This is a genomic window from Psychroflexus longus, from assembly GCF_020164595.1.
GTDB lineage: Bacteria > Bacteroidota > Bacteroidia > Flavobacteriales > Flavobacteriaceae > Psychroflexus > Psychroflexus longus.
The window spans coordinates 115,343-161,455 of record NZ_JAIQZE010000006.1 but is presented as its reverse complement, the minus strand read 5'-3'; the positions used below and the strand labels follow the sequence as shown (position 1 = coordinate 161,455).

Sequence of the window (46,113 nt, the reverse complement as noted above, 5' to 3'; positions counted from 1 at the left end):
TGCACAAGCAAAACAAACTCAAAAGAAAATCGTATAAATCAAAAAACCTTAACGATGCTAGCATCGTTAAGGTTTAAATTATAAATTTAATGTCTAATAATCTGTATCGGTTATTTAGGACGAGACAAAAAAATAAGTTATTCTTCCAAAGTTACAGTTCTAGTTACCGAGTTAAAAGGTCCTGGTATTGGTTTTAAATTTTTATCAACCAGTGTAAGTTGGATCTCATTTTCGCCCATAGGCATGTCTTCAATGACATGAGGAATCCATTCTGTTATTAAATAGTCATCACCGCCATTTACACTCACTTTTACTTTGTTTCCTTCTTCACTTATTTCAGTTCCAACTAAAAAGAAATCTAAAAGAACCTTTTCTGTATCTTTTCCTTTATAGGTTCCTTTTGGTCGACTGTAGAATAAATGTTCTGCTGAAAAATCAACATCCATTTTTTGATCTTCAGACGGATTGCCTGCTACAATCTTTTTAACTACAAATGAGTTTGGATTTTTTACAGCTTCATGGTAAGATCTTGAAAGAAATGCAAGTAACACGTGCTCTCCTTCAGAGATTTCTTTACTGAATTCACTTTCATAATGCGCCGAATATGGATCATTGTCTAATATGTAATGTATATGTTGACCTTTAGCAGAATTTGCTAAACCATTCTTTCCAGCATTCGAAGTTTGTATCCCAAGTTCATAATTTTCAACTGTAAAATTAAAATCTACCGAGCCCGCAGGTACTTCTATAACTTGTCCGCCCGGATGTGTTAAAGTTGCATCAGAATATTTTGGTGACTCTTCCATCAATGGAGTGATGGTAATGATGGTATCAGTTACACCAACGGCTTCGTTATTATCTTTTTCACTATCTTTTTTCTTTGCATCATTACATCCTATCGCTAGAAATAAACTAAGTGCAAAGGTTAATAATCCTATTTTTTTCATAAGTATTTATTTAATATTTATTTGTAAATGTAGTGTAAATACTGGCTTTATTCAACTATGGAAATTGCCTTAACATTACTTTTGGTTTAAAAGTTCTGAAGTGATTTCAATATCAGAATGAAGGGTTCTGTGTACTGGACACCTGTCACCAATTTCTACTAAGCGTTCAATTTGAGACTGATCTAGGTTGCCAATTATTTCTATTTTTTTAATAAAAAAATCCTTTTTTATGGTTTTACCTTCATCATTCTTAACTTTTCTTTTTTCATGATTCACGTGTACACGAACTTCTTCAAGATCCCATTCCTTGTGTCTTGCATAAACATGAAGTGTCATGGCAGTACATTCTGCTAAGCCTGCAGTAAGAAAATCATAAGGTGCAGGACCTAAATCATCACCTCCTTTGTCTTCAGGCTCATCGCCTAAAAATGCAAAATCTCCAACTTTTAGGTGTGTTGTAAATTTATCTTCATTTTTCAGAATTGCAGCAGATTGGCTATCTGAGGCCATGGCAAGGTTCTTATTTATTGAAATATCAAGGTAGTTTGTAGCCCAATGGCCTATCAGATTTCCTATGTAAGAGGCATCGATATTTTCATTTAAAAGATGATCGGCTTCATTTAAACTTATAAAGCTCTTAGGATGATTAGCCCAATTGTAAAGTTCCTCGGCATTATCTGCAACGACAATTTTGTCTTCTGGAGAATGCATTATTAAGAAGGGAATATTCAAGTTTTTCAGAAGTGACTTTGTGTCTTTAGAATTGATATCCTCCAAAAAGTGCTTCTTTATAGTAAAGTCTTTTCCTCCAAGACTGACCTTAACATCTCCATTTTCCCCATTAGAATTTGAGTTCTTTTGAATTAAATTTTGAACATGAGACGGTTGTGATGGACTTGCAATTGTAACAATTGCTTTAATATTATCAAGTTTCTCTGCTGCAAAAAGAGAGGCTGTTCCGCCTAATGAATGTCCTATGATCAAACTTGGTGCTTCATATTTCTTCTCCAGAAATTTTGAGGCTTGTATTAAATCTTCAACGTCATGAGAAAAATTTGTGTCTTCAAATTCTCCATCACTTTGTCCTAGCCCAGTAAAATCAAATCTTAAAACTGCAATTCCTAGTTCTGCAATAGCAGATGAAATTTCTCTTACGACTTTCAGGTTTTTTCCGCAAGTAAAGCAATGAGCGAAAATTGCATAAGCTTTAGGATGTTGAGACTTTGGAAGCTGCAATCTACCTACAAGTTGATCTCCATTTTTATTTTTAAAAGTAACTTTCTCAATTTTCATATTCATTATCTTAAAATTAGTTTTGAAATAAGCTCTTTACCCAAACTTTCATTGAGCGTTTTTATAATTCTCTCCCTACCATAACTCAATTCTTCTCTCAGGGTTGAAGATGACAAGTGAACGGTGAGCACAGTATTTCTGAATTTGATTTCGTCAGTATAATTTTTAATAGCAGGCCCCAACTGTGTCATCCATGCATTTTCAACATCAACCTTGTCTAATCCAGGATTGAGTCGGTGTTTATTCTTAAACATCTCTACAAGGTCCTTCATGGACTGCTCTTCATTCGCTCTTTTATTTTTCATCTATATCTATATTATCAGGGTTATGTCTCTTGTAGGTGTAAATAAAATTTTGCTTGTTTTTTACCACAAATTGATCTTCATCTATACTCATTAATGTTTCCGTCCACGTATCGTATTCATTGGTGTAAATGAGCACTAGACTGTCTTCATAATTTTTGATTTTGAAGTACTCTCTGTTTTTTGAAGACTGATAATTTCCTAACAAGCTAGGTTGCATTTTTTTTCTAAACCCTGTGGAATCTTCAACTTGAAAATAATCAACCATTTGATTCATAGTGTATGATTTATCACCATAAGGTGTTTCAGCTTTTTCTATTTCCCAAAACCCATTGAGTTTTTCCACATCTTTGTAGTTTGGTTTGGAGTTACAGGATGCTAAAAATAAAAAGCCAACTAGTAAAAAATTAAATTTCATCTTCTAAATTTATCATTTTGTAATGTGTCGCATTTTTCTTTACAACTTCTTCCGTTCGGTCTGGATGAGTGTCACTTATACACATCTGTCCGAGCTCATCGTCGGTCACCATTTTTACGATTTGCGATACACGATCTTCATCAAGTTTATCAAATATATCATCCAATAGCAAAATGGGTTTAACGCCGTAATGAGATTTCAAAAAATCGTACTGAGCAAATTTTAAAGCAATCAGATAGGATTTTTGCTGACCTTGAGAACCGTATTTTTTAACTGAATGTGATTTTATTTTGAAAATCAGATCATCTTTATGTGTGCCGAAATTTGAAAACTGGCGCTGTAAATCTGTTTTTAAGCCAGATTTCAAGATGTCTTCAAAGGACTCCTCGTCATTAAACTGGCTTTTATAAGTTAAGCTTATATTTTCTCTGGAGTTGCTTATTTCCTGATATCTTTTCTGGAGAATAGGTTTAAATTCCTCAATGAACTCTTCACGTTTTTCATTAATCACTTTTCCAAGCTCAATGATCTGGTCATCATAAACTTCAAGACTGGTTTCATCATAAGTTCGATTTGCAGCAAAATACTTTAGAAGTGCATTGCGTTGAGAAAGTACTTTATTGTATTTCAAAAGTGTATTCAGATACAATTTATCTCCCTGGGAAATAACGCCATCCATAAATTTTCTTCGGGTATCACTCCCTTCAAGAATTAAGTCACGGTCTGTAGGGGAGATGATGACCAAAGGAATGGTTCCAATATGATCACTAATTTTTTCGTACTCCTTACCATTTCTCTTCATCAATTTACGTTGACCTTTTTTGAAGGAGGCAATTATTTTTTCAGATTTCTCACCATTTATAAAGTCCCCTTCCAGCATAAAGAACTCTTCACCGTGTGTTATGTTTTGACTAGTAATAGGATTGAAATAACTCTTCCCGAAAGCTAGGTGATAGATCGCATCTATGATATTGGTTTTGCCAATTCCATTTTTACCGACAAAACAATTTATTTTTGAATCGAATTCCAAAGACAGTTGCTCAAAATTCTTATAATTTATAAGTGACAGTTTTTTTAATATCATTTGGGTACTTCAATTTACTTCTCCTGTAAAACCTTGATTTTACTACTGAATTTAATAAAAGTTGAAATGTAAAAATATCAAATAAATAGTGTATTGTATATGGAATAAAATTATATTTTTGCCCACTAGAACAAAACACTATTATGGCATCATACAAGAAGAGAGGTAATAAACCAAACAATAAAGCTGAACGCGAAGAAAAGATTGAAAGCGAGTCAACAACGGCTGAAGTATTTAGTACGTTAGATGAAGGCGCTACTTCGACAGAGCAATTTCTTTCTAAATATCAAAAACCAATTTTTGGTGTTATAATAGCTATAGCCGTAGTGATTTTGGCCTTCTTAGGTTATCAGAAATTTATTCAGGAGCCTAATGAAGTGGAAGCTGCAAATGAGATGAATCAAGCTCAGCAGTTTTTTGATTCCGCAATAGAAGCCTCAGGTGCTCAACAAGATTCATTGTTTACAAGATCTTTGCAAGGTGGAAATGGTAAATTCGGTTTTGAAGACATCGCTTCTAACTATAATGGTACTAAAGCTGGACAATTAGCCAACTATTATGCAGGTATTTCACATTTAAATTTAGGAAACTATCAGGAAGCAATTGACTATCTAGATAAATTTAATGTTGATGACGAGATCTTAACGCCATTAGCCAAAGGCTCTATAGGGGATGCATTTTTGCAGCTCGATCAGCCAAAAGAGGCTTTAGATTATTTTGAAAATGCTGCTAAGCTTAAGAAAAATGAATTCACTACTCCTAAGTTTTTGCTTAAAGCTGCTATTACAGCGATTAGTCTAGGTGATGGCGAAACAGCTCAGAAACATTTGAATAGAATTAAAGATGAATTTCCAAATTCTGCAGAAGCTAAAGATGCGGATGTTTATCTTGGCCAGGCTGAAGTTCTTTAAGCATGGCTACATCAGAAAAAAATCTTTCAGTCTACGATAAGGAAAATCTTCCGAATGCCAAAGATATGAAAATTGGCTTTGTGGTATCGGAGTGGAATCCTGACATTACAGGAAATCTTTTTCAGGGAGCATTCGATGCATTAATTGACGTTGGAGCCATCAAAGAAAACATTGTAAGATGGAATGTTCCAGGTAGCTTCGAACTTCCTTATGGATGTAAAAAAATGCAGGAAAGCTTTGATATGTTAGATGCAATCGTAGCCATTGGAAATGTGATTCAAGGCGAAACCAAACATTTTGATTTTGTTTGCCAAGGATTAACACAAGGTATTATGGAATTGAATCTTAAAAGTGATATACCAGTTATATTTTGTGTGTTGACAGACAATACAAAAGAACAATCCATTGCTCGTTCAGGAGGAATTCACGGAAATAAAGGAGCTGAGGCTGCTATTGCTGCTGTTAAGATGGCACAACTTCGTAAAGATGCCAAATTCTATAAATCGAATTAATTTTTATCCAGGAAATTCACTTGCTTTAAAAAAGGTTTAAGTCACAAGAATTGATGGAAATTCTTTAATTTTGAATTCTCATCAAAAATTATGTTTAAACTTAAGTCGCTTAAATTAAGAAAGAATTCCAGGTATAATTATACGCCTCGCTATTATAAAGGGAAAGATACTGGAAATCCTTATAGTTTTGATTCCAAATTTGCCAAGTATAAAGATGCAAAAAACAGTATAGATTTTGGTTCCCATTGGGCAGAGGCACGAGAAAATTCAAGAAACAGAAATAACCGAGGGGTCAATAAAACTATAATTGTAATCATATCAATTTTAAGCCTTATCTTTTTATGGATCATTGATTTTGATCTATCTATATTTTCTTCAAAATAGTCAATGCACAGTATCATTCACTTACTACCCGATCATGTTGCCAACCAAATCGCTGCTGGTGAAGTAGTCCAGAGACCTGCTTCAGTTGTGAAAGAGCTTTTAGAGAATGCAGTTGATGCTAAAGCTTCGTCTGTCACCTTAATTGTAAAGGAAGGAGGTAAAACCTTGATACAAGTGATTGATAACGGTACTGGTATGGGCGATACAGATGCTAGATTATCTTTTGAGCGTCATGCAACTTCCAAAATTAATTCTGCTGAAGACCTTTTTAGATTACACACCAAAGGATTTAGAGGAGAGGCTTTGGCTTCTATAGCTGCTGTCTCTCATGTGGAGATGAAGACCAAAACTGAAAATGAAGATTTAGGTTCCCATCTTATTATTGAAGGTAGCACTGTTGTGAAACAAGAACCTTGTGTTACTCCTGTAGGAACCTCATTATCTGTCAAAAATTTATTTTTCAATATACCTGCCAGACGCAACTTTCTTAAGTCAACAACGGTAGAGCAAAAGCATGTAATTGATGAATTCCAGAGAGTGGCACTAGTTCATCCGTCTATTGCTTTTAAACTTATTCATAATGGGAGTGAGCTTTTTAATCTTCCTGTAGCAAATCATAGACAGCGTATTGTTGGCGTCATGGGAGCAAAAACCAATGAGAAATTAGTTCCTGTTAAGGAAGAAACCGATTTGATAAAATTGACAGGCTTTGTAGGAAAACCAGAATTTGCTAAAAAATCCCGTGGAGAACAGTTTTTCTTTGTCAATGATAGATTTATAAAACACCCATACCTGCACCATGCAGTTTCAAGTGCATTTGAAGGTTTATTAAAAGACAAAGCTTACCCTTCTTATTTTTTATATCTACAAGTGGATCCTAAGTCAATAGACATCAACATTCATCCCACCAAAACAGAGGTAAAGTTTGACAATGAACATGCTATATATTCCATTTTACGAAGTAGTGTTAAACATAGTTTAGGTCAGTTTAATGTATCTCCAGTTCTAGATTTCAATAAGGATTCCAGTATGGATACAGATTATGTTCAGCATAAGACTGGTGCCAAAATACCTTCAATAGACGTTGATAGAAATTTCAACCCCTTCGAATCTGAAAAAAAAATCAGTAATTCAAAAATGGGTTCAAGTTCATATAAATCAAAATCTACCCAAAATTGGGAATCATTATATACAGAAACGAACGATAGTAGCGAGGATTTAATGAATATTGAAGTTGAAAGTGAACAGGTTAAGCCATCACTCTTTCAAGGACAAACACAAGTTTATCAGTCCTCCGGGACTTTTCAACTTCAAAAAAAATACATTATTACTTCTACAAAATCTGAAATGCTCATCATAGACCAGCATCGGGCACATTTCAGAATACTATATGAAGAATTACTGAAAAATATAACTGCCCAACCCGCTTTAAGTCAACAACTTTTGTTTCCACTGAAACTGCAGCTGGATGTCAATGAAATGCGAGTTTTTAAAATCTTAAAGGAATCTTTGATCAATGCTGGATTTTCAATTTCAGAATTTGGAAAAGATTTTGTCAGAATTAATGGGATCCCCAACAGGTTGCCAGAAAGTGAAACTTCAATTTTGCTGGACCAACTTTTATCCGATTTTGAAAATAATATCCCTGATTCTGGCTTTGACCAAACGGATAGACTTGCAAAATCTTTAGCTCAAAGCATGGCTATAAAGAATGGAACTGTTTTGCAAAAGGAAGAGCAAACAGAACTTGTAAATCTGTTATTTTCTTGCAAAGAGCCAATGTTAACTCCGCTAAATCGCTTAGTTTTCGTGAAACAATCTGCATCAGACTTCGACAAAAAATTTATGTAAATGGGAAGAATCACCGAAACGGTAAAAGTCTTATTAATTGCTAACATTATCTTCTTCTTTGGCGCAGGATATCTTGGAGATTATGCCTATAAAATCTTTGCGCTTTGGTTTCCTGAAAATCCAAATTTTGGGATTTGGCAAATCATAACTCATATGTTCATGCATGGGAGTTTTTCTCATATCTTGTTCAATATGTTTGCTTTGTATATGTTTGGAAGTTTATTGGAACAATATCTTGGGCAGAATAAATTTTTATTTATCTACTTGTCTGCTGGTTTAGGTGCTGCTGGATTACAAATTTTATTCAGTTACATAGGTTATAATAATGCCTATCAGACTTACATTGATGCTGGAGTGAGTCCTCAGGAAATTTCAGACATGTTTGAGAGTGTTCGCAAAACAGGAGAATATAGAGTTTATTCTTCAATTCCCAAAGATGTGAGTAATCAGCTTTTTAGCAACTACCTTACACCTATGGTAGGCGCTTCTGGGGCTATTTTCGGAATTCTGGCTGCCTTTGCAGTTGTTTATCCAAACCTTCCTCTTTTCATTATCTTTATTCCTATTCCTATAAAAGCTAAATATTTAATTGGTGGTTACTTTTTAATGAATCTTTTTTCTGCTGTAACTGGCGTAACTTTGCTTGGACCTTCCAATACAGCATACTGGGCTCATATTGGTGGAGCTGTTATAGGATTTATTACCATGTATTATTGGAAAAAAAACTCATTTGAAGAAAATAGATGGAACTGATATGGACTGGAAACAAAAATTAACTTACAAATACAATACAGCAGATACCCTTGAAAAACTGATTGGTGTAAATGTCGCTTTGTTTTTAGTCATATTTGTAATTCAAACTATAGGGTTTTTATTTCAAATTCCAACTGGCTTTTTTGTGGAATGGCTTGTTTTTCCAAAGAGTCTTATTGAATATGCATACAAGCCATGGACAATTATAACCTACGCATTTATGCATTCTGGGATCTTTCATATTTTATCCAATATGTTGATTCTATACTTTTCGGGTAAGTTTTTCCTGACTTATTTCTCTGGAAAACGAATGCTGAATTTATATTTTCTAGGTGCTATTTTTGGCGCACTCATATATACATTGAGCTATAACCTTTTACCTGCTTTTAGTAGTACAGGCAGATCCTATTTAATCGGTGCTTCAGCTTCGGTCATGGCTATATTGGTAGCTACAGCAACTCAAGCTCCAAACCTTCAGGTAAGATTATTTTTCTTAGGAAATATTAAACTTTGGTGGATTGCATCTTTCTTAGTTGTTTTGGATGTGATTCAGATCCCATTGTCGAACCCTGGAGGACACCTGGCTCACCTCGGGGGTTCCGCTATTGGATATTTCTACATTACTCAACTTAATAAAGGAAATGACATTGGTTCATGGTTACAAACATTTACAGATTGGTTTGCTGATTTTTTTCAACCAAAATCCAGGAAAAGCAATATGAAAACCGTTCATAAAAATACCAGTAAGAAACAAAGTTCACCTACTAGCAGAACGGATAAGCAGAAAAAGATAGATCAGATTTTAGATAAAATCAGTAAAAGCGGTTATGATAGTCTTTCCAAGGAAGAGAAGGATTTTCTTTTTAAAGCAGGAAAAGACATGTAATTGTCATGAAAACTAAGCTCAATTTTTTCCAAAAGATAATTTTTACATTCAATATTTTTTTTGGAGCTTGTTTACTTGTTGCCTATATTCTGCCTTACGTTCCCCCAAAATTTTCTGCTTTTCTTTCTATTCTGAATTTGGGACTGCCTGTTTTCATGCTCATCAACCTAGTATTTGCTGTTTACTGGATTTTAAGACTTAAACTTCATTTTTTGTTGTCAACATTACTTGTGCTTTCTGGTTTTTCTTATGTAAGTAAAATCTTTGTATTTAATAATAATTCAGATTCAGATATTGAAAATACATTCAATGTGATGAGTTATAATGTACGTTTATTCAATGAATATAATTGGATAGATGAAGAACGAGTAGCTGAGAAGATTTCAAAATTTGTTTCTACTGAATCTCCAGATATTGTATCCTTTCAAGATTATTTAAAGGTAGACGAATTCGAACTAAAGGAATATCCGTATTCATTTGAAAAATTCAAAACTAAATCCTCAAAGATTGGGATTGCAATCTTTAGTAAACATAGAATCATAAATAAAGGAACTATTGATTTTCCAAATACGCATAATAATGCCATATATGCAGATGTAATAGTACAAAAAGATACCTTTAGAGTTTATGCAGTTCATCTGGAATCACTAAAAATCATTCCTGATGTAAATGTCCTTCAAAAGGAAAATCATCAACAACTCATCAGCAGAGTTGGAAAATCTTTTGTTAAACAGCAAGAACAGGCTAAAATGCTCACCGACAACTTTGAGTCCACAAGTTTTCCTAAAATAGTTTGCATGGATATGAATAACACTCCATTTTCTTTTGTCGCCAACAAGCTTTTGGATCATAACCTTAAAGATGCATTTGTTGAATCCGGACAGGGCTTAGGAAAGACTTTTGATTTCGATTTCCTACCACTTAGGATAGATGCTATTTTTTACGAGAAAAATCTTGAAAATGTCAACTTTAAGAATTACGATTTAAAACTTTCAGACCATTATCCTATAATGGCAGGTTTCAAGCTTTAAAACAAAAGCTTTTGTGACTCCAGATAATTGGAAGTAGCAGGACCTTTATTGAATAAAAGATCAAGAATACTAAGATTTGGAATAAAGCCGTATTTAGATTGAAACACCTGAATGTATTCTTCAAATTCCGCTTTTTGTTTCCTTTTAGATTGAGTTAAATTTCTCTGGTCATTATAAACCTCGGTTGATAATTCAAACTTTTCAGTGAATTTAAAATCGATGTCCATTCCTAGACATTCGAAAACAACTTCCATACACTTCAGGTTGAAATCCATCAGAAAGGTGGCCTTATTTTCAAAAAGATGAACAAATTCATCTTCGTAAAATTCAAAATAAGGTGATGTTCTATAAGCGGCTTCTAAAGATTTCCAATGCAAACGCTGCCATTTGAAGGCATTTTCTATACGTATCTCTTTATACTTTTGGTGTTTATCGGTTTTCTTTTCTCTATGCTTAATGGGAACATTGAGTAAAAGTTTACCATTAGCACCATAGATGTACTGTCGTGTGCGGTAAGTTTGCTTTTGGTAATTGTCTTGCTTCTCGAATACAAAGTCATCTGCCTGTGCAATAAAAGCATACAGATCAACAGGTCCAAAATAGCTGGGATTTACAAGAAGGGGTTTCACTGTCTATTTTTTCTTTTTGATGAAATAATTATAACCAATGATAAGAACTACTCCTATCAAAAAATAGACAAGATAGGAGGTAGGTTTACCTTCACCACCAACGGTGGTAAATAACCTTTCCCATCTTACTTTCTCTATAAGACCACTAGCATTTCCGTCCAAACTCATCCAGATAAACACTGGTTTTCCAACAACATGATTCTGTGGTACATAACCCCAGTAGCGGCTATCTTCACTATTATGACGGTTATCTCCCATCATCCAATAGTAATCTTGTTTAAAGGTATATTCATTGACAGCTTCTCCATTAAGATAGACTTGAGAGCCTTTTACTTCGAGCTTGTTATTAAATCCCATTTCAGAGCCTTCATAGACTTCGATAATTCTGCGGTATAGAGAAAACGATTTTAGGTCAAGCTGAACAGTTTGCCCAGCTTTGGGGATATAAATGGGACCAAAGTTGTCTCTATTCCAGTTGACTTTTCCATTATTAGGAAAGATGCCAGGATCAGCTTCACCTTCTGGTGAAATAATTCGCTGAACTGATTTTACATTGGGATGATTTTCAAATTTAGCAAGGTTTTCTTCAGTAATAGCATTGACTTGATATAAGTTTCGCTCTCTGTTTACCCATTGTAATCCATCTGTAATCCCGTATATTTCAACTAAACTTCGCATGTTGAAACCTTGTCCTTTCCCCTGAACTAAATAAGAATATTGAGGTTTAGCTCTATCTGGAAGCTGAAGAGGAGAGTTGTTGACATAAATCTTACCATCAATAATTTCTAATGAATCTCCTGCAACCCCAACGGCTCGTTTGACGTAGTTTGACTTCTTATCGACAGGCTTGTCGTAATGTTTGCCAGAACGGTCTCTGAACATCCTAACAGTATCTACAGGCCAGTTGAAAACAACAATATCGTTACGCTGAACCTTTTGAAATCCAGGGAATCTTAAATATGGTAGTTGAGGGGTGTTGGTGTAGGATTTTACTCCTGCCAATGGAATAGTATCATGAACCATTGGAAACGAAATTGCTGTTTGTGGTAATCTCGCACCATAATGAAATTTACTGACGAAAAGAAAATCACCAACCAGCAATGTCTTTTCCAGAGATGAAGTTGGTATCGTGAAGGGCTGCATAATATAGGTGTGCACAATAGTAGCCGCAACAACCGCAAATAAAATTGAACTCACAAAATCTCCAGATTTCGATTTAGCTTTTAAGCTTCTTTCTTCAATGTATTCATGTGTAGTGAAATAGTTGATGTAATATGTGTAAAGCCCAAGTGTAATAAGCTGTAAAATGGTGTCCTTTGTATCGTTTTTGCCAAAACTTCTGGCAGTTTCCACCCAAATCACCGGGAACATGATCAAATTGACGATAGGAATAAAAACCAGAAAAACCCACCACCAGGGTCTGTTGATAATTTTAAATAGAATAATGGCGTTGTAAACCGGAATGGCTGCTTCCCACCACTTTCTTCCTGCACTTTGATATAATTTCCAGGTTCCAAAAAAATGAATAACCTGAATCAGTAATATAAAAAGTAGTATATCTGTAAATGACATGAAAAGTGTTTTAAGAAGGTGAATTGAGTTGAAGGACATCTTTCATAGAATAAACACCTTCTTTTTGTTTTAGAATCCATTCTGCGGCAACAACAGCACCATGAGCGAATCCTTTTCTGGATTTAGCGTTATGTGAAATAGAAATAGTATCGATATCAGAATCATAAGTAACATCATGAAAGCCGAAAATACCAGCTTCTCGTTCAGCTTCAATGTTAATAGAAGCTTTATCATCTTTTGGAGGATGATTCCAGGATTTATAATTGGTTTCTTCGATGATTTGGTCTGCTAAGCTTATTGCAGTTCCACTTGGTGCATCCTTCTTTTCCAAATGATGAACCTCTTTTAATTTTACACCATATTCTTCGAGTCCAGACATCATTTTTGCCAGGTAGGAATTCAATTTAAAAAAAATGTTAACGCCAACACTGAAATTGGAAGCATAAAGAAATCTTCCGGACTCAGAATTACACTTATCTACAGCATCCTCGTAATTATCTAACCAGCCTGTTGTTCCCGAAACGATGGCAACACCATTTTCAAGGCAAGTACTAATATTTTTGAAAGCTGCCTCAGGAACGCTGAAGTCTATGGCAACATCAGCTTTTTTTAATTGATCTAGGTCTAGTTGTTCTGACGAAATGTATACGATGTCATGACCTCTGGAATGGGCAATTTCTTCAACAGTTTTACCCATTTTACCGTATCCTAGTATTGCAAGCCTCATTTAATTAAATTTAAAATTCAAAGTTAAACCATAATCGATGTTTCCACTTAAATAATTAGGCTCAAAATTTGGTTTGAGTGAAAGATCTTTTGAAACATCAAATTGACGGAGGTGAGCGTCAACATTAGCATCTACGATATTGAATAAATAAAAAGCTACTGTCGCTAAAATCGCAAATTCTTTATTTTGCCTAAATTGTTTTTGAGCATTAATAAGCCCTTCATTTTCCAAAATATTCTGGAACTCATCATCTGTAAAACCTGCCAGTCTTCGTTTATAAGCATCCCGATAGCGATTATATTCAGTGTCATTTTGTATCACTAAATACAAACTGGTTCCAATTCCAGCGTAAACCAGCGGAATTTTCCAATAACTACCATTGTAAGCCTGTCCCAATCCTGGTAAAATTGCGGAATAAAAAGCGGATCTAGCAGGAGCTAAAGGGTCGTAAAGATCAAGTTTGAAAGCGTCCTCGGTGGAAGTCATAACGCTTTTTATTTCAAGACTGTCTTGAACTTGCCCAAAAGTAAATAGACATCCGCCTAGTATAAATACAAGAGAGTAGAGGAAATTACGAGTCACCTTGTATTAATTTTTTAATTCTTTGGAAATCTTCATCAGAAGAGAAAGGAACGATGAGTTTTCCATTTCCTTTTTTGTTGATTTTTAATTCTACTTTAGCACCAAAATAAGACGAAATCTGCTTCAAAGCTTTTTGCTTTTTTTCATCAACCTTAGGTTCTTTTTTGTCTTTTGGTTTTGCAGAATCATCTTGAATTCTTCTTACTAAAGCTTCTGTTTCCCTTACTGATAATTTATCTTTTAAAATTTGTTCGTAAACCTGAAGTTGAATGTCAGTACTGTCAACATTGATGAGAGCTCGACCATGTCCCATGCTCAAAAAACCGTCTCTCATTCCAGTTTGGACAATAGGGTCTAACTTGAGAAGTCTTAGATAATTGGCGATAGTCGACCTATTTTTGCCAATTCTTTCGCTCATTTCTTCCTGAGTTAAATCAATTTCATCAATAAGTCGTTGATAGGATAGAGCAACTTCAATAGGATCAAGATCTTGGCGCTGAATATTTTCTACAAGAGCCATTTCCAAAGACTCCTGGTCATTGGCGATTCTTATATAAGAAGGAATGGTTTCCAGACCAAGCATTTTTGAAGCTCGATATCTACGCTCCCCAGAAACCAATTGGTATTTATTGAAGTCTAATTTTCTAACCGTAATGGGTTGAATAACACCAAGTTCTCTAATGGATGATGCTAATTCTTTGAGTGCATCTTCACTAAAACTCGTTCTCGGCTGAAAAGGATTGACTTCAATAGCTTCAAGACTCAACTCGACAATATTACCTACAACTTTATCTGCATTTTTATCTTCAGCAGATTTGATATCGTTTTCAGGATCATTCAGCAATGCTGAAAGACCTCTTCCTAAAGCTTTTTTCTTTGTCGTTTTGGCCATGGATTTATTTTGACTTTTTGATGATTTCTTCAGCTAAACTTAAGTAATTGTTAGCCCCTTTACTTGCAGCGTCATATTTAATAATGCTTTCGCCATAACTTGGAGCCTCGCTTAAACGAACGTTTCGCTGTATAATTGTTTCGAAGACCATGTCATTGAAGTGTTTTTTGACCTCTTCAACCACCTGGTTGGATAAACGTAATCTTGAATCGTACATCGTCAACAACAAGCCTTCAATGCTTAATTGCTGATTATGAATTTTTTGTACACTTTTAATGGTATTTAATAATTTTCCTAATCCCTCCAAAGCAAAGTATTCACATTGAATAGGGATCAAAACAGAATCTGAAGCAGTAAGCGCATTTAAAGTTAGTAGACCTAAAGAGGGAGCACAATCTATAAGAATGTAATCAAATTTGGACTTAATTGGCATCAATGCTTCTTTGAGCATATACTCTCGTCGCTCCATATCTACCAATTCCAGCTCAATAGCAACCAGATCTATGTGAGAAGGGATCAATTCTAGGTTTGGAGAATCTGTTTCCATGATGGCTTCCTCAGCATTTTTGGTATGTTCCAAAAGTTGATAGGTACCGATTTCTACTGTTTCTATATCTATTCCTAATCCAGAAGTCGCATTAGCTTGTGGATCTGCATCGATGAGTAGCACTTTTTTTTCTAATACACCCAATGCTGCTGCAAGGTTGACAGCTGTTGTTGTTTTACCAACACCTCCTTTTTGGTTAGCTATTGAAATTATTTTACCCATTAAAAGTTATGAATTATGAGTTGTAAAATTACAAATATTTATGGCATACGATTATACCTTTGTCTGTTTGTGAAAATTAAAAAAAATTATTTTAACTCTTTTTCTGAGCCCGAATCATCTGCTCCAGCTGATCCCACATTTCAGGCGTGACTTGCTCAAGAAGATTAAACTGACCAGCACCTTTGAGCCACTCTCCGCCATCAATTGTAATGACTTCTCCATTAAGGTAGTGAGCAAAATCTGAAACTAAATAAGCCGCCAGGTTGGCTAACTCCTGATGATCGCCAACTCTTTTGAGCGGAACCTTTTTGGCCAGATCAAACTTCTCTTTGAGTTCCCCAGGTAGAAGTCTATCCCATGCACCTTTAGTCGGAAAAGGACCTGGAGCAATGGCATTGAAGCGAATGCCGTATTTCGCCCATTCTACAGCTAGTGATCTGGTCATGGCTAGAACTCCAGCTTTTGCTGTGGCACTAGGTACCACAAATGCAGAACCAGTCCAGGCATATGTGGTTACAATATTGAGGACTGTTTTGTTGGTTTGTTTTTTATCAATCCAATGCTTACCCAAGGCTAAAGTGCAATTCTTTGACCCTTTTAAGACAATGTCTATGATAGTATCAAAAGCATTGGCAGATAATCTTTCGGTTGGAGAAATGAAGTTTCCAGCAGCATTATTCAAAAGAATATCAACCTCTCCAAAAGCTTCATGAGCCTCATCAATCATCTGCTCAACCTGCTCATAATGTCTTACATCGCATTGCACAGGAAGGCATTTTCCACCGGTTTCCTCTTCCAAAGCCGTTGCCGTTACTTTGAGTTTATCCAGATTTCTACTTGTGATAACTACGTTTGCTCCTAGTTCCAGGAAGTATTGAGTCATAGATTTGCCTAAGCCACTTCCTCCACCAGTAACGATTATTGTCTTGCCCTTTAAGGCATCATCACGTAACATTTTTCTTTTAAAATCCATCAGATATTTTTTTTCAATTTACAAATTAATGTTTCAAAGTCAAGTTTTCTTAATCTATTCTTCAATATATGATGAATAGAATCAAGAATAAGGAAATGGAAAGGGCAAAAGTACTTAAGGCTACTTTCTTTAGTTCTGGGTCAAGCACCTGGGGATCTTGATATTTTATAATTTTTTTCAAATGAACCACCAAAGGAATGAAAGCTAAAAGAGGAACTAAAATCCAGATAGGTTCGCTGTCGAAGGACATTACCAAAAAGATCGACAAACTAAAGAAGGAAATCGCTATGAGGCTAAAATGATAAATCTTTGCAAATCGTTTTCCATAGATTACTACAAGCGTTTTTTTACTAGCATTTCTATCACTGTTTTCATCCCTCATGTTATTCAGGTTCAAAACAGCACTGCTTAAAAAACCAATACTTATTGCTGGTAAAAGAAGCCATAAATTAATTTCCTTGGTCATCAAAAAATTAACTCCCAAAACACTGACTAAGCCGAAGAATATAAACACAAACAAATCGCCAAGTCCTCTATAACCGTAAGCTGAATCGCCAACGGTATATTTAATAGCGGCGATGATGGCAGAAGTTCCAAGACCAATAAAAAGGAGGCTCAACAAAAAATTGTCTTTCCCAAAACTCAAATAAATAAGAGCCAACGCAAATAAAGCTGTTAGGATAGAGGTTACAATAATACCCTTCTTCATTTCTCGGTCTGTAATGACTCCACTTTGCAAAGCTCGCATTGGGCCGATGCGTTCTTCATTATCAGTACCTTTTACACCATCACCATAATCATTGGCAAAATTGGAAAGAATTTGAAGACCAAGAGTGGTTGCCATAGCTAGCCAAAATATAACGGAATTAAATTCTCCTGAAGGAAAAGCTAAGGCTGAACCCACAAGGATTCCAGACAATGAAAGAGGAAGTGTTCGTAAACGAGCTGCAGAAATCCAGGCGGCGGTTTTGGTCATAACTTATATCCCCGTGTAATTTGAAGGTGTGATCGCTTTGAGTTCTGCTCTCACGCTATCAGAAACTTCAAGTGAATCGATAAAGGTTGAAATACTTTTTTCGTCAATTTTAGAATTGGTTCGCGTCAACCCTTTTAAGGCTTCATAAGGGTTTTTAAAATTCTCTCGTCTCAAAATGGTCTGAATAGCTTCAGCTACTACAGCCCAATTTTCACTGAGATCTTTTTGAAGTTTATCAGAATTCAGGACCAACTTATCAAGACCTTTGGCTGTAGATTGTAAGGCAATGAGCATGTGACCAAGAGGAACGCCAATATTTCTTAATACTGTGCTATCAGTTAAGTCTCTTTGTAGTCTGCTTATTGGAAGTTTTGCAGAAAGGTGTTCTAAAAGAGCATTGGCGATGCCAAGGTTTCCCTCAGAATTTTCAAAATCAATCGGATTGACTTTATGCGGCATTGCTGATGATCCCACTTCACCTTCTTTGATTTTTTGTTTAAAATAATCCATGGAAACGTAACTCCAGATGTCTTTATCAAAATCAAGTAAAATTGTATTAATACGTTTCATGGCATCAAAACTCGAAGCCATATTATCGTAATGTTCAATTTGAGTAGTAGGGAAGGAGTGCTTTAATTTTAAACGTGTTTCTACAAATTCTTTTCCAAAATTTCTCCAGTCAATTTCAGGATAGGCGACTTTGTGAGCGTTGAAATTTCCTGTGGCGCCACCAAATTTAGCAGATGAGGGAACTGCTATGAGTTGGTTGAGTTGTTCTTTGAGTCTAACGACAAAAACCTCAAATTCTTTTCCTAATCGAGTTGGAGAAGCGGGTTGACCGTGAGTTCTAGCTAGCATAGGAACTTCAGCCCAGTCTTTGGCTTTACTCTCTATCATAGCGATCACTTTTTCAAGTTCAGGAATATAAACTTCATGAATAGCTTCAAGTAAACTTAGTGGAACGGCAGTATTATTGATGTCTTGAGATGTCAAACCAAAGTGGATAAACTCCTTTGAAGTTTTTAAATTCAAAAGATCCATTCGTTCTTTGATAAAATACTCAACGGCTTTCACATCGTGATTGGTCACTTTCTCGATTGATTTGATGTGTTCTGCATCTTCAATAGTTAAATCCAGATAGATAGATCGTAGACTTGGATATAAAGATTTATCAACGGTTTTTAGTTGTGGAACTGGAAGTTCGCACAAGGCGATAAAATATTCAATTTCTACTCTTACTCTGTATTTTATCAAAGCATGTTCGCTAAAGTAGCTGCTTAGAGATTTTGTTTTGGAAGAATATCGTCCGTCAATAGGGGAAATTGCGTCAAGCGGATTCATGAATTGAAATTTAAATTCGCTAGCAAATATAAGCTTTCATCAACATTTTAAGGTATAATGCATTTACTTTTAATCCTCAAATCTTTTCCTAAAACGGCTCTTCCCTTAAATGCTAACGAGTTTATTTATTGTCATCTTCAATTCAAAAGTTTTTCTACTACTTTTTGAACGCCTGTTGTAGCTTTTTCAGCAGTTATATGAATTCTGTTTGATTCTGAAATGGATGGGTTCGGATCTATAAAATAAATGGGCGTACGATCGGGCGCAAAATCTATAAGTCCAGCCGCAGGATAAACCTGCATGGAGGTTCCAATAATAATGATGATATCGGTATTACTAATGATGTCTATAGCTTTCTCCATCATGGGAACAGCTTCACCAAACCATACCACGTGCGGTCTGAGTTGATGTTGTTTTTCATTAACATCACCCAAAAGTATATCTTCTGTCCAATCGTAGATTAAGGAATCGTCTTTTACACTTCTCGCTTTCATGAGTTCACCATGAAGATGCGTGACGTTGGAGCTACCAGCTCTTTCGTGAAGATCATCGACATTTTGTGTGATAATATCTACGGCAAATTGTTTTTCAAGATCGACCAAAAGTTGGTGTGCCTGATTGGGGAGGACAGATTTTAACTGTCTTCTTCTTTGGTTATAAAAGTCTAAAACTAATTTCGGATTTTGCTCAAATCCTTGTGGGGTAGCAACTTGCATCACATCGTGTCCTTCCCAAAGGCCATCATGATCTCTGAAGGTTTTCACGCCACTTTCTGCGCTTATTCCTGCTCCAGTAAGTACGCTGATGTGTTTCAAAAACTTATCTGTTTATGGCTCTGTATTCTTCGTAACAGCTGCTTATAGCATCGAGAACTTGCAAATCGTTTGCAGTTGTGATAAAGTCTCTGGAATAATTACATCTATCCAAAACCTGATCAATATCGTCTTTACTTATTTGAAGTACTGCTGAAAGTGTTTCTCGGTCAAATTTATCCTGAAGAATGTCCTTAATGCTTTCGTTCATTTTCATTTTTCGTAAACGACGCATTTGCTGATCTTTTTTGCTAAAGGTTTTGTAAAGCAAATCAGCTGGATTTGAAATGGATTGCAAGACTTTTGAAATGGCACTTTTTTGATAGTTACCACCTTCGTAGGCATAGTCTAATCCAGATATGCTATATCTGTAATTATCGTAAATTGGAATGTTTTGGGCATCTATCTCAAGATAACCTGTGAGGTGGATTTCATTTAATTTTACTTCCTGCAAGGCAATTGCAGATTCTGTCATTTTTATTTTGACGTCACCAAACTTTACCCAGTCCTCAGTAATTTTAACTTGTATAGATCTAAAACCTAAGTAAGAAAGATATAAAGTGTCACTTATTCTTGCTTTGAGCTTGAACTCTCCATCTTTGTTTGTTGTAGAACCTTTAACTGTATTGATGTTTACAATATTGACATTTTCCAAAGGTTTATCATTAGCTGCATTCATGACAACTCCTGTAATAACCTCTAAATCTTCATCTTGACTCCAGCTAGTAAATGAAATCAGGGAAATGCAAAAAATTAAAAATAAATGTTTGTAAACCATATTTTAAAAATAGTCATTTCGATACAATAAGCTTGTATCGAAATGGCTTTTTACAACTTAATTTAGCTTTTCTTTCTTCTTCTTTCGAAAGAACTTTTTACACTAGAACCACCTGATTTTTTTCCTTTAAAATCTGAAGAACTACTTTTGTCAAAGCGTTTTCTTGGTTTGCGGTCTCCACGATCACGGCCTCCACCGCCACCTTTTCTTCCACCACCACCACTTTTCTGGTCTTTGGTGATTTCAACATTTACGTGTCTTCCTTTAAGTTTAAATGTATCAAATGTACTTTCTACTTTTTCAACATCATCTGTAGGAACGTTGAAGAAAGAGAATGTATTTTTCACATCCACTTTTGCAACACCATCACGATCAAGATTCAACTGTTCTTTTAAGAAGTCTTTTAAAGACATCCAGTTAAATCCATCCTTTTCACCAATATTGATAAAGAAACGTGTTTCGTCTCCATAATCTTTTCCAGAAGAATAAGAATCTTCTGCGGAATGTTGAGTTATTTTTGGAGCGTTTTTATAGTAATTATGGAATCTTGTAAATTCTACAGAAAAGAACTTCTTGATGATTTCTTCTTTGCTTAAATCTTCAAACTGAGCTTCCAGATCTGGGATAAAAGAATCTATCTCAGGATTAATGGTTGTACTTTTGATTTCATCAGCTAAGTGAAACAACTGGCGCTTACAAATTTCATCTCCAGAAGGTAATTCCTCTTGAGTAAATTTTTGACCAATAATTTTTTCAACCTGGCGAATCTTTCTAACCTCACTTTTGGTAACGATTACCAAAGATTTACCTTCTTTACCAGCACGACCAGTTCTTCCACTTCGGTGAGTGTAAGTTTCGATCTCATCTGGCAATTGATAATTGATCACGTGTGTGATATCGTCAACATCAATTCCACGGGCAGCTACATCAGTTGCTACAAGCATTTGAATTTGTTTCTTTCTGAAACTATTCATTACCATATCTCTTTGAGCCTGGCTCAAGTCACCATGAAGTGCAGAAGCACTGTAGCCGTCTTCAATTAACTTCTCAGCTACTTTTTGAGTATCTCGTTTGGTTCTACAAAAGATTACTGCATAAATATCTGGATTGGCATCAACCACACGCTTAACTGCGCTGTAACGATCACGGCCGCTTACAATAAAGTATTCGTGGCTTACAGATTTGGTCGAAATGTTTTTCTGACCAACAGTAATTTCTTTAGGTGATTTCATGAATTTTTTAGCGATCATCGATACCTCTTTTGGCATCGTAGCACTAAATAACCATGTGTTCTTTTGATCTGAAGAATGAGATAAAATCTCTTTTATATCTTCAAAGAATCCCATATTCAACATCTCATCTGCTTCGTCAAGAATACAAATACTGATGTTGGAAATATCGATAATATTTCTCTGGATCATATCTTTCATACGTCCAGGAGTGGCGACGATAATTTGTGCGCCTCTTTTTATTTGCCTCGCCTGGTCAGTAATACTAGCTCCACCGTAAACTGCAACTGTGTTGAGATTTTGATAGTATTTTGCATACTGTTTTAGCTCGTTGGTAATTTGCATACACAACTCACGCGTTGGAGAAAGAATTAAACCTTGAGTTTTTTTGGAATTAAGGTCGATGTTCTGAATAAGTGGAAAACCAAATGCTGCAGTTTTTCCTGTACCTGTTTGGGCTAGCGCTACCATATCGGTAGGCTCTTCGAGTAAGATAGGAATTGTTTGTTCCTGTACTTCACTCGGGGACTCAAAACCTAAATCTTCGATTGCTTTCAAGATTTCAGGGCTTAAGCCTAATGATTCAAATGTAGTCATAAGTAATTTAAAAATAGGTGCAAAGGTACGTATTCCTAAACTTGTTCTATGATGTATTTGTTTTTATTTTAAGCTTTTAGAAATTCTATCAGTTTTTGAAATGCCAAACCGCGGTGACTGATCTTATTTTTTTCTGAAGCTGGCATTTCAGCAAAAGTTTGTGAATAGCCTTTTGGCTTAAAAATTGGATCATATCCAAAGCCTCCATTTCCAGATGGCTCAGTTGTGATTTCACCTTCACAAATACCTACAAATTCTTTCACGTCTTTGCCGCTTATGTATACAATCACTGTTTTAAACCTTGCAGATCTATTTTCTACACCTTCTAGATTTTCGAGTAGTTTTTTCTTGTTGGCTTCATCACTTTTTTCTTCACCAGCATATCTTGCAGATTTCACACCGGGTTTTCCACCTAAAGCATCAACTTCCAATCCCGTGTCGTCAGCAAAACAAGGTAAATCATAGAATTCTGAAATGGTTTCCGCCTTTATTTTTGCATTGGCTTCAATCGTTTCTCCGTATTCCACGATTTCTTTGTTATAGTCTAAATCATTTAGAGATAGAATTTGAATATGCTCTGGAAGAAGTGCTTGAATTTCATTGACTTTATTGGGGTTGTGAGTAGCGAAAATTAATTTCATAAGAGTCCTTTAGCTTTAATTTCTAAATATTTATTGATGGCATTGACAGATAAATCTTTTGGCTTGGTTAAAACGGTTTGTATTCCATTTTTTTCAAGTTCTTTCACCATCAATTGCTTGTTATAGATGAATTCCTGAGCAATGGTTTTTTCGTAGATTTCTGTCAGTTTGTTGGTTGACTTGTTGGCTAATTCATCCAATTCTGTGTTTTCAAAAAAGATGACAACCAAAAGATGAGATTTTGCCAAAGCCTGGAGATAAGGGAGTTGTCTCTTTAAACTCGTGATGTGTTCAAAGTTGGTGTACATCATCAACAAACTGCGCTGTGTGATTTTTCGCCTGCTATGCGCGTAAAGTCTGTTGAAATCTGATACTAAAAAGTTGCTGTTAATGCCGTACAAGGTTTCCAAAAGTGTATTCAAGTGTGTTTTTTTAGAATTGGCTGGCACAAAATTTTCAATGGTATCAGCGAATGTGAGCATTCCTACTTTGTCCTTTTTCTTTAAGGCAATATTACTAAAGGCTAATGCTGAGTTGATAGAATAATCCAGAAGAGACAAGCCTTCAAAAGGCATTTTCATTACTCGCCCAACGTCTATCAAATTGTAAATCGGCTGAGATTTTTCATCCTGATATTGATTTACCATCAGTTGATCATGCTTCGCAGTCGCTTTCCAATTGATGGTTCGTATATCATCGCCAATCACATAATTTTTGATTTGCTCAAACTCCATGGTATGTCCAATCTTCCTGATTTTCTTCATCCCATACTGGCTCATCTTTTGGTCTATGGATAAAAAATCTAACGCTCGCATTTGAATGAAAGACGGGTAAACTTTTACTAGAGCTTCATTTTCGAATCTATACCGCCGCTTGACCAATTTAGATTTAGTGCTGACATAGCAATTTAGGTAGCCAAACTTGTATTCACCTCGCTTTACTGGGGTAAGTGTGTACGTGAAGTCTTTTTTGGAAATGCCAGAAACTCTCATTGTTTTCAGAAAATCTCTTTTCTGAAATTGCTCTGGAATTTCATCTATGATTTCTAAATGAATAGAAAATGCATATTTATTTTTTAAATAAAGTTTGACCTCATTTTCATCGCTATTTGAAAATTTTTCTGGCAAAATCCTTTCTGCTGAAAACTTCTTTCCGGTAAATAGTCTGACGATTTCAATAACCAAGATCCCAATGAAAATAATCAGTAAACCAAAACTAGTAAGGTACAAACTTTGAAACCAGAATGAAAGTAAAAAAAGACCCGAAAGCCCAAACAGAATGGTGTAAACCAATCTTCCAAAATAAAGAGATGAGAAAAATTGACGCACTATCTAGGGATTTCTACAGATTTCTGAATGAGATCGATGACTTGCTCTGGCGTTGTGCCTTCCATTTCCTTTTCTGGCGAAAGGATAATTCTATGATTGAGTACAGGTTTCAAACTGGATTTCACATCTTCAGGAGTTACAAAATCCCTTCCTTGTATGGCGGCAAAAGCTTTTGCTACTTTCAAAATCGACAATGAAGCTCTTGGAGAACCACCTAGTAATAGGTGCCGATGCTTTCTGGTTTGTATCACAATTTCAGCGATGTAGTCAAAAATTTTGTCCTCGACTACGATGTCATGAATCTGATCTCTGAACTTTAGTAAGGTCTGCACATTCATCACCGTCTCAATTTGATCTAAAGCTAATCCAGACTTACGCTGGTGCTGAAGTTTCAATATTTCAACCTCTTCCTCTAAGTTGGGATAATCAATTTTTAATTTGAATAAAAATCTGTCGAGTTGAGCTTCTGGTAAAGCGTATGTTCCTTCCTGCTCGATTGGGTTTTGAGTAGCAATGACCATAAATGGAGGTGGCATTTTGTATTCTTTCCCGTCCATTGTGATTTGTTGTTCTTCCATCACTTCAAACAACGCCGCCTGGGTTTTGGCTGGAGCTCGATTGATTTCGTCAATCAAAACGATGTTGGAAAAAATAGGTCCTTTTTTGAATTCAAAATCAGATTGGTCTGCTTTTAAAATGGATGTACCCAGCACATCACTAGGCATTAAATCTGGAGTGAACTGAATCCTATTGAACTCTGTATCAATAGATTTCGCAAACAACTTTGAAGTAATAGTTTTAGCAATTCCAGGAACTCCTTCTATAAGCACATGGCCGTCAGTCAACAAACCAACAATAAGCAATTTTACAAAGTCATCCTGACCTACGATGACTTTTGCAAGTTCTTTGCTGATGGCTTCTACCGAAGATTTTAATTCTTCCAAAGGTATTCTGTTATTGAATTCTAATGAATTTTCGTCTTGCATAATCTAGCTGTTGAAAGTTGTAATTTTTTTATCTAAAATTTTTAATTCGTCTTCACTCACCACTTCAGACCTATTGATACGTTCAATATACTGAAATAATATCTTCAAATCCTCATAAGGTTTACCAGTTTTGGATGCCAAATCTTTAAAGAAGGTGTCACTAATGTCATTTGTCGATAAGTTATAATGCGACCTTATCTGTTCCAGAAAGGAAGTGATCTGCTTTTGAGCAATGGCTTTATGGTCTTTTTTGTCTAAATACATCCCTGCTATGGTTTGCGCAAATTCATAAGACCTGTTTTCGATTGGCTTAATTATCGGGATAGGCCGTTGTTTTCGCTTTCCTCCAAATATGACAAATAGAAGTGAGGTGATGATAATGAGATAATAAGCCGATTTTAGGTAAGGGTTGGATAACAAATAGTACAAGGGACTAGAAATCCCTTCTTTACCAGATTTGTAATAATTGTCCCAATATATTGGCTGATTGAGATTTAGGTATCCAAGTGTTCTTGCCGTGTAATCACTATTGTCATAATCTACCATAAAATAATTGGTGTAGACTTGTGGAGCTAGATGAAATAGAAACTTACCGCCTTCCCATTCAACTTCGACGTAATTGATATGATTGGAATTTTCTGTTTTTGCTTTTTTAGTCTTTACAATGCCCAGGCTTTTGGTTTTTGCTGAATCGATTTTAGAAAAATACAGATATTCAAAAGTTTTTCTTGAGGTTTTAAAGTCAGATAGTTGGAGAGACTTATCCTTAAGATTGAAACTTGGCTGATATTCAATTTCTGTGTTACTAACATGAAAGCTCACATCCAGATCAAGAGTATCCAAAAGTAGTTTAGGTATTCCTTCCGAAGCTATGAAAACAGTATTTCCAGATGCTGCCCACTTTAAAAGAGCTTCGTTTTCCTGTTTCGTCAAGTTGACATAATTATTCAGGAAGAAATAAGTACCTGTTTTTTGTAAACTGTCTTGAAAAACTTCAAAAGGAGACTGTTGAAAATGTTCAACTTCTGAAGCAATGTTGTTTAAACTCTTGTAGAAAACTTCTGTTGCCAGCGCTTTATTTTCTGTTTGCAAATAATTTGGAGTCCAATCTACCGGCTTTTCTGCTGTTGCATCCAAGACGATAACGAATATGATGAGTCCAACCAATCCCCAAAGCAAGCCTTTCATTTTTTTATCCATGAACTTTGGTTTTTTGGATGGTGGTGATCAAGTCTTCAAAACGATCTTTAGCCTTGTTGTATTCCGTTGAATTAAGTTCGAAATCTCCGTACCATACAAATTCATAGAATCTTGAGGCATAGGTGAAATCGGATTTAATATCTTCATCAGAAATTTCAGATTTGTAATCTGCATTAGTCTTCTGAAATTGATACTCGATGATATTGTTTTCTTTTAAACGTTTCAGAATATTCAGAAACAAATAACGGGATGCTAGTCTGAAATCGTCATCAGATTCTGCTTCTTTAATGAGCGTTGACAGGTCTTTTTTCTGTATTAAGCGCTCATCTTCAGAAAGATTGATTTCGCTTTTATCCTCTGGTGCATTTTTTCGATTCTGAGAGTAGTATTTGTTGAAAAGCCAGACGATAAGAACGAGCAGACCTAAAATGAGAAGAATTTTCAAAACTAAAGCCAGATAATTCCAGAAGTTTCCTTCAGATATTCCTGAGAATATCCAGTCGAGAAATTTATTCCATTGAAGATTAAGCCAGTTTTGGAATTTTTCCAAGGCAGACTCTTGTTCTGCAGTTTTAAAGTAATTATAGTCTTCATTAGATTTATAGGAATCGATGATAGATTCATCAAATTCTATAACCTCAGGACGCTTCTCTAAACTATCGCTATCGCTAGCTTGAAGCTGAGGAGTTGCCATCATAATGCCAGTTCCTATCCAATTCAGAATAAAAATGAAGACTAAACTATTTAAAAAATGATAAGATTTAACTTCCAATACGATCTATGTCTTCTAGTGTTCCTGTTTTGTTGTGATATTCATTTAAGTTGAAATAGATGAAAACCATGCTGATGAGAGTTACTATTCCTAAAATATATTGCGCTAAAGAGGCCAAGACATAAAAGGTCATGTATAACCAGTTGCTGGCCAGGTTACTGGTTGTTGGAGTTCCTGTCTCTTCTATGGAAGTGAAAGTTTCTAAAGCACTCATGATGACTAATGGGAGCTGGAACAAACTACTAATTAACCAAATTAATATGGTGATGACGAGTAGCGTGGCAAAAGTGATCCACCAGTTTTGTTTGATAAGTTTGAAACTTTCTGTAAATGCATCTGAAAATGATTTTTCCTGAAAGACGAGAATTGGAAAAATTACCGATAACGGAACAATTAAATAAATTCCTGGGATTACACATAACAAGAAGCCAATAAAAATGAGAATTCCGACTACAATAAGACTTAGTAAAGTATTACCGAAATAATGTCCTATAAATAGCCTGACGTCTTCATCTTTTATCTCACCGCCATTGTTGGCATAACTTTTCATGATACTATTGATGGTAGTAATGCTAAGTGCCGAATATGCGATAGAGGTTAAGCTCAATAAGAGAATAGCTAATCCAGTTTCTGAAACCATTTCCAACAGAAAATCCTGAGGATTGCCACTATTTATAAAATCGCCTGTTATATTTAAGGATTTGTATTGATAATAGGTACTCATGGCTACAACCAGAAGTAAAAGCCAGCCTACATGTTTTATGTAGAGTTTAAAAACAGATTTGTATTCTTGTCTGATAAATTTGAATGTATCTGATATTATAGTTCCAAGATCGCGTTCTTTCTTAAAGTTGATGTAATTGCTTTGCATGTTTGTTATGGATTAGTTGTGGTAAAATGACATAATAGTAGAGGATCAAAAATAATGATGAAGTAATTATTAAAATAGCAAGCCAGTCTGGCATTCCAGTAAGGCGAGTCACAAAGCCTTCCAAAAAACCGGCAAGGATAAAGAAAGGAACTGTACTAATCACAATCTTAAGTCCTGCCTTAACGCCTTGGCTAAAGGACTGAAGCCTAGTGTAAGTTTTTGGAAACAAAAGACTTTTCCCCATGACGAGCCCTGCACAGGCCGCGACAATAATTACTGATATTTCAATAGTTCCGTGAATCCAGATGGTTCTGGCTGATTCCCAGAGTAAGCCCTGTTCATAAAAAAAATATTGAAAGGATCCCAACATAATAGCGTTCTGCAGGACAATATAGATCGTTCCCAGTCCGGCTAGAATCCCAGCAACAAAGGCAAACAAAGCCACTTTGATGTTATTAAGAGTAATGCCAAGAAACATATCCGTTTGATTTGCTTTTTTATAAACAGCCATTGGGTCTCCTTTCTGGATATTTTCTATAGTGGCATTGACGTAGACATCACCTAAGATTAGTCTCACGAATCCATCATCTGCTGATGCTGAATAAGCTCCGATAGCACTAAAGCCTAGAAATAGAAGAAATGCTAAAAGTAATGTGAACCTATGTTTATAAAAAAACAAAGGAAACTCCTTCGCATAAAATTGATAAATTCTATTTTTTGATTCCTTTTTGGTTTTATAAATTTTTTGATGAATACCTACTGAAAGCTCGTTGAGATAGGCTAGAGTCTCACTATTGGAATAGAAAGTCTGAGCGTAATTGAGGTCCTCTGTAAGTTCAACATAGAGTTTGGAGAGTTCGCTTGGAGAAATGCTGATATTATTTTGCACAACCCTTTCAAATTTTAACCATTTGTCTTTATTTTGCTTGACAAAAGCCGCCTCTCGCATCTGTGATATAATTTATTCAAAGAAACACAATCTATGAGTCATTTTCAAATAGAAACTGTACAAAATGTAAAGATTCAGCAAAGTGTTGCCACAGTGTGGGATAGGATACTGGCATACCTCATAGATTTTATTATAATTATAGCTTATGTTCTTGTAACCACGGCCATTATGTCTGGTTTATTGGATGTTTCTCCTTTTGAAAGTGCTTCTACATCGCTGGTCCTTGGATTGCCGCCTTTTTTGTATCACTTGCTAATGGAAACTTTTATGGATGGTCAAAGTATAGGTAAAGCTTCTATGCGACTACGAGTGGTAAACATTGATGGTTCAAAGCCACAGTTTTCTGGTTTTTTGATTCGTTGGCTTATCAGAATTGTAGAAATAAGCATGACGAGTGGGGCTGTGGCCATAGTCGTAATATTACTCAATGGAAAAGGACAACGCCTTGGAGATCTTGCTGCCAAAACCACAGTAATTTCTGAACGACGAAAAACTGGTTTTAAAAAGATCCCCTTATTTGAAATTGATGATACGTATACACCACAATATCCTCAAGTAGCCACATTAAAAGATGAGGACCTCAGACGTATAAAGTCAATTTATGATAATGTTCAGGAGGATAAAAATCAAGAGATCTTAGATAAATTAAGTCATAAAGTAGCCAAACAACTTGAGTTGGAAATCACTCAATCTCCACAATCTTTTATTCAAACTGTATTGAAAGACTATCAATACTATAGCACTCATTAATGGATTATATATTAATACTTGATATTCTTGGGGTTATTGCGTTTTCAATTTCTGGTGTATTGACTTCACTGAAGAAACGAATGGATGCTTTTGGCATTTTGATCATCGCTTTTGTGACTTCTGTGGGTGGTGGAACTTTGAGGGATGTATTGCTTGGAGTTTCGGTAATGTGGCTGCAAAATATGACTTATGTCTATGTCATTATAATAACCACAATTCTGGCTGTTATTTTTAGAAAAAAATTATTTTATTTAAGAAAATCCCTCTTTTTGTTTGACACATTGGGGATAGGACTTTATACCGTTGTTGGTGTTGAAAAAGGAATCGCACAGGGTTTTTCTCCAATAATTTGTATTGCATTAGGAACGATGAGTGCATGTTTTGGTGGTGTAATACGGGACATATTGTGTAATGAAATTCCACAAATTTTTAGAAAAGAGATTTATGCGACTGCTTGTATTCTTGGAGGATTCAGCTACTTTGTTTTTCTGAAACTCAATTTCCCTGTAAGCCTTATTTTTATACTGTCTGGATCTGTAGTCATTGTGGTAAGACTTTCAGCAGTAATTTTTAAACTGTCACTACCATCTATTTATAAAAAAGATGAAGATATAGAGGATTACTGGTAAAATCCCATATTTTAGTTCTCTTATAAATTCAATTTTTGAAAATAAACTATTTCTGAAAGTCAAAAATAAGAAAGAGACATAACTTTCTTCTTAATACATATGTTTGAAACTTAAGTCTTTATTGATATGAAAAAATACATTCTATTCATTTTCCTAACAGTTAATTTAAGTTTTTACGCACAAAATAAACTTTACATTTTGGATTCATTATCGAAAAAACCAATAGAATACGCAAACATTGCGTTTATAGGTTTAAGCGAAGGTACATATTCAGATAAAAACGGTTTTTTTTACTACCTGATAATATTAAAAAGATTTCGATATCCAGTATAGGCTATGAACATAAAAAAATATCAATCCGAGGAGATACTATTTTACTAAAACCTAAGGTTATGGATTTAGATGAGATAGTCATTAAATCCAACAAAAAACTATTATTTGGTAATCGTAAAGTCAAATTGTATGCAGGATTTAGCTCGACGTCTAGAAGTACAATTTTTGCAAAAAAAATCATGCTTGATAATAATGTTTCAATTATAAAGGCACATTTTGATATTCAAAATAATTATATGGAGAAGGATTATAGGATATTGATATTTGATATGGATGAAGAATTAAAACCGGGTCGTAACATTTTGAATAAAAATATTGTTTTAAAAATGAGACCAAATGAACAGTTTTTAACCATTGATTTGATGCATTATGATATCCAATTAAAGAAAGGAAATTATTATTTAGGAATCGAAATTTTCAATCTTTCAAAAGCAGAAAATCAAAAAAATATAAAAATAGGCTTATATAAAACTACAGATCTACACGATAGTTTTTTTAAACCGGTATTTGATGAAAAAAATACATGGAGCACGTTAGAAACAGAGAATAAAAAAAAGATTCATGCATTTAATTTCTACTTAACAATTCAAAAATAATAATATAATCTCAAAACATTCATTTTAAGGTATTTACAAGAATAAAATCTTTTTCTCTATCTCTTAACTTTCGCAACCATTCCTACATTTCTCAAAGGCCACTCACTTTCGTCAGTTTCTAAATCATCTATTTTTTCGACGACGTCCATTCCCTTGATAACTTTTCCAAATACCGTGTGGTCCTCATCTAGATGATAAGCTCCATCAGGTTTTGTGACTACAAAAAATTCAAAAGGAGAAGAGGCATTACTTACATTTTGATCTGCATATTTTGCTGCCGATACAACGCCATAATCATGAGGATATTTTTTGTTGAATTCATTTGGGATCAAATAACTTCCTACGGCTTTTCTGAACTGGTAAGTCGCCATCCTATCACTGTTTCCACCTTGTATAACAAAATTATCGTCAACTCTATGAAACACTGTCGTATCAAAATAACCGAGTTTGGCGAGTCTTAGGAAGTTGGCTTTATGAAGAACAGGTTCTGGGAATAATTGAATTGTAAAAGTGCCAAAATCGGTTTCTACATCGACAATCGATTCCTGATTATCCTTTGCATACTCCTTCATAAAAGGAATAAATTCTTCCTGTTCTAAATATTTTATTTTAGATAAATCCCGATCTGTTTCACCGTTTGAGGGAATATTAACTTCAATTTTTTTTGCAATTGTATCTTTCTCAGCTTTAGATTTTTTAGTTGAATTATCTTTGTTTTCTTTACAAGAAAGTAGAATTGTTAATAGACATAAGATATAAAATGGACTTTTCATCGCTGACAGATTTGGTTTCAAAATTAAAGAAAATAGAACTTCCTGGCGAAAGTTTTCATTACGATCTTGCACCTTTATCTCGTCGAGATGAGCTTAAACATCTCAACTTAAATGGTAAAGATCCGAATTATGCAGGAGTACTATCACTCCTTTACCCAAAAGACGGGAAAGCTTATATGGCTTTTATTCTTAGAAAAACCTACAAGGGAGTACATTCCAATCAAATAGGCTTTCCTGGTGGGCGAGTGGAGGATGTGGATAAAAACTTGATGGAAACGGCGCTAAGAGAAACAGAAGAAGAAATAGGTGTTTCGGCCAATAGCATTCAAATTATAAAGCCTCTTACAGAGTTGTACATACCACCCTCAAATTTTTTAGTTCATCCTTTTTTAAGCATTATAGATTTTGAGCCTATTTTCGTTTTGCAGCAAAGCGAAGTTGAAAATTTGATAGAACTACCACTTTCTTTATGTCTGGATAAAGCCAACTTCAAGAAAGAAATTATTGATGCTTCTTATGCAAAAAATGTAGAAGTTCCAGCTTATAATTTTGATGGACACGTAGTTTGGGGAGCTACTGCTATGATATTAAGCGAAATACGAGAACTCTTCTATAGATTAGGATAAATCTATAAAACCCTATATTTGTAATCAACGTTTTTAAGATATGGGCTTATTAAAGAAAAATCCTTTTGGACATTATTTATTTATAAAAAAATGGCTGATAAGGATTATGGGAGGACTTACTCATCAACGCTATCAGGGGTTTAATGACCTTCAGATTGAGGGGTCTTCTATCATAAAAGATTTGCCAGATAGGAATGTTCTTTTCGTTTCTAACCATCAAACATACTTCGCAGATGTAGTTGCAATGTATCATGTGTTTAATGCCTCACTGAGTGGTAGAGTCGATAATATTAAAAATGTTGGATACTTATGGGATCCAAAACTTAACATCTATTATGTAGCTGCTGCAGAAACTATGAAAAAAGGTTTATTGCCAAAAGTTCTTGCTTATGCAGGCTCTGTAAGTATAGATAGAACCTGGAGAGCAGATGGTAAAAGTGTGAACCGCCAGGTTAAAATGAGTGATATCTCCAATATAGGAAAGGCTCTCGATGATGGTTGGGTTATAACCTTTCCACAAGGAACTACAAAACCCTGGAAACCTATCAGAAAAGGGACAGCGTTTATCATTAAAAAATATAAGCCAATAGTTGTTCCTATTGTTATAGATGGGTTTAGACGATCTTTTGATAAAAAGGGTATTCGTATTAAAAAGAGGAATATTCTCCAGTCTATGGTAATTAAAGAGCCACTTGAAATTGATTATGACAATGAGGAAGTGGAAAGTATCATTGAAAAAATTGAATATGCCATTGAGCAACATCCGACTTTTCTGAAGGTCATACCTGAAAGTGAGATAAAAGCTCATGAATCCCTTAATGAGCAAAGACGCTACAGTTCTGACTATAAAGCAGAAAAACCACCTAAGAAAAAAGACAAGAAAAATGAAAAGGAGAGTTAAATCTTAACTAAAGCCCTTTTTCAAATTTGATATTATTTAGTTTAAATTTATCTTTAAACAAAACTAAATACTATGAAAACACTTAATTTCAATAATAACGATCAAATCGATACCATCGGACTTGGAACCTGGAAGTCTGAACCAGGCAAAGTCAAAAAAGCAGTAAAACACGCTCTTAATATAGGCTACAGACACATAGACTGTGCTGCAGTTTATGGTAACGAAAAAGAGGTTGGGGAAGCACTGAAGGAAATATTTGACGAAGGCAACATCAAAAGAAGCGATGTTTTTATTACATCAAAACTTTGGAATAACGCTCACCGCAAGGAAGACGTAAAGCCAGCTCTGGAGCAAACCCTTAAGGATTTACAACTCGATTATCTGGATTTATATCTCATGCACTGGCCGGTAGCTTTCAAATCTGGACTGGAAGGATTTCCAGAGTCAGATGAGGATTATTTGTCGCTTGAAGAAGTTCCTATTAAGGAAACATGGGAAGCTATGGTAAATCTTAAAAAGAAAAACTTAGTGAGCCATGTAGGCGTATCCAATTTCAGTGAGAAAAAGTTAAGTGATTTGATGGAACAAACTGATTTTGTACCGGAAATGAATCAAATAGAATCCCATCCTTACTTACACCAAAACGAGTTGATTAAGTTTTGTCAGGATAATGGTATTCTTGTTACAGCCTATTCGCCATTGGGAAGTCAGGATCGAACAGAACAAATGAAAGCAGATGATGAACCTACTTTGTTGGATAATGAGGTAGTAAAAGCCATTGCTGAAAAGCACAATGCGTCTCCAGCTCAAGTGCTAATTCAATTTCATGCAGAACGCGATGTGATTACCATTCCAAAATCAACCAATGAGGAAAGAATCGAACAAAACTTCAAAAGTCAAGATGTGAATTTAGATGCTGATGATATGAAGAAATTCAGCGAAATAAATAAACATTACAGATACGTCAACGGTAAATTCTTTGAAACCTCAGATGGTAAATATTCCAATGTGTTTGATGAGTAAGCTTTCAATACACTTGATATTATTCAACAATTAAAAAAATGCAGTAAGTTCTAAGCTTACTGCATTTTTATTTTTAAACCAACCAAGGAGTACAGTAAACAATAAACTAGATTACCATCCGTGAACCGAAGCGCCTTCCTGAAAGGATTCAAGGATTTTGGCTTCATAATCCAACAGGTCAGACCATTTTTGGTTGACTTCTTCTACATCATGATATTGTCGTGCAAATTTCAAAAACATGGTGTAATGATTGGCTTCACTGATCATCAACTTTCGGTAGAAGCGTCTTAATTTTTCGTCATTCAATTCTTCAGACAATAGTCTAAAGCGTTCACAGCTTCTGGCTTCAATCAAGGCCGCGTAAAGTAGGCGATGGGCAAGTTGAGTCTGCCGGCTCCCTCCTTTTGGAAAAAAAGTGACCAGCTTTGCTACATAGTTGTCTTTGCGATCTCTGCCCAGTGGGATATTCTTTTCTTTCAATAAATCATGTACCATTTTAAAATGACTCATTTCTTCCTGTACCAATTCCGTCATGGCCGTTACAAGTTCTGTGTATTCAGGAAAGGAAACGATCAATGAAATAGCTGTAGATGCCGCTTTTTGTTCGCAGTAAGCATGGTCGATTAAGATCTCATCAATATTTTTTTCAGCAATATTGGCCCATCTTGGGTCTGTAGGTAATTTTAGTCCAAGCATAATTATATATCTAGGTCAAATGTGGTTCTTAATAATTCCAAATTTGGATTTTTTTCCCTCAATTTTTCAAATTTCTCACGGGGAGTGTAGACGTATTTCTTTTCAGATTTATGGTTCACAGAGATATCAAGACTTATAGATGTATTTTGCAATTTGTCTTTCAAAAACCTCATCAGTTCACCCTGATCTTGAATCAAATTCAATTTCATAGATTCATTTGGAAGCTCCAATTTTATAACATGTCCATCGAGTTTTGGCTTTGAGGTTCCCATCACAGACGCCACAATTTTACTTCCATTACCACTCAACACCTGCATATAATCGTTCCAAGCGTTAAGCATATCCTCTTCAGTAAATTCTGCCGTCAATTGTTCCTCTTCGGGCTTATCTTTAGTCTGCTGTTCCTTAAGTCGTTTTTTTTCCTGAATGCTTTTTATGGACAGACCATTTACCTTTTTTGGTAGGTTGGTAAGCGAAGGTTTTATTTTTTCCCGAGGTTCTTCAGCTATTTTTTTTTCTACTGATTTTGCCTCCGTTGGTTTAATGGTTTCAGTTGGTGAGCTTTCAGCTTCAGTTGATTTCATGTCTGCGTCCTCAGTTGGAGAAGAATCTAAAGTTTTTTCTTCAGGTTCAACTTTGCGTTCATCTGATGCTTTTTCAGTATATTTTTCTGAAGTTTCCTCTTTAACAGAGGGGTTGGAAAAGCCGGTAGAAGCTTCTTTGACTTCTTTCGGACTTAAGATGTGGTGTTTAGTCTTTTTTTTTTCTGGTGAATTTGGATCAGTAAGTGAAGCCAGTTTCATCAAACAAAGCTCGACGTGTAAACGTTGATTCTGACTCAATTTGTAGTTGAAGTCACAGGAATTGGCCAAATCAATTCCTTCCTGTAAAAATGTATATGAAGTCGCTTTCGATTGCTCAAAATATTTGGTTTTGGTACGCTCACCAACTTCAAGCAAAGTAATCGTCTGCTGATTTTTGGAAACCATCAAGTCTCTAAAGTGAGAAGCTAAACCGGCGATAAAATGCTGACCATCAAATCCTTTAGCTAGGATTTCATTAAAATAAATTAAAGCTTCTGGGATGTTATTTTCAAGCAACAAATCTGTCGTTCTGAAAAAGGTATCGTAATCTAAGACGTTTAGGTTTTCAGTAACAGCCTCTCTGGTCAAATTGTTCCCACTAAAGCTAACTACTCTGTCGTAAGTTGATAAAGCATCACGCATGGCTCCATCAGCCTTCTGCGCTATGATGTGCAATGCATCTTCATCTGTATTGACTCCCTCTTTTTCAGCTATTTTAGCCAGATGTTCTTTAATGTCGCCAACGGTGATTCGTTTAAAATCAAATATTTGACATCGCGATAAAATCGTAGGAATGATTTTGTGCTTTTCGGTAGTTGCTAATATAAAAATAGCATGTTTGGGGGGTTCTTCAAGAGTCTTCAAAAATGCATTGAAGGCCGCCTGGGAAAGCATATGGACCTCATCGATAATATAAACCTTATATTTTCCTGTTTGAGGAGGAATCCTTACCTGGTCGGTAAGACTTCTGATGTCATCAACAGAATTGTTGGAAGCTGCATCCAGCTCAAAAATATTGAAAGCAAAATCTGTAGTCTCGTCATCGGTGGCTTGCTGGTTGATTTTCTTAGCTAGAATTCGAGCACAAGAGGTTTTGCCAACCCCACGAGGTCCTGTAAACAAAAGAGCCTGAGCCAAATGATCGTTGTCTATGGCATTGAGCAAAGTATTGGTGATGGCTTTTTGGCCAACAACGTCTTCAAAAGTTTCGGGTCTGTATTTTCTGGCAGAGACAACAAAATGTTCCATATTACAAATATAGTTTTATGTAAATTATACTGCAATGCCAGTTCACTTTTATATAGGAATTTTTACAAATGTCTTTTGGAATGCCTTCTCTATGTTTTCATCTGCCATTACTTTTTCCTTAGACGTTGCTTCGTTTTCTTGTTGAATTTCTTTTGCAAAGGCATTGATCTCCAGCTTTGCATAGATAGGGAAGTGATCAGATCCTATATCGGGAAGCACCTTAATTTCATTTAAACTAAAATCACTACTATGGAACAGATGGTCAAGCGGCCATCTTAATAAGTTGTATTGTGCATGAAACGTGCTGAATCTTCCACGTCCTATTCTGGGGTCGAGAAGTCCACTTATTTTTCTAAATAATCTCGTGCTTCTAGACCAGGCGACATCATTGAGAACCCCAAATACAATGACGGGTTCGTCGAGTTCTTTCACACGTTTAGCAACAATTAGCAATTCAGCATCCCTGTTGGTAGAAGTTTCAGCTTCGGTTGGACTTGGTGGTTCCGGGTGCAAGGCGTACAAATTGATGTTACAATTTTCATTCAGCTTTACATTAGCTTCGATTGAGGGAATGCTTTCTTTCAAAAAGTGATTGATTTTTATGTCTTCCAGATGATGTTTAGAGTATTAATGCATTCCGTAGAAATTATTTTGTGAAATTTTGACGTTAAAAGGATAGATCTTTTCAAGGGGTAGAAGTTCCTTCTCCCATTTTGTATCACTTTCTAAAGTAAGAAAAAGGTCAGGATCGTGAGTTCTGATTCTGTCCAGTAATTTTTGATAATTTTTATTGGAAATTAGAACATTACTTACCAAAATACTTATGCAGGTCGAAGTATGTTTGGGAATGGTTTTAATAACCTCCTTTTTATGGAGAACACTGTAAAGAATGATTCTGGTACAATGAAATAAAATAGCCAGCGAAACGCATATGATTCCAATCCATTCAGAAACAATTACAAATTTGAAGAAAAACAAACCGAAAAATAAACCCATGAAGCTCAAAACCAATAATTGAACTTTGGGAAAATCAAAACCTCTAACTAACCAATGGTTTACTGGAAATAAAGTCACAAATGAAAACAAAAACATCAGGACCTGATAAATAACAATTAAAGTAATCATTACTAGTTGTCGTTTTTGGCAATGATCCAGATGGCATGTACTATGCCAGGGACAAAACCTAAAAGAGTAAGCAAAATATTAAGCCAGAAAGCTCCGCGTATCCCAACTGTAAGAAATACTCCAAGTGGTGGTAAAATGATGGCAAATAAGATTCTAAGTATACTCATAATTAATTTTGTAAGAAAAGATTTATAAAGTCACAAGTTAGTAATTCATATTTATGAATTTTTTATTTGACTCATAGTTCAGTTGTGTTAACTTCAAATAATCTGTTTTGTTTAACTTTCTGCAAAATTTTAAAATGATTAGAACTCATGAAAAAGACCTATTTTTGTTTATTATTGATATTTTCTGTAGCAAGTACTTTTGCTCAAGGAACAATGCTGTTGAGGCAACCAACATTATCTGAGGAGAGCGTTGTTTTTGTTTACGCCAATGATTTGTGGAAAGTTCCATTGTCTGGAGGTGATGCTGAACGTTTAACGACTTATGAAGGTTACGAATCTTCACCTCATTTTTCTAATGATGGAGATTGGATAGCATTTACAGCACAGTATGACGGTAACATAGATGTTTATGTGATCCCTGCTGCAGGAGGAACACCCAAACGTTTGACTTATCACCCTGCTGGTGACTTTGTACAAGGATGGACGCCTTCTGGTGAAATTCTATTTAGAACAGGAAGAACATCTCATCCGACCAAAACTTCTCAACTTTATACCGTTTCAACTGAAGGTAGTTTTCCTAAACCATTAGTAGATATTAGAGCAGCTTATGGAGAGGTTTCCGAAGATGGAAATTACTTGGCTTACACGCCAATCACTTCCTGGGATCCAGAGTGGAGAAACTACCGTGGAGGACAAGCCATGCCCATTTGGATTCTGAATTTGAATACTCAGGAATTAACTAGAACTCCACAACTTGATAAGGAAAGACACCTTGACCCTGTCTGGGTTGGAGAGAAAGTTTATTACTTATCCGAAAGAGATTATGTGAGTAACATCTGGAGTTATGATCTAAAATCTCAGAAAGAAGAACAAATTACCTTTCATAAGAAATTTGATGTTAAGAGCTTAGATGCTTTTGGAGATCAAATTGTTTACGAACAGGGTGGTTATTTACATACTTTAAATACTCAGAATAAATCAATTCAGCAATTAGAGATTAATGTTGCTGGAGATTTAAATTTTAGCAGAGAAAGATGGGAGGATGTAAGCTCCAGTAATGTGAGTTATCCCAACCTTTCACCAAGCGGGAAAAGAGCTGTTTTTGAACATAGAGGCGATATTTTTACATTCCCAAAAGAGGAAGGAAGCTGGAGAAACATTACGCAGAGTAGTGGAGTCGCCGATAGATTTCCTATTTGGTCGCCTCAGGGAGATAAAATAGCCTGGTTTTCGGATGCAAGTGGAGAATACCAGTTGGTTGTTGCTGATCAATTTGGAGAAAATCAAAAATCTTTTGCTTTAGAAAATCCGACCTTTTATTTCACACCAGACTGGTCACCTGATGGTAAACTAATTAGTTATACCGATACAGATTACAATCTTTGGTACATCAGTTTAGAAAATGGAAAAGTTAAAAAAGTAGATACAGATGGTTTTGCTCACCCCAACAGGACGATGAATCCAATTTGGTCACCAGATAGCCGTTATATTACTTACGAAAAACAACAAAATAGCCACTTCAAAGCCATATTTATTTATGATACACAATCCGGTAAAACTCATCAGGTTTCAGATCCTTTAGCCGATTCAACTTCACCTCAATGGGACCAATCCGGGGAATATCTATACTTTCTGGCAAGTACAGATTATGGCTTAAATACAGGTTGGCTAGACATGAGTTCTTATGATCCATCAGTAACTAGAAGTTTATACGCAGTGGTCTTAAGTGCAGATGGCAAAGCACCAAATTTACCCATAAGCGACGAAGAAGAAGCCAAGAAAGAAGAAGAAGAAGATAATGACAAAAAAAGTAAAGGCAAGAAAAATAAAAAAGAGGAGACTGTTACTGTAAAAATTGATTTTGATAACATTCAAGATCGTTTGGTTTCTTTAAAATTACCAGCCAGAAATTATCAATTCATAAGAAGTTCTGAAGCTCATAAATTATTCATTGCTGAATCGATTCCGAATTTGGAGGGATTGAAAGTTCATACTTATGATGTCAAAAAAGAAAAAGCCGAAGATTTTGAAGAGGGTATAAGCCAAATGGTGCTTTCTAAAAATGGAAATTTTACGCTTTTACAAAAAAAAGGTAGCTGGAGTATTTCTGATACTAAAACTTCACCAAAACCAGAAGATAAAATCTCAGTTTCTGCAAAAATGAATGTTATTCCTGAGAAGGAATATGCTCAAATATTTAAAGAAGGCTGGAGATTTATGCGTGATTTTCTATATGTGGACAATGTTCATGGCGCACCTTGGGATAAAGTGTACAGCTGGTATCATCCATGGGTAAAGCATGTACAGCACAGAACAGATTTGAATTATCTGGTTGACATATTAAGTGGTGAAGTAGCTATAGGTCACTCTTATGTATCTGGTGGTGATATGCCTGATGTAGATAGGGTGCCTGTTGGTCTACTTGGAGCCGATTATGAAATTGATAAGGGTCGTTATAAAATTAATAAGATTTATAATGGAGAGAAATGGAATCCAGATTTGGATGCGCCCCTCGGACTTACAGGGCAAAATATTTCAGTGGGAGATTATATTCTGGAAGTGAATGGAAGGAAAATCACCTCGGAAGATAATATTTACGAACATTTTGCACAGACTGCCGGAAGAACGGTATCTGTATTGGTGAACGATAAAGCTTCAGATGTTGGTGCAAGACGAGTTTATGTAAAGCCTGTGAGCAGTGAAAACGGACTTAGATACATAGACTGGGTAGAAAGCAACCGAAGAAAAGTGAATGAGATGTCTGATGGAAAGTTGGCCTATGTCTATATACCAAATACAAGTCAGCCAGGCTTCACAAGCTTTAACCGATATTATTTCTCACAACAGAATAAAAAAGGAGTTATTTTGGACGAACGAAATAATGGAGGAGGTTCAGCTGCTGATTACATGATTGATATTATGACTCGTGAACCAATAGGTTACTTCAATAGTAAAGCAGGAAATAATCGTCCCTGGACATCCCCTTTGGCAGGAATTTGGGGGCCAAAAGTGATGATCATCAATGAAAGGGCAGGATCTGGCGGTGATTTATTACCCTATATGTTTAAGAAGAAAGATATTGGACCTTTAGTGGGAACTCGAACATGGGGTGGACTTGTAGGAACTTGGGATACACCAAGATTTATTGATGGCGGTAGAATGGTAGCCCCAAGAGGTGGTTTTTACGATACTGATGGCGAATGGGCTGTTGAAGGTGAAGGGGTGGCTCCTGATATTGAAGTTATTGATGAGCCAAAAGTATCACTTGAAGGCAGAGATGCTCAATTGGAACGCGCTGTAAAAGAAGCTTTGGAATTGTTGAAAACAGAAGAATTTAAAATGAAGCCTGAACCAGATGCGCCTGTGAGATGGAAACGACCTAAGGGTTATGATAAGAAGTAAAAACTATGTCTAGAATTTAAAACAGCCGATATTGTATCGGCTCTTTTCTTTATCAATAAGATAGCCTTAAATAGTTCTTCCGATAATATATTATCCTCTATTAAAAATAGATTTGGAAAAATTAAATCATAATATTTTTGACTCTTAAGATTTGTTTCTCAGATAGTTGAATTTAATAGTTGTTACTAATCTACTTTTTTTGCTAAAAATTTTTGGTTCTTAATAAAATGTTAGTTTTATCATATTACTAACATAAAATTTAACAAATGAAAAATTATTTCAATTTCAAACTTTTATTAGTAGCTGCTTTTGTAGTGACGATTTTTTCCTGTTCAGACGATAGGGAAACAGATGACTTGCAAACCATTCAGGAATTAAATAGCTTTGACTCTGCAAACGCTGTAGGTGAATCAAGCCTTATTCCGGATCAATACATTGTTGTTCTTAATGGAGGATTAACTGAAGATAACACTTCAAAAAGCTATGTAGATGCACGCACAAATGTTTTAAACGTTTTAGAATCTATACTTTCTGAAAGTAAAATGTCATCTATAGAGCCTTTAAAAGTGTATGCAAAATCAATTGCAGGAGCTACATTAAAGTTGTCAGAAACTGAGGCAGATCTTTTAAGAAATGACAAGCGTGTAAAATACATTGAACAAGATCGAATTGTTCAATTTGCACCTCCTTGTGGTACGCCGAATGGAGGACCCTGTGATGAGCCAGGCGATCCAACTGACCCAGTTGATGATGGTGGTGGCGATGGATCATCTACTCAGGAAACACCTTGGGGAATACCGCGTGTAAATGGAGTATCTTCATATACAGGAACTAATGTTGCGTGGATTTTGGATTCTGGTATAGACTTAGATCATCCAGATTTAAATGTTGATGGGTCCCGTGGATTTAATGCATTTACTTCAGGTAGAGATGGGAAATCTTTAGATGACGGTAATGGTCACGGTTCACACGTTGCAGGAACTATAGCTGCTTTAAATAATTCTATAGGTGTTATTGGAGTTGCTCCAGGTGCTAGCGTTATACCTGTTAAAGTATTAGACTCAAGAGGATCCGGATCTTATTCTGGAGTTATTGCTGGTGTAGATCACGTTGCTGCAAATGGAACAAGTGGTGATGTTGCTAATATGAGTTTAGGTGGTCCAGTTTCTGTTGCACTTGAAGATGCTATTAAGGCAGCGGCTCAAAACGGAATCAACTTTATGCTAGCTGCAGGAAATGAGGCACAGGATGCTAATAATGTTTCTCCTGCTCGTGTAAATGGTAACAATATTTATACTATCTCTGCTATGAGCGAAGGCGACAATTGGGCTAGCTTCTCAAACTTTGGAAACCCTCCTGTAGATTTTTGTGCACCAGGTGTTTCAGTTAAATCAACTTGGAAAGGTGGAGGTTATAATACTATTAGCGGTACATCTATGGCAACCCCTCATGCTGCTGGTGTTTTATTATTAGGAAGCCCGAGTACAAGTGGAACTGTAAATGGTGATCCTGATGGCACACCTGATCCTATCATAACACACTAAATAAAGAATTTATAACAATTATAAAAGAGCCGTATCATTCGGCTCTTTTATTATGGCTTTATTTTAGTGACGTTTAAATAGACGGGTCCGTTATCGACTGGATAACCTTCTATGATTTCTGCGATTAATGTTACTCTTTCTCCTGCGTAAGCGTCTAAATCTATAGTCCCACTTTTTAAAGCATAAAATGAATCTTCTGTTTCGAGGGTATGAGTTCCATATTGATAATTGGTTATTCCTCGTTTCTGTAACGATCCTGTATATTCCGACATATTGCGTGTAGTTTGGTTATTATTTTGTGAAATACAACCCAGCAAAAAAAACGTTAAACATATAAGAGCAATTGATTTCATGAGTGTTATTTTTAAAGTTAACCTTTAAAAATAAATATTGGCTAGTCTATTCTATCATAAATTTTGAGCCATGACATTCAAAACCATTAAATTTCATTGTAGATTTTCAAATTGGTTGAGTTACAATTTCTTCAGCATCACATAATTAGGATTGGAGTGATCTTCACTAATCTTAAAATTATGTTCTCCAATACTTTCAAAATTGTTCTTTCTGTAAAATTTAAGGCCTTTTTCATTTTCTGTCCAGACAAATAGCCAAAAGGCTTTTTGTTGATGCGCTCTGGCAATTTCAATGTTGTGTTTCAAAAGTTCCTCTCCTAAACCTAGACCATAGAAATCTTTTAAGAGATACAGCCTTTCAAATTTGGCAATAGGAGAGATATCCGTAAGCGGATGAGGCTGATTTAAAATAAGTTTGGAATATCCTGCCAGGTGGTCGTTAAAATATATTTTATTGAATTGAATATTAGAATCCTTAAGTGCTTTTGATAGTTCCTTTATGTTGAAATTAAAGTCCACATAATTTTCAATATCTGAAGCTTCGGCGCTATGTCCATGGGATTCAATAAATGTGGTTTTACTGAGTTTTGCCAGAGATTCAACTTCAGAGGAACTTACTGGATTTATTCTTATCGGCATCGTTCAATTTTTTTGCAAATAAAAGCAATCTCATTCAACTTAACTTTATAATTAAAGTTGAATTATCTTTGAAATTCAAGCTAATTTATATCAAAATCCGAAGAAATGATTTTTCACCATCTTAGAAATGCTACTGCGATCATTGAGACACCAACTGATCTTATTTTAGTGGATCCCATGCTTGGAGATGTGGGGACTATTGAAGCCTTTACTAAAGAGCGTTTTCTTCCAAAACTTAATCCTCTGGTTGAGTTGCCAAATGCTAACTCTTTGATGGAAAAAATTACCCATGTTTTGATTTCTCATCAGCATGCAGACCATCTGGATGAAGCAGGAATTGACTTTTTGAACGAAAAACAACTTCCAGTTACTTGCAGTGTTTTGGATGCTAAGAATTTGAAAGATAAAGGACTCAGAGTCATTCAGGAGTTGGATTATAATATGCGGGAAGCTTTTTTAGGAGGAACCATAGAAGGAATTCCTGCTCAGCATGGTTATGGAGAAGTTGCAGAGTTGATGGGAAATGTGATGGGGTTTTATATAGAGTTGCCGAATGAGCCCAGTTTATATTGGTCTTCGGATACGATTTTTACAGATGAGGTTGCCAAAGTATTGGTGGATTATACGCCTGACATCTCTGTAATCCCATGCGGTTCTGCACAATTGGATCAATATGAACCTATCCTTATGACTATGGAAGATATTGTAAGATTTGTCAATTTGAATTTTGGAATGACCATTTGCAATCATCTTGAAGCTTTAAACCATTGTCCCACAAAACGTGCAGAACTAAAATCAAAATTTAAAGAGCAAAAACTGTATCACAAAACCTGGATTCCCAATGATGGAGAATCTAAAGATTTTTAAATGCATTATTCATCAATCTATTATATACTATGAAATCTTTTTACATTATTTTAATTTCTTTGTTACTCCCTTTCGCTAGTAATGCTCAGGACCTTTCAGGTCAATGGACTGGCCAATTGAAATTTGGCGGAACTTCACTGGATCTGAACTTCAGAATTTATAAAGATGAAGGGGGATATAAGTCTATGATTAGCTCTCCAGCTCAGAATCTTAATGATTTAAAAACGACTTCCACTTCTTTTGTCGATTCCTTGTTGACGATAGAGATAAATCCTTTGAGGGCAAAATACCAGGGAAAGTTGACAGCAACAGATACTATTGCCGGAAACTTTGTTCAAAATGGAATGTCATTAAAACTAAACCTGACCCGTGGCGATACTAAATTGAAACGACCACAAGAGCCACTACCACCATTTGATTATTATGAAGAAGATGTAGTTTTTAGAAACGAAAAAGATAGTATTAATTTGGCAGGTACATTGACACTTCCAAAAAAACAAGGTCAATTTCCAGTTGTGGTTCTCCTCAGTGGTAGCGGTCCTCAGGATAGAAATAGCTTCATCTTAGGGCATAAACCCTTTTTACTATTAGCAGACGAACTTACGAAAAGTGGGGTAGGGGTTTTAAGATTTGATGAACGGGGAGTAGGAGAATCTGAAGGAAGATTTCAAGATGCTGAACTATCTAACTTCATTGGTGATGTAACATCTGCTTTGGATTTTTTGAAAACTAGAACAGAAGTAGATAAAGAAAAGATAGGTCTTCTAGGACACAGTATAGGAGGAATAATAGCACCTCAGGTTGCTGTTCAGGAAGACATTGCTTTTATGGTTTTATTGGCGGCTCCAGCAATTGAAGGAG

The 46,113-nt window shown here is 35.5% G+C and carries 48 protein-coding genes and 1 pseudogene (1 of these 49 running past the window's edge); 17 read left to right on the top strand and 32 right to left on the bottom strand.

Annotation, left to right across the window (positions count from 1 at the left end; genetic code table 11):
- Positions 1 to 137: 137 nt before the first annotated feature.
- From LB452_RS07655 to recF, 5 genes are all read right to left on the bottom strand, one after another.
- On the bottom strand, positions 138 to 947 hold the full coding sequence (locus tag LB452_RS07655; RefSeq protein ID WP_224461144.1) for a hypothetical protein: 810 nt from the start codon (positions 945 to 947) through the stop codon (positions 138 to 140).
- Between the two features lie 75 nt (positions 948 to 1,022).
- Positions 1,023 to 2,240, bottom strand: a complete 1,218-nt coding sequence (locus tag LB452_RS07650) for a bifunctional alpha/beta hydrolase/OsmC family protein (RefSeq protein WP_224461143.1) — start codon at positions 2,238 to 2,240, stop codon at positions 1,023 to 1,025.
- A 5-nt stretch (positions 2,241 to 2,245) separates the two neighbouring features.
- Complete coding sequence (locus LB452_RS07645; RefSeq protein ID WP_224461142.1) at positions 2,246 to 2,545, bottom strand: DUF721 domain-containing protein; 300 nt, start codon at positions 2,543 to 2,545, stop codon at positions 2,246 to 2,248.
- Positions 2,535 to 2,960: a hypothetical protein gene (locus LB452_RS07640; protein ID WP_224461141.1), complete on the bottom strand. Its 426-nt coding sequence runs from the start codon at positions 2,958 to 2,960 to the stop codon at positions 2,535 to 2,537. Before LB452_RS07640 ends, LB452_RS07645 begins: the two co-directional genes overlap by 11 nt.
- The gene (recF, locus tag LB452_RS07635; RefSeq protein WP_224461140.1) at positions 2,950 to 4,044 is read right to left on the bottom strand and encodes a DNA replication/repair protein RecF; all 1,095 of its coding nucleotides are present in this window, start codon (positions 4,042 to 4,044) and stop codon (positions 2,950 to 2,952) included. Before recF ends, LB452_RS07640 begins: the two co-directional genes overlap by 11 nt.
- A gap of 143 nt (positions 4,045 to 4,187) precedes the next feature.
- On the opposite strand from recF, the gene LB452_RS07630 reads away from it, so the two are divergent.
- The 7 genes from LB452_RS07630 to LB452_RS07600 all read left to right on the top strand — a co-directional run bounded on the left by LB452_RS07630 (position 4,188) and on the right by LB452_RS07600 (position 10,372).
- Positions 4,188 to 4,955: a tetratricopeptide repeat protein gene (locus LB452_RS07630; protein ID WP_224461139.1), complete on the top strand. Its 768-nt coding sequence runs from the start codon at positions 4,188 to 4,190 to the stop codon at positions 4,953 to 4,955.
- 2 nt (positions 4,956 to 4,957) lie between these two features.
- Positions 4,958 to 5,467: a 6,7-dimethyl-8-ribityllumazine synthase gene (gene ribH, locus LB452_RS07625; RefSeq protein WP_224461138.1), complete on the top strand. Its 510-nt coding sequence runs from the start codon at positions 4,958 to 4,960 to the stop codon at positions 5,465 to 5,467.
- A 90-nt stretch (positions 5,468 to 5,557) separates the two neighbouring features.
- Entirely contained in the window at positions 5,558 to 5,851 is a 294-nt protein-coding gene (locus LB452_RS07620; protein WP_224461137.1) for a hypothetical protein, read from the top strand.
- Positions 5,852 to 5,854: 3 nt separating this feature from the next.
- Positions 5,855 to 7,702 carry a DNA mismatch repair endonuclease MutL gene (mutL, locus tag LB452_RS07615; RefSeq protein WP_224461136.1) on the top strand — a complete coding sequence of 616 codons (1,848 nt, stop codon included), beginning with the start codon at positions 5,855 to 5,857 and terminating at the stop codon, positions 7,700 to 7,702.
- Positions 7,703 to 8,455, top strand: a complete 753-nt coding sequence (locus LB452_RS07610) for a rhomboid family intramembrane serine protease (protein ID WP_224461135.1) — start codon at positions 7,703 to 7,705, stop codon at positions 8,453 to 8,455.
- A 1-nt stretch (position 8,456) separates the two neighbouring features.
- Positions 8,457 to 9,341, top strand: coding sequence for a rhomboid family intramembrane serine protease (locus LB452_RS07605; protein ID WP_224461148.1), 885 nt, complete (start codon positions 8,457 to 8,459; stop codon positions 9,339 to 9,341).
- Positions 9,342 to 9,346: 5 nt separating this feature from the next.
- Complete coding sequence (locus tag LB452_RS07600; protein ID WP_224461134.1) at positions 9,347 to 10,372, top strand: endonuclease/exonuclease/phosphatase family protein; 1,026 nt, start codon at positions 9,347 to 9,349, stop codon at positions 10,370 to 10,372.
- On the opposite strand, the gene LB452_RS07595 is transcribed toward LB452_RS07600, so the two are convergent.
- The 19 genes from LB452_RS07595 to LB452_RS07505 all read right to left on the bottom strand — a co-directional run bounded on the left by LB452_RS07595 (position 10,369) and on the right by LB452_RS07505 (position 28,996).
- Positions 10,369 to 11,001, bottom strand: a complete 633-nt coding sequence (locus LB452_RS07595; protein ID WP_224461133.1) for a WbqC family protein — start codon at positions 10,999 to 11,001, stop codon at positions 10,369 to 10,371. The two genes, LB452_RS07600 and LB452_RS07595, sit on opposite strands and share 4 nt — an antisense overlap.
- Before the next feature lie 3 nt (positions 11,002 to 11,004).
- Positions 11,005 to 12,573: a signal peptidase I gene (gene lepB, locus LB452_RS07590; protein ID WP_224461132.1), complete on the bottom strand. Its 1,569-nt coding sequence runs from the start codon at positions 12,571 to 12,573 to the stop codon at positions 11,005 to 11,007.
- Between the two features lie 10 nt (positions 12,574 to 12,583).
- Positions 12,584 to 13,300 (bottom strand): 4-hydroxy-tetrahydrodipicolinate reductase, encoded by a 717-nt coding sequence (gene dapB, locus LB452_RS07585; protein WP_224461131.1) that lies wholly within the window; start codon positions 13,298 to 13,300, stop codon positions 12,584 to 12,586.
- A complete protein-coding gene (locus tag LB452_RS07580) occupies positions 13,301 to 13,882 on the bottom strand; it encodes a DUF5683 domain-containing protein (protein WP_224461130.1) in 582 nt (193 codons plus the stop codon).
- A complete protein-coding gene (locus tag LB452_RS07575; RefSeq protein ID WP_224461129.1) occupies positions 13,872 to 14,774 on the bottom strand; it encodes a ParB/RepB/Spo0J family partition protein in 903 nt (300 codons plus the stop codon). The genes LB452_RS07580 and LB452_RS07575 overlap by 11 nt, the downstream gene beginning before the upstream one ends.
- Before the next feature lie 4 nt (positions 14,775 to 14,778).
- Positions 14,779 to 15,543: a ParA family protein gene (locus tag LB452_RS07570; RefSeq protein WP_224454160.1), complete on the bottom strand. Its 765-nt coding sequence runs from the start codon at positions 15,541 to 15,543 to the stop codon at positions 14,779 to 14,781.
- A gap of 91 nt (positions 15,544 to 15,634) precedes the next feature.
- On the bottom strand, positions 15,635 to 16,516 hold the full coding sequence (locus LB452_RS07565) for an SDR family oxidoreductase (RefSeq protein WP_224461128.1): 882 nt from the start codon (positions 16,514 to 16,516) through the stop codon (positions 15,635 to 15,637).
- Between the two features lie 61 nt (positions 16,517 to 16,577).
- Positions 16,578 to 17,492 (bottom strand): 1,4-dihydroxy-2-naphthoate octaprenyltransferase, encoded by a 915-nt coding sequence (menA, locus tag LB452_RS07560; protein ID WP_224461127.1) that lies wholly within the window; start codon positions 17,490 to 17,492, stop codon positions 16,578 to 16,580.
- A 3-nt stretch (positions 17,493 to 17,495) separates the two neighbouring features.
- On the bottom strand, positions 17,496 to 18,833 hold the full coding sequence (gene purB / locus LB452_RS07555) for an adenylosuccinate lyase (protein ID WP_224461126.1): 1,338 nt from the start codon (positions 18,831 to 18,833) through the stop codon (positions 17,496 to 17,498).
- Between the two features lie 137 nt (positions 18,834 to 18,970).
- A complete protein-coding gene (locus tag LB452_RS07550) occupies positions 18,971 to 19,648 on the bottom strand; it encodes a Sir2 family NAD-dependent protein deacetylase (protein WP_224461125.1) in 678 nt (225 codons plus the stop codon).
- A gap of 4 nt (positions 19,649 to 19,652) precedes the next feature.
- Entirely contained in the window at positions 19,653 to 20,423 is a 771-nt protein-coding gene (locus tag LB452_RS07545; protein ID WP_224461124.1) for a carboxypeptidase-like regulatory domain-containing protein, read from the bottom strand.
- A gap of 62 nt (positions 20,424 to 20,485) precedes the next feature.
- Positions 20,486 to 22,249 (bottom strand): DEAD/DEAH box helicase, encoded by a 1,764-nt coding sequence (locus tag LB452_RS07540; RefSeq protein ID WP_224461123.1) that lies wholly within the window; start codon positions 22,247 to 22,249, stop codon positions 20,486 to 20,488.
- A gap of 68 nt (positions 22,250 to 22,317) precedes the next feature.
- A complete protein-coding gene (gene rdgB / locus LB452_RS07535; protein ID WP_224461122.1) occupies positions 22,318 to 22,890 on the bottom strand; it encodes an RdgB/HAM1 family non-canonical purine NTP pyrophosphatase in 573 nt (190 codons plus the stop codon).
- On the bottom strand, positions 22,887 to 24,218 hold the full coding sequence (locus LB452_RS07530) for a DUF58 domain-containing protein (RefSeq protein WP_224461121.1): 1,332 nt from the start codon (positions 24,216 to 24,218) through the stop codon (positions 22,887 to 22,889). Before LB452_RS07530 ends, rdgB begins: the two co-directional genes overlap by 4 nt.
- Positions 24,218 to 25,204, bottom strand: a complete 987-nt coding sequence (locus LB452_RS07525) for an AAA family ATPase (protein WP_224461120.1) — start codon at positions 25,202 to 25,204, stop codon at positions 24,218 to 24,220. The genes LB452_RS07530 and LB452_RS07525 overlap by 1 nt, the downstream gene beginning before the upstream one ends.
- A gap of 3 nt (positions 25,205 to 25,207) precedes the next feature.
- Positions 25,208 to 26,404, bottom strand: a complete 1,197-nt coding sequence (locus LB452_RS07520; RefSeq protein ID WP_224461119.1) for a DUF4350 domain-containing protein — start codon at positions 26,402 to 26,404, stop codon at positions 25,208 to 25,210.
- Entirely contained in the window at positions 26,397 to 27,101 is a 705-nt protein-coding gene (locus tag LB452_RS07515; RefSeq protein ID WP_224461118.1) for a hypothetical protein, read from the bottom strand. The genes LB452_RS07520 and LB452_RS07515 overlap by 8 nt, the downstream gene beginning before the upstream one ends.
- 64 nt (positions 27,102 to 27,165) lie before the next feature.
- Complete coding sequence (locus tag LB452_RS07510; RefSeq protein WP_224461117.1) at positions 27,166 to 28,047, bottom strand: hypothetical protein; 882 nt, start codon at positions 28,045 to 28,047, stop codon at positions 27,166 to 27,168.
- Complete coding sequence (locus LB452_RS07505) at positions 28,022 to 28,996, bottom strand: stage II sporulation protein M (RefSeq protein ID WP_224461116.1); 975 nt, start codon at positions 28,994 to 28,996, stop codon at positions 28,022 to 28,024. The genes LB452_RS07510 and LB452_RS07505 overlap by 26 nt, the downstream gene beginning before the upstream one ends.
- A 33-nt stretch (positions 28,997 to 29,029) precedes the next feature.
- Between LB452_RS07505 and LB452_RS07500 the strand changes: the two genes are divergently transcribed.
- The 3 genes from LB452_RS07500 (at position 29,030) to LB452_RS07490 (ending at position 31,304) form a co-directional block, all read left to right on the top strand.
- Positions 29,030 to 29,746, top strand: coding sequence for an RDD family protein (locus LB452_RS07500; protein ID WP_224461115.1), 717 nt, complete (start codon positions 29,030 to 29,032; stop codon positions 29,744 to 29,746).
- Entirely contained in the window at positions 29,746 to 30,375 is a 630-nt protein-coding gene (locus LB452_RS07495) for a trimeric intracellular cation channel family protein (RefSeq protein WP_224461114.1), read from the top strand. Before LB452_RS07500 ends, LB452_RS07495 begins: the two co-directional genes overlap by 1 nt.
- 392 nt (positions 30,376 to 30,767) lie before the next feature.
- Complete coding sequence (locus LB452_RS07490) at positions 30,768 to 31,304, top strand: hypothetical protein (protein WP_224461113.1); 537 nt, start codon at positions 30,768 to 30,770, stop codon at positions 31,302 to 31,304.
- A gap of 56 nt (positions 31,305 to 31,360) precedes the next feature.
- On the opposite strand, the gene LB452_RS07485 is transcribed toward LB452_RS07490, so the two are convergent.
- Complete coding sequence (locus LB452_RS07485) at positions 31,361 to 32,077, bottom strand: peptidylprolyl isomerase (protein WP_224461112.1); 717 nt, start codon at positions 32,075 to 32,077, stop codon at positions 31,361 to 31,363.
- On the opposite strand from LB452_RS07485, the gene LB452_RS07480 reads away from it, so the two are divergent.
- From LB452_RS07480 to LB452_RS07470, 3 genes are all read left to right on the top strand, one after another.
- Complete coding sequence (locus LB452_RS07480; RefSeq protein ID WP_224461111.1) at positions 32,065 to 32,703, top strand: NUDIX hydrolase; 639 nt, start codon at positions 32,065 to 32,067, stop codon at positions 32,701 to 32,703. The two genes, LB452_RS07485 and LB452_RS07480, sit on opposite strands and share 13 nt — an antisense overlap.
- Before the next feature lie 40 nt (positions 32,704 to 32,743).
- Positions 32,744 to 33,604, top strand: a complete 861-nt coding sequence (locus LB452_RS07475) for a lysophospholipid acyltransferase family protein (protein ID WP_224461110.1) — start codon at positions 32,744 to 32,746, stop codon at positions 33,602 to 33,604.
- Positions 33,605 to 33,676: 72 nt separating this feature from the next.
- Positions 33,677 to 34,627, top strand: coding sequence for an aldo/keto reductase (locus tag LB452_RS07470; RefSeq protein ID WP_224461109.1), 951 nt, complete (start codon positions 33,677 to 33,679; stop codon positions 34,625 to 34,627).
- 111 nt (positions 34,628 to 34,738) lie between these two features.
- Here LB452_RS07470 and miaE read toward each other — a convergent pair whose 3' ends face one another.
- The 5 genes and pseudogenes from miaE to LB452_RS07445 all read right to left on the bottom strand — a co-directional run bounded on the left by miaE (position 34,739) and on the right by LB452_RS07445 (position 38,447).
- Positions 34,739 to 35,323, bottom strand: coding sequence for a tRNA-(ms[2]io[6]A)-hydroxylase (gene miaE / locus LB452_RS07465; RefSeq protein ID WP_224461108.1), 585 nt, complete (start codon positions 35,321 to 35,323; stop codon positions 34,739 to 34,741).
- 2 nt (positions 35,324 to 35,325) lie between these two features.
- Positions 35,326 to 37,155, bottom strand: a complete 1,830-nt coding sequence (locus LB452_RS07460; RefSeq protein WP_224461107.1) for a DNA polymerase III subunit gamma/tau — start codon at positions 37,153 to 37,155, stop codon at positions 35,326 to 35,328.
- Between the two features lie 48 nt (positions 37,156 to 37,203).
- Positions 37,204 to 37,770, bottom strand: a pseudogene (locus LB452_RS07455) (endonuclease/exonuclease/phosphatase family protein); the annotation flags it as partial.
- Between the two features lie 12 nt (positions 37,771 to 37,782).
- The gene (locus LB452_RS07450) at positions 37,783 to 38,280 is read right to left on the bottom strand and encodes a hypothetical protein (protein WP_224461105.1); all 498 of its coding nucleotides are present in this window, start codon (positions 38,278 to 38,280) and stop codon (positions 37,783 to 37,785) included.
- A 2-nt stretch (positions 38,281 to 38,282) separates the two neighbouring features.
- On the bottom strand, positions 38,283 to 38,447 hold the full coding sequence (locus LB452_RS07445; RefSeq protein ID WP_224461104.1) for a YqaE/Pmp3 family membrane protein: 165 nt from the start codon (positions 38,445 to 38,447) through the stop codon (positions 38,283 to 38,285).
- A gap of 147 nt (positions 38,448 to 38,594) precedes the next feature.
- Between LB452_RS07445 and LB452_RS07440 the strand changes: the two genes are divergently transcribed.
- Positions 38,595 to 41,849 carry a S41 family peptidase gene (locus LB452_RS07440; protein ID WP_224461103.1) on the top strand — a complete coding sequence of 1,085 codons (3,255 nt, stop codon included), beginning with the start codon at positions 38,595 to 38,597 and terminating at the stop codon, positions 41,847 to 41,849.
- Positions 41,850 to 42,115: 266 nt separating this feature from the next.
- Complete coding sequence (locus LB452_RS07435) at positions 42,116 to 43,393, top strand: S8 family peptidase (RefSeq protein WP_224461102.1); 1,278 nt, start codon at positions 42,116 to 42,118, stop codon at positions 43,391 to 43,393.
- 50 nt (positions 43,394 to 43,443) lie between these two features.
- On the opposite strand, the gene LB452_RS07430 is transcribed toward LB452_RS07435, so the two are convergent.
- Entirely contained in the window at positions 43,444 to 43,665 is a 222-nt protein-coding gene (locus tag LB452_RS07430) for a hypothetical protein (RefSeq protein ID WP_224461101.1), read from the bottom strand.
- Positions 43,666 to 43,866: 201 nt separating this feature from the next.
- Complete coding sequence (locus LB452_RS07425; RefSeq protein WP_224461100.1) at positions 43,867 to 44,385, bottom strand: GNAT family N-acetyltransferase; 519 nt, start codon at positions 44,383 to 44,385, stop codon at positions 43,867 to 43,869.
- Positions 44,386 to 44,490: 105 nt separating this feature from the next.
- Between LB452_RS07425 and LB452_RS07420 the strand changes: the two genes are divergently transcribed.
- Together LB452_RS07420 and LB452_RS07415 are read left to right on the top strand one after the other, a co-directional pair.
- Positions 44,491 to 45,252: an MBL fold metallo-hydrolase gene (locus tag LB452_RS07420; RefSeq protein ID WP_224461099.1), complete on the top strand. Its 762-nt coding sequence runs from the start codon at positions 44,491 to 44,493 to the stop codon at positions 45,250 to 45,252.
- Positions 45,253 to 45,281: 29 nt separating this feature from the next.
- Positions 45,282 to 46,113, top strand: the 5' portion of a protein-coding gene (locus tag LB452_RS07415) for an alpha/beta hydrolase family protein (RefSeq protein ID WP_224461098.1). The gene runs 530 nt beyond the window's last position; only the first 832 of its 1,362 coding nucleotides appear in the window; the start codon lies at positions 45,282 to 45,284; its stop codon lies off the right edge, out of view.

Excerpts from the sequence above, each read along its gene's own strand:
- LB452_RS07655 (WP_224461144.1), bottom strand. The coding sequence starts at position 947 with ATGAAAAAAATAGGATTATTAACCTTTGCACTTAGTTTATTTCTAGCG.
- LB452_RS07650 (WP_224461143.1), bottom strand. The coding sequence starts at position 2,240 with ATGAAAATTGAGAAAGTTACTTTTAAAAATAAAAATGGAGATCAACTT.
- LB452_RS07645 (WP_224461142.1), bottom strand. The coding sequence starts at position 2,545 with ATGAAAAATAAAAGAGCGAATGAAGAGCAGTCCATGAAGGACCTTGTA.
- LB452_RS07640 (WP_224461141.1), bottom strand. The coding sequence starts at position 2,960 with ATGAAATTTAATTTTTTACTAGTTGGCTTTTTATTTTTAGCATCCTGT.
- recF (WP_224461140.1), bottom strand. The coding sequence starts at position 4,044 with ATGATATTAAAAAAACTGTCACTTATAAATTATAAGAATTTTGAGCAA.
- LB452_RS07630 (WP_224461139.1), top strand. The coding sequence starts at position 4,188 with ATGGCATCATACAAGAAGAGAGGTAATAAACCAAACAATAAAGCTGAA.
- ribH (WP_224461138.1), top strand. The coding sequence starts at position 4,958 with ATGGCTACATCAGAAAAAAATCTTTCAGTCTACGATAAGGAAAATCTT.
- LB452_RS07620 (WP_224461137.1), top strand. The coding sequence starts at position 5,558 with ATGTTTAAACTTAAGTCGCTTAAATTAAGAAAGAATTCCAGGTATAAT.
- mutL (WP_224461136.1), top strand. The coding sequence starts at position 5,855 with ATGCACAGTATCATTCACTTACTACCCGATCATGTTGCCAACCAAATC.
- LB452_RS07610 (WP_224461135.1), top strand. The coding sequence starts at position 7,703 with ATGGGAAGAATCACCGAAACGGTAAAAGTCTTATTAATTGCTAACATT.
- LB452_RS07605 (WP_224461148.1), top strand. The coding sequence starts at position 8,457 with ATGGACTGGAAACAAAAATTAACTTACAAATACAATACAGCAGATACC.
- LB452_RS07600 (WP_224461134.1), top strand. The coding sequence starts at position 9,347 with ATGAAAACTAAGCTCAATTTTTTCCAAAAGATAATTTTTACATTCAAT.
- lepB (WP_224461132.1), bottom strand. The coding sequence starts at position 12,573 with ATGTCATTTACAGATATACTACTTTTTATATTACTGATTCAGGTTATT.
- dapB (WP_224461131.1), bottom strand. The coding sequence starts at position 13,300 with ATGAGGCTTGCAATACTAGGATACGGTAAAATGGGTAAAACTGTTGAA.
- LB452_RS07575 (WP_224461129.1), bottom strand. The coding sequence starts at position 14,774 with ATGGCCAAAACGACAAAGAAAAAAGCTTTAGGAAGAGGTCTTTCAGCA.
- LB452_RS07570 (WP_224454160.1), bottom strand. The coding sequence starts at position 15,543 with ATGGGTAAAATAATTTCAATAGCTAACCAAAAAGGAGGTGTTGGTAAA.
- LB452_RS07565 (WP_224461128.1), bottom strand. The coding sequence starts at position 16,516 with ATGGATTTTAAAAGAAAAATGTTACGTGATGATGCCTTAAAGGGCAAG.
- menA (WP_224461127.1), bottom strand. The coding sequence starts at position 17,492 with ATGACCAAAACCGCCGCCTGGATTTCTGCAGCTCGTTTACGAACACTT.
- purB (WP_224461126.1), bottom strand. The coding sequence starts at position 18,833 with ATGAATCCGCTTGACGCAATTTCCCCTATTGACGGACGATATTCTTCC.
- LB452_RS07545 (WP_224461124.1), bottom strand. The coding sequence starts at position 20,423 with ATGGTTTACAAACATTTATTTTTAATTTTTTGCATTTCCCTGATTTCA.
- LB452_RS07540 (WP_224461123.1), bottom strand. The coding sequence starts at position 22,249 with ATGACTACATTTGAATCATTAGGCTTAAGCCCTGAAATCTTGAAAGCA.
- rdgB (WP_224461122.1), bottom strand. The coding sequence starts at position 22,890 with ATGAAATTAATTTTCGCTACTCACAACCCCAATAAAGTCAATGAAATT.
- LB452_RS07525 (WP_224461120.1), bottom strand. The coding sequence starts at position 25,204 with ATGCAAGACGAAAATTCATTAGAATTCAATAACAGAATACCTTTGGAA.
- LB452_RS07520 (WP_224461119.1), bottom strand. The coding sequence starts at position 26,404 with ATGGATAAAAAAATGAAAGGCTTGCTTTGGGGATTGGTTGGACTCATC.
- LB452_RS07515 (WP_224461118.1), bottom strand. The coding sequence starts at position 27,101 with ATGATGGCAACTCCTCAGCTTCAAGCTAGCGATAGCGATAGTTTAGAG.
- LB452_RS07510 (WP_224461117.1), bottom strand. The coding sequence starts at position 28,047 with ATGCAAAGCAATTACATCAACTTTAAGAAAGAACGCGATCTTGGAACT.
- LB452_RS07505 (WP_224461116.1), bottom strand. The coding sequence starts at position 28,996 with ATGCGAGAGGCGGCTTTTGTCAAGCAAAATAAAGACAAATGGTTAAAA.
- LB452_RS07500 (WP_224461115.1), top strand. The coding sequence starts at position 29,030 with ATGAGTCATTTTCAAATAGAAACTGTACAAAATGTAAAGATTCAGCAA.
- LB452_RS07495 (WP_224461114.1), top strand. The coding sequence starts at position 29,746 with ATGGATTATATATTAATACTTGATATTCTTGGGGTTATTGCGTTTTCA.
- LB452_RS07490 (WP_224461113.1), top strand. The coding sequence starts at position 30,768 with ATGGATTTAGATGAGATAGTCATTAAATCCAACAAAAAACTATTATTT.
- LB452_RS07480 (WP_224461111.1), top strand. The coding sequence starts at position 32,065 with ATGGACTTTTCATCGCTGACAGATTTGGTTTCAAAATTAAAGAAAATA.
- LB452_RS07485 (WP_224461112.1), bottom strand. The coding sequence starts at position 32,077 with ATGAAAAGTCCATTTTATATCTTATGTCTATTAACAATTCTACTTTCT.
- LB452_RS07475 (WP_224461110.1), top strand. The coding sequence starts at position 32,744 with ATGGGCTTATTAAAGAAAAATCCTTTTGGACATTATTTATTTATAAAA.
- LB452_RS07470 (WP_224461109.1), top strand. The coding sequence starts at position 33,677 with ATGAAAACACTTAATTTCAATAATAACGATCAAATCGATACCATCGGA.
- miaE (WP_224461108.1), bottom strand. The coding sequence starts at position 35,323 with ATGCTTGGACTAAAATTACCTACAGACCCAAGATGGGCCAATATTGCT.
- LB452_RS07460 (WP_224461107.1), bottom strand. The coding sequence starts at position 37,155 with ATGGAACATTTTGTTGTCTCTGCCAGAAAATACAGACCCGAAACTTTT.
- LB452_RS07450 (WP_224461105.1), bottom strand. The coding sequence starts at position 38,280 with ATGATTACTTTAATTGTTATTTATCAGGTCCTGATGTTTTTGTTTTCA.
- LB452_RS07445 (WP_224461104.1), bottom strand. The coding sequence starts at position 38,447 with ATGAGTATACTTAGAATCTTATTTGCCATCATTTTACCACCACTTGGA.
- LB452_RS07440 (WP_224461103.1), top strand. The coding sequence starts at position 38,595 with ATGAAAAAGACCTATTTTTGTTTATTATTGATATTTTCTGTAGCAAGT.
- LB452_RS07435 (WP_224461102.1), top strand. The coding sequence starts at position 42,116 with ATGAAAAATTATTTCAATTTCAAACTTTTATTAGTAGCTGCTTTTGTA.
- LB452_RS07430 (WP_224461101.1), bottom strand. The coding sequence starts at position 43,665 with ATGTCGGAATATACAGGATCGTTACAGAAACGAGGAATAACCAATTAT.
- LB452_RS07425 (WP_224461100.1), bottom strand. The coding sequence starts at position 44,385 with ATGCCGATAAGAATAAATCCAGTAAGTTCCTCTGAAGTTGAATCTCTG.
- LB452_RS07420 (WP_224461099.1), top strand. The coding sequence starts at position 44,491 with ATGATTTTTCACCATCTTAGAAATGCTACTGCGATCATTGAGACACCA.